Annotated in this window: 63 protein-coding genes (2 of these 63 only partly in view); 27 read left to right on the top strand and 36 right to left on the bottom strand. The window is 58.8% G+C overall.

What is annotated here, in order from left to right; genetic code table 11:
- From dnaA to mutM, 4 genes are all read right to left on the bottom strand, one after another.
- Positions 1-1,134, bottom strand: the 5' portion of a protein-coding gene (gene dnaA, locus ACR0AL_RS14470) for a chromosomal replication initiator protein DnaA (RefSeq protein ID WP_170361913.1). 264 nt of this gene lie to the left of the window's left edge; 1,134 of the gene's 1,398 nt are visible here — the first part of the coding sequence; its start codon is at positions 1,132-1,134; its stop codon lies beyond the left edge, outside the window.
- A gap of 554 nt (positions 1,135-1,688) precedes the next feature.
- Positions 1,689-1,952 (bottom strand): 30S ribosomal protein S20, encoded by a 264-nt coding sequence (rpsT, locus tag ACR0AL_RS14465; RefSeq protein WP_170351928.1) that lies wholly within the window; start codon positions 1,950-1,952, stop codon positions 1,689-1,691.
- Between the two features lie 225 nt (positions 1,953-2,177).
- Entirely contained in the window at positions 2,178-2,954 is a 777-nt protein-coding gene (locus ACR0AL_RS14460) for an enoyl-CoA hydratase (RefSeq protein ID WP_480649197.1), read from the bottom strand.
- Between the two features lie 66 nt (positions 2,955-3,020).
- Positions 3,021-3,872, bottom strand: a complete 852-nt coding sequence (mutM, locus tag ACR0AL_RS14455) for a bifunctional DNA-formamidopyrimidine glycosylase/DNA-(apurinic or apyrimidinic site) lyase (protein WP_170361911.1) — start codon at positions 3,870-3,872, stop codon at positions 3,021-3,023.
- Positions 3,873-3,958: 86 nt separating this feature from the next.
- On the opposite strand from mutM, the gene ubiE reads away from it, so the two are divergent.
- Entirely contained in the window at positions 3,959-4,711 is a 753-nt protein-coding gene (gene ubiE / locus ACR0AL_RS14450; RefSeq protein WP_170351925.1) for a bifunctional demethylmenaquinone methyltransferase/2-methoxy-6-polyprenyl-1,4-benzoquinol methylase UbiE, read from the top strand.
- A 3-nt stretch (positions 4,712-4,714) separates the two neighbouring features.
- Positions 4,715-6,244: a 2-polyprenylphenol 6-hydroxylase gene (gene ubiB, locus ACR0AL_RS14445; RefSeq protein ID WP_170351924.1), complete on the top strand. Its 1,530-nt coding sequence runs from the start codon at positions 4,715-4,717 to the stop codon at positions 6,242-6,244.
- 95 nt (positions 6,245-6,339) lie between these two features.
- Here ubiB and ACR0AL_RS14440 read toward each other — a convergent pair whose 3' ends face one another.
- Positions 6,340-7,515 carry an acetyl-CoA C-acyltransferase family protein gene (locus tag ACR0AL_RS14440; protein WP_170351923.1) on the bottom strand — a complete coding sequence of 392 codons (1,176 nt, stop codon included), beginning with the start codon at positions 7,513-7,515 and terminating at the stop codon, positions 6,340-6,342.
- Between the two features lie 117 nt (positions 7,516-7,632).
- On the opposite strand from ACR0AL_RS14440, the gene ACR0AL_RS14435 reads away from it, so the two are divergent.
- The 7 genes from ACR0AL_RS14435 (at position 7,633) to ACR0AL_RS14405 (ending at position 14,755) form a co-directional block, all read left to right on the top strand.
- Positions 7,633-8,199 carry a helix-turn-helix domain-containing protein gene (locus ACR0AL_RS14435; protein ID WP_170351922.1) on the top strand — a complete coding sequence of 189 codons (567 nt, stop codon included), beginning with the start codon at positions 7,633-7,635 and terminating at the stop codon, positions 8,197-8,199.
- Positions 8,200-8,278: 79 nt separating this feature from the next.
- On the top strand, positions 8,279-8,911 hold the full coding sequence (locus tag ACR0AL_RS14430) for a sulfotransferase family protein (protein ID WP_170399523.1): 633 nt from the start codon (positions 8,279-8,281) through the stop codon (positions 8,909-8,911).
- 140 nt (positions 8,912-9,051) lie between these two features.
- Positions 9,052-10,236, top strand: a complete 1,185-nt coding sequence (locus ACR0AL_RS14425) for a glycine C-acetyltransferase (RefSeq protein ID WP_480663518.1) — start codon at positions 9,052-9,054, stop codon at positions 10,234-10,236.
- A gap of 14 nt (positions 10,237-10,250) precedes the next feature.
- Positions 10,251-11,279 carry an L-threonine 3-dehydrogenase gene (gene tdh / locus ACR0AL_RS14420; protein ID WP_170351947.1) on the top strand — a complete coding sequence of 343 codons (1,029 nt, stop codon included), beginning with the start codon at positions 10,251-10,253 and terminating at the stop codon, positions 11,277-11,279.
- A 63-nt stretch (positions 11,280-11,342) separates the two neighbouring features.
- Complete coding sequence (locus tag ACR0AL_RS14415; protein WP_480663516.1) at positions 11,343-12,224, top strand: tryptophan 2,3-dioxygenase; 882 nt, start codon at positions 11,343-11,345, stop codon at positions 12,222-12,224.
- A 3-nt stretch (positions 12,225-12,227) separates the two neighbouring features.
- Entirely contained in the window at positions 12,228-13,055 is an 828-nt protein-coding gene (locus tag ACR0AL_RS14410; RefSeq protein WP_170351918.1) for an alpha/beta hydrolase, read from the top strand.
- 215 nt (positions 13,056-13,270) lie between these two features.
- Positions 13,271-14,755, top strand: a complete 1,485-nt coding sequence (locus tag ACR0AL_RS14405) for a DUF1214 domain-containing protein (protein WP_170351917.1) — start codon at positions 13,271-13,273, stop codon at positions 14,753-14,755.
- Between the two features lie 238 nt (positions 14,756-14,993).
- On the opposite strand, the gene infB is transcribed toward ACR0AL_RS14405, so the two are convergent.
- From infB to pip, 6 genes are all read right to left on the bottom strand, one after another.
- Positions 14,994-17,468 (bottom strand): translation initiation factor IF-2, encoded by a 2,475-nt coding sequence (gene infB / locus ACR0AL_RS14400; RefSeq protein WP_170379264.1) that lies wholly within the window; start codon positions 17,466-17,468, stop codon positions 14,994-14,996.
- An 8-nt stretch (positions 17,469-17,476) separates the two neighbouring features.
- Positions 17,477-18,100 (bottom strand): RNA-binding protein, encoded by a 624-nt coding sequence (locus ACR0AL_RS14395; RefSeq protein WP_170351915.1) that lies wholly within the window; start codon positions 18,098-18,100, stop codon positions 17,477-17,479.
- Between the two features lie 22 nt (positions 18,101-18,122).
- Positions 18,123-19,736: a transcription termination factor NusA gene (nusA, locus tag ACR0AL_RS14390; protein ID WP_170351914.1), complete on the bottom strand. Its 1,614-nt coding sequence runs from the start codon at positions 19,734-19,736 to the stop codon at positions 18,123-18,125.
- Positions 19,736-20,326 carry a ribosome maturation factor RimP gene (rimP, locus tag ACR0AL_RS14385; protein ID WP_170351913.1) on the bottom strand — a complete coding sequence of 197 codons (591 nt, stop codon included), beginning with the start codon at positions 20,324-20,326 and terminating at the stop codon, positions 19,736-19,738. Before rimP ends, nusA begins: the two co-directional genes overlap by 1 nt.
- Before the next feature lie 159 nt (positions 20,327-20,485).
- A complete protein-coding gene (locus ACR0AL_RS14380) occupies positions 20,486-21,307 on the bottom strand; it encodes an ABC transporter substrate-binding protein (protein ID WP_170351912.1) in 822 nt (273 codons plus the stop codon).
- Entirely contained in the window at positions 21,304-22,281 is a 978-nt protein-coding gene (gene pip / locus ACR0AL_RS14375; RefSeq protein WP_170351911.1) for a prolyl aminopeptidase, read from the bottom strand. The genes ACR0AL_RS14380 and pip overlap by 4 nt, the downstream gene beginning before the upstream one ends.
- A 48-nt stretch (positions 22,282-22,329) precedes the next feature.
- On the opposite strand from pip, the gene ubiG reads away from it, so the two are divergent.
- Positions 22,330-23,076 carry a bifunctional 2-polyprenyl-6-hydroxyphenol methylase/3-demethylubiquinol 3-O-methyltransferase UbiG gene (ubiG, locus tag ACR0AL_RS14370; RefSeq protein WP_480663514.1) on the top strand — a complete coding sequence of 249 codons (747 nt, stop codon included), beginning with the start codon at positions 22,330-22,332 and terminating at the stop codon, positions 23,074-23,076.
- A gap of 9 nt (positions 23,077-23,085) precedes the next feature.
- Positions 23,086-23,391, top strand: coding sequence for a YciI family protein (locus tag ACR0AL_RS14365; protein WP_170351909.1), 306 nt, complete (start codon positions 23,086-23,088; stop codon positions 23,389-23,391).
- Position 23,392: 1 nt separating this feature from the next.
- Here the strand turns inward: ACR0AL_RS14365 and ACR0AL_RS14360 are convergent, their stop codons facing one another.
- The 4 genes from ACR0AL_RS14360 to ACR0AL_RS14345 are packed head-to-tail and all read right to left on the bottom strand — an operon-like array spanning position 23,393 to position 25,737.
- Positions 23,393-23,833 carry a MarR family winged helix-turn-helix transcriptional regulator gene (locus ACR0AL_RS14360; protein ID WP_170351908.1) on the bottom strand — a complete coding sequence of 147 codons (441 nt, stop codon included), beginning with the start codon at positions 23,831-23,833 and terminating at the stop codon, positions 23,393-23,395.
- A 14-nt stretch (positions 23,834-23,847) separates the two neighbouring features.
- Positions 23,848-24,678 (bottom strand): carbon-nitrogen hydrolase family protein, encoded by an 831-nt coding sequence (locus ACR0AL_RS14355; RefSeq protein ID WP_480663512.1) that lies wholly within the window; start codon positions 24,676-24,678, stop codon positions 23,848-23,850.
- Entirely contained in the window at positions 24,678-24,935 is a 258-nt protein-coding gene (gene grxC, locus ACR0AL_RS14350) for a glutaredoxin 3 (protein WP_170351906.1), read from the bottom strand. The genes ACR0AL_RS14355 and grxC overlap by 1 nt, the downstream gene beginning before the upstream one ends.
- Before the next feature lie 37 nt (positions 24,936-24,972).
- On the bottom strand, positions 24,973-25,737 hold the full coding sequence (locus ACR0AL_RS14345; RefSeq protein WP_480663510.1) for a double zinc ribbon domain-containing protein: 765 nt from the start codon (positions 25,735-25,737) through the stop codon (positions 24,973-24,975).
- Here ACR0AL_RS14345 and ACR0AL_RS14340 point away from each other — a divergent pair.
- Complete coding sequence (locus ACR0AL_RS14340; protein ID WP_254440280.1) at positions 25,718-26,548, top strand: methyltransferase domain-containing protein; 831 nt, start codon at positions 25,718-25,720, stop codon at positions 26,546-26,548. The two genes, ACR0AL_RS14345 and ACR0AL_RS14340, sit on opposite strands and share 20 nt — an antisense overlap.
- Before the next feature lie 57 nt (positions 26,549-26,605).
- Entirely contained in the window at positions 26,606-27,655 is a 1,050-nt protein-coding gene (gene hemH, locus ACR0AL_RS14335; RefSeq protein ID WP_480663508.1) for a ferrochelatase, read from the top strand.
- Positions 27,656-27,731: 76 nt separating this feature from the next.
- Here the strand turns inward: hemH and ACR0AL_RS14330 are convergent, their stop codons facing one another.
- Both ACR0AL_RS14330 and ACR0AL_RS14325 read right to left on the bottom strand, forming a co-directional pair.
- Positions 27,732-27,914 (bottom strand): hypothetical protein, encoded by a 183-nt coding sequence (locus ACR0AL_RS14330; protein ID WP_010442520.1) that lies wholly within the window; start codon positions 27,912-27,914, stop codon positions 27,732-27,734.
- A 139-nt stretch (positions 27,915-28,053) separates the two neighbouring features.
- Complete coding sequence (locus ACR0AL_RS14325) at positions 28,054-28,653, bottom strand: L,D-transpeptidase (protein WP_170351903.1); 600 nt, start codon at positions 28,651-28,653, stop codon at positions 28,054-28,056.
- A 169-nt stretch (positions 28,654-28,822) separates the two neighbouring features.
- Here ACR0AL_RS14325 and dalA point away from each other — a divergent pair, with 169 nt between their 5' ends.
- Entirely contained in the window at positions 28,823-29,338 is a 516-nt protein-coding gene (gene dalA, locus ACR0AL_RS14320; protein WP_170351902.1) for a divisome-associated lipoprotein DalA, read from the top strand.
- Positions 29,339-29,405: 67 nt separating this feature from the next.
- Here dalA and ACR0AL_RS14315 read toward each other — a convergent pair whose 3' ends face one another.
- The 7 genes from ACR0AL_RS14315 to ACR0AL_RS14285 form a co-directional block, all read right to left on the bottom strand.
- A complete protein-coding gene (locus tag ACR0AL_RS14315) occupies positions 29,406-29,870 on the bottom strand; it encodes a PTS sugar transporter subunit IIA (RefSeq protein ID WP_170351901.1) in 465 nt (154 codons plus the stop codon).
- 61 nt (positions 29,871-29,931) lie between these two features.
- Positions 29,932-30,495, bottom strand: coding sequence for a ribosome hibernation-promoting factor, HPF/YfiA family (gene hpf, locus ACR0AL_RS14310; RefSeq protein ID WP_170351900.1), 564 nt, complete (start codon positions 30,493-30,495; stop codon positions 29,932-29,934).
- Between the two features lie 252 nt (positions 30,496-30,747).
- On the bottom strand, positions 30,748-31,506 hold the full coding sequence (lptB, locus tag ACR0AL_RS14305; protein WP_170351899.1) for an LPS export ABC transporter ATP-binding protein: 759 nt from the start codon (positions 31,504-31,506) through the stop codon (positions 30,748-30,750).
- Positions 31,506-31,997: an LptA/OstA family protein gene (locus tag ACR0AL_RS14300; protein ID WP_413247494.1), complete on the bottom strand. Its 492-nt coding sequence runs from the start codon at positions 31,995-31,997 to the stop codon at positions 31,506-31,508. The genes lptB and ACR0AL_RS14300 overlap by 1 nt, the downstream gene beginning before the upstream one ends.
- 3 nt (positions 31,998-32,000) lie before the next feature.
- Positions 32,001-32,582, bottom strand: a complete 582-nt coding sequence (gene lptC / locus ACR0AL_RS14295; RefSeq protein ID WP_174818944.1) for an LPS export ABC transporter periplasmic protein LptC — start codon at positions 32,580-32,582, stop codon at positions 32,001-32,003.
- 32 nt (positions 32,583-32,614) lie between these two features.
- Positions 32,615-33,577: a KpsF/GutQ family sugar-phosphate isomerase gene (locus ACR0AL_RS14290; protein ID WP_170413017.1), complete on the bottom strand. Its 963-nt coding sequence runs from the start codon at positions 33,575-33,577 to the stop codon at positions 32,615-32,617.
- Positions 33,574-34,188 (bottom strand): ribonuclease D, encoded by a 615-nt coding sequence (locus ACR0AL_RS14285; RefSeq protein WP_170413020.1) that lies wholly within the window; start codon positions 34,186-34,188, stop codon positions 33,574-33,576. The genes ACR0AL_RS14290 and ACR0AL_RS14285 overlap by 4 nt, the downstream gene beginning before the upstream one ends.
- A 198-nt stretch (positions 34,189-34,386) precedes the next feature.
- On the opposite strand from ACR0AL_RS14285, the gene ACR0AL_RS14280 reads away from it, so the two are divergent.
- The 7 genes from ACR0AL_RS14280 to ACR0AL_RS14250 all read left to right on the top strand — a co-directional run bounded on the left by ACR0AL_RS14280 (position 34,387) and on the right by ACR0AL_RS14250 (position 41,188).
- Positions 34,387-35,619 carry an MFS transporter gene (locus ACR0AL_RS14280; RefSeq protein WP_480663505.1) on the top strand — a complete coding sequence of 411 codons (1,233 nt, stop codon included), beginning with the start codon at positions 34,387-34,389 and terminating at the stop codon, positions 35,617-35,619.
- A gap of 36 nt (positions 35,620-35,655) precedes the next feature.
- A complete protein-coding gene (locus ACR0AL_RS14275; RefSeq protein ID WP_170351894.1) occupies positions 35,656-36,084 on the top strand; it encodes an Lrp/AsnC family transcriptional regulator in 429 nt (142 codons plus the stop codon).
- 73 nt (positions 36,085-36,157) lie between these two features.
- Positions 36,158-36,853 (top strand): lytic transglycosylase domain-containing protein, encoded by a 696-nt coding sequence (locus ACR0AL_RS14270; RefSeq protein ID WP_480649181.1) that lies wholly within the window; start codon positions 36,158-36,160, stop codon positions 36,851-36,853.
- Positions 36,854-36,922: 69 nt separating this feature from the next.
- Positions 36,923-38,950 carry a flagellar biosynthesis protein FlhA gene (gene flhA, locus ACR0AL_RS14265; RefSeq protein WP_174820573.1) on the top strand — a complete coding sequence of 676 codons (2,028 nt, stop codon included), beginning with the start codon at positions 36,923-36,925 and terminating at the stop codon, positions 38,948-38,950.
- Positions 38,947-39,720 (top strand): flagellar biosynthetic protein FliR, encoded by a 774-nt coding sequence (locus ACR0AL_RS14260; protein WP_170351892.1) that lies wholly within the window; start codon positions 38,947-38,949, stop codon positions 39,718-39,720. Before flhA ends, ACR0AL_RS14260 begins: the two co-directional genes overlap by 4 nt.
- Positions 39,717-40,805 (top strand): flagellar type III secretion system protein FlhB, encoded by a 1,089-nt coding sequence (gene flhB, locus ACR0AL_RS14255; protein WP_480663503.1) that lies wholly within the window; start codon positions 39,717-39,719, stop codon positions 40,803-40,805. The genes ACR0AL_RS14260 and flhB overlap by 4 nt, the downstream gene beginning before the upstream one ends.
- Positions 40,802-41,188 carry a hypothetical protein gene (locus ACR0AL_RS14250; protein WP_170351890.1) on the top strand — a complete coding sequence of 129 codons (387 nt, stop codon included), beginning with the start codon at positions 40,802-40,804 and terminating at the stop codon, positions 41,186-41,188. Before flhB ends, ACR0AL_RS14250 begins: the two co-directional genes overlap by 4 nt.
- A 22-nt stretch (positions 41,189-41,210) precedes the next feature.
- On the opposite strand, the gene ACR0AL_RS14245 is transcribed toward ACR0AL_RS14250, so the two are convergent.
- The 9 genes from ACR0AL_RS14245 to ACR0AL_RS14205 are packed head-to-tail and all read right to left on the bottom strand — an operon-like array spanning position 41,211 to position 45,768.
- Entirely contained in the window at positions 41,211-41,726 is a 516-nt protein-coding gene (locus ACR0AL_RS14245) for a flagellar basal body-associated protein FliL (RefSeq protein WP_480663501.1), read from the bottom strand.
- Positions 41,727-41,738: 12 nt separating this feature from the next.
- On the bottom strand, positions 41,739-42,470 hold the full coding sequence (gene flgH, locus ACR0AL_RS14240; protein ID WP_438826490.1) for a flagellar basal body L-ring protein FlgH: 732 nt from the start codon (positions 42,468-42,470) through the stop codon (positions 41,739-41,741).
- Positions 42,470-42,886 carry a flagellar basal body P-ring formation chaperone FlgA gene (flgA, locus tag ACR0AL_RS14235; protein ID WP_170351887.1) on the bottom strand — a complete coding sequence of 139 codons (417 nt, stop codon included), beginning with the start codon at positions 42,884-42,886 and terminating at the stop codon, positions 42,470-42,472. Before flgA ends, flgH begins: the two co-directional genes overlap by 1 nt.
- On the bottom strand, positions 42,886-43,671 hold the full coding sequence (gene flgG / locus ACR0AL_RS14230) for a flagellar basal-body rod protein FlgG (protein WP_480649171.1): 786 nt from the start codon (positions 43,669-43,671) through the stop codon (positions 42,886-42,888). Before flgG ends, flgA begins: the two co-directional genes overlap by 1 nt.
- A gap of 22 nt (positions 43,672-43,693) precedes the next feature.
- Entirely contained in the window at positions 43,694-44,404 is a 711-nt protein-coding gene (locus ACR0AL_RS14225) for a flagellar hook-basal body complex protein (RefSeq protein WP_170361880.1), read from the bottom strand.
- A complete protein-coding gene (locus tag ACR0AL_RS14220; RefSeq protein ID WP_058282142.1) occupies positions 44,404-44,676 on the bottom strand; it encodes a flagellar biosynthetic protein FliQ in 273 nt (90 codons plus the stop codon). The genes ACR0AL_RS14225 and ACR0AL_RS14220 overlap by 1 nt, the downstream gene beginning before the upstream one ends.
- A 4-nt stretch (positions 44,677-44,680) precedes the next feature.
- Entirely contained in the window at positions 44,681-44,971 is a 291-nt protein-coding gene (gene fliE / locus ACR0AL_RS14215) for a flagellar hook-basal body complex protein FliE (protein ID WP_170351884.1), read from the bottom strand.
- Positions 44,972-44,982: 11 nt separating this feature from the next.
- The gene (flgC, locus tag ACR0AL_RS14210) at positions 44,983-45,369 is read right to left on the bottom strand and encodes a flagellar basal body rod protein FlgC (protein ID WP_170379299.1); all 387 of its coding nucleotides are present in this window, start codon (positions 45,367-45,369) and stop codon (positions 44,983-44,985) included.
- Positions 45,370-45,381: 12 nt separating this feature from the next.
- Positions 45,382-45,768, bottom strand: coding sequence for a FlgB family protein (locus tag ACR0AL_RS14205; protein ID WP_425082280.1), 387 nt, complete (start codon positions 45,766-45,768; stop codon positions 45,382-45,384).
- A gap of 105 nt (positions 45,769-45,873) precedes the next feature.
- Between ACR0AL_RS14205 and ACR0AL_RS14200 the strand changes: the two genes are divergently transcribed.
- The 6 genes from ACR0AL_RS14200 (at position 45,874) to ACR0AL_RS14175 (ending at position 53,095) form a co-directional block, all read left to right on the top strand.
- Entirely contained in the window at positions 45,874-47,193 is a 1,320-nt protein-coding gene (locus ACR0AL_RS14200; RefSeq protein ID WP_480663634.1) for a FliI/YscN family ATPase, read from the top strand.
- Positions 47,194-47,279: 86 nt separating this feature from the next.
- Entirely contained in the window at positions 47,280-48,116 is an 837-nt protein-coding gene (locus ACR0AL_RS14195) for a flagellar motor protein MotB (RefSeq protein ID WP_170351881.1), read from the top strand.
- A 97-nt stretch (positions 48,117-48,213) separates the two neighbouring features.
- Entirely contained in the window at positions 48,214-49,509 is a 1,296-nt protein-coding gene (locus ACR0AL_RS14190; RefSeq protein WP_170351880.1) for a flagellar hook protein FlgE, read from the top strand.
- A 33-nt stretch (positions 49,510-49,542) separates the two neighbouring features.
- Positions 49,543-50,994 (top strand): flagellar hook-associated protein FlgK, encoded by a 1,452-nt coding sequence (flgK, locus tag ACR0AL_RS14185; protein ID WP_226689703.1) that lies wholly within the window; start codon positions 49,543-49,545, stop codon positions 50,992-50,994.
- Positions 50,994-52,004: a flagellin gene (locus ACR0AL_RS14180; protein WP_480663499.1), complete on the top strand. Its 1,011-nt coding sequence runs from the start codon at positions 50,994-50,996 to the stop codon at positions 52,002-52,004. The genes flgK and ACR0AL_RS14180 overlap by 1 nt, the downstream gene beginning before the upstream one ends.
- Positions 52,001-53,095 (top strand): flagellar basal body P-ring protein FlgI, encoded by a 1,095-nt coding sequence (locus ACR0AL_RS14175; protein WP_170399425.1) that lies wholly within the window; start codon positions 52,001-52,003, stop codon positions 53,093-53,095. Before ACR0AL_RS14180 ends, ACR0AL_RS14175 begins: the two co-directional genes overlap by 4 nt.
- A 41-nt stretch (positions 53,096-53,136) precedes the next feature.
- On the opposite strand, the gene ACR0AL_RS14170 is transcribed toward ACR0AL_RS14175, so the two are convergent.
- The 3 genes in view from ACR0AL_RS14170 to ACR0AL_RS14160 are tightly spaced (at most 11 nt apart) and all read right to left on the bottom strand, a layout consistent with a single transcriptional unit that may run on beyond the window.
- Positions 53,137-53,784: a DUF1523 family protein gene (locus ACR0AL_RS14170; RefSeq protein ID WP_170351877.1), complete on the bottom strand. Its 648-nt coding sequence runs from the start codon at positions 53,782-53,784 to the stop codon at positions 53,137-53,139.
- An 11-nt stretch (positions 53,785-53,795) separates the two neighbouring features.
- Positions 53,796-54,062, bottom strand: a complete 267-nt coding sequence (locus ACR0AL_RS14165; RefSeq protein WP_170361871.1) for a hypothetical protein — start codon at positions 54,060-54,062, stop codon at positions 53,796-53,798.
- On the bottom strand, positions 54,063-54,232 hold the end of the coding sequence (locus ACR0AL_RS14160; RefSeq protein WP_480663497.1) for a DUF6638 family protein. The gene runs 1,168 nt beyond the window's last position; only the last 170 of its 1,338 coding nucleotides appear in the window; its start codon lies beyond the right edge, outside the window; the stop codon is at positions 54,063-54,065. It abuts the gene before it with no gap.

Raw genomic sequence — 54,232 nt, 5'->3', positions numbered from 1 at the left:
TTGAATCTCTTCGACAGTAATCTTGCGCTCGGACGCGCGCAGCACGTCAGCCAGACAGTCCTGCGTCAGCTCCATGTCGATCTCGCGTCCCACTAGCGAGGCGAAGGCGAACAGACGGGTCAGGGCACCCTCCAGCACGCGCACGTTGGTCGAGATACGGTGGGCCAGAAACTCCAGCACGCCATCGGCAATGGTCAGATCGGGATAGGTGCTGCTGTATTGCTGCACCTTGTTCTGCAAGATGCCCAGGCGCAGTTCGTAATCGGTGGGGTGCAGGTCGACGACCAGACCGCATTGCAGGCGCGACTTCACGCGATCTTCTAGATCCTTAATCTCACCCGGCGCGCGGTCAGCCGAAATGATGATCTGCTTGTTCTGATCAACCAGCGCGTTGAACGTGTGAAAGAACTCTTCTTGAGTTGAATCCTTGCCGGCGATGAACTGCACGTCATCCACCATCAGCACATCGACGGAACGGAACAGATGTTTGAAGTCCATCATCCGACGTTCGCGCAGCGCCTGTACAAAGCGATACATGAACTGTTCCGCCGACAGGTACAGCACGTTCAGTTCGGGGCGTTTGGTTTTCAGCTCCCAAGCGATGGCGTGCATCAGGTGGGTTTTACCCAAACCAACGCCGCCATACAGAACCAACGGGTTGAACGTGACGGGGCCGCCCTCAGAAACACGGCGCGCGGCGGCATGGGCCAGCTCGTTGGGTTTGCCCACCACAAAACTGTCAAAGGTGAAACGGGCGTCCAGCGGTGCAGCCTGAAGGGATTCGAGCGCATCATTCGCGGGTTCGGCCCGCTGTGACAGGGACTGCGGCTGAGTCGTGTCCTGAACAACAGACGGCGCAGGTTCTACATCACCCGACGGACGCACCGGCGAATTGGCTGCAACGCGAAACGCCAGGCGCTGGACCGATTCCCCTGCGGTGTTCATCTCGTACAGAATCAAGTCCGCAAAGTTTTGACTAACATAATTGCCCATGAAGTTGGTCGGAACCGAGAACGTGGCCACGCCATCCTGCAGCTCTTGGAATTCAAGAGGCTCGATCCAGGTGGTATAGTTGTTCTTGCCGATCGCCTTGAGCAGTTTGTTACGCAGTTGTCCCCATTTCTCTTGTGTCATCAAGCGCCTCACGCATCCCATTCTTTATTGGCCTGTCGGCCTTATTGATCTGGCCCGGTTGCCCGGTTCTTTAGCATTCACACGCAATAGGATACCCATCGCCAAACCATATGGGTCTGGCGGGACTGTCCCGAAAGTTTGCACAGCCCGGCAATCAGGCACCCACAATCCGGGCGCCCCGTAACCGGGTTGCGCTTCGCAATCAAATTTTTAGACAGGGCTCAGATCTTCGGTTACCCCAAGACCTTTAGCAGATCAGCAAATCAGCCGTGACCGATTGCCAACATTCGTTTCGTGACCGTCCTGATGCCCGTCAGTCAGATCGCCGAAACAGCCTGTCCCCCCAAGCGAGTGAATCGCTGTAACAGTGGTAGCAAGAGGCCAAGGCGTACGGCAACGAAACTCTGATATTGACTCGGGTCTTTTGCAGAAAGAATCTCTCGGTTTTGTGAAGGCGCGACTTTCCGGCAACAGCAACAAAAAGGCGCCACGCATTGTGACGCCTTTGAGAACAATTCAACCTTGTTTTGTTGACGCAAGGTCAACGTGTGCGATTAGCCCAGTGCTTTCACGCGTGCCGACAGGCGCGACATTTTCCGCGAAGCAGTGTTCTTGTGAAAGACGCCTTTAGTGACGCCACGCATCAGTTCGGGCTGAGCGGCACGCAGAGCTGCGGTTGCGGCGTCCTTGTCGCCGGAAGCAATCGCTTCTTCGACCTTGCGCAGATAAGTACGGATGCGCGAGCGACGCGCTTTGTTGATAGCAAAACGCTTTTCGTTCTGACGAGCGCGCTTTTTAGCCTGAGGCGAGTTTGCCATGTGTTTCTGACCTTCATTCGGTACGGTTATCAATGGTTGCGCGTCACGGACTATCCGCACCGGTTCAGAATCACGAGTGTGAGTCGGGCCAAGCGGGCCGCACGCGCATGTATAGCGGCGCTAGTTACCCAAGTTTGCAGGCTTTGCCAAGCCGATTCTTTCGCACTGCATAGCAGTCATGAAAAAAGGCGGGCCAAGCCCGCCTGTTTCGGTCGCTTACGCAATTTATTTGTCGCGGAACTGAGCCGCGCGTTTTTCCAAGAAGGCCGCCATGCCTTCTTTCTGGTCTTCTGTCGCAAACATCGAGTGGAACACGCGACGTTCAAACAGCATCCCTTCGCTGAGAGGCAACTCATAGCTGCGGTTCACAGCTTCTTTCGCCGCCATTGCACTCAGCTGCGATTTCTCAGCGATCTTCTGGGCGGCGCCCATCGTCTCTTCCATCAGTTTCTTGGCCGGTACGACCCGGCTGACAAGACCCGAACGCTCGGCCTCTTCGGCATCCATGAAGCGACCGGTCAGGTTCATGTCCATCGATTTGGACTTCCCAACGAAACGCGTCAGGCGCTGCGAACCACCCAGTCCTGCAATGACGCCCAGGTTGATTTCGGGTTGACCGAACTTGGCGGTATCCGCAGCAATGACGAAATCGCACAGCATGGCCAATTCGCACCCACCGCCCAGCGCATAGCCAGCAACGGCTGCAATGATCGGCTTGCGGATCGCGCAAACACGGTCATTCAGAGCACCAAACAGATTTGAACTGTAGACATCAACAAAGCTCATCTCGGACATTTCCTTGATGTCCGCGCCGGCCGCGAACGCCTTGTCCGAACCGGTAATGACGATGCAGCGCACCTTGTCGTTGGTATCCGCGTCTTCCAATGCGATACACAGTTCCTGTGCCAGCTGCGAATTCAGCGCATTCAGCGCATCGGGTCTGTCGAGCTTGATAAGGGCGACGTGGTCTTCGATTTCGACGATGATCGTCTCAAAAGCCATGAGGTGTAAGCTTCCGGTTGTTCCGTTCAAGTACGATTCCTTATCACGCGATTTATCTGGATCAAGTTATCTTTGGCATTGCGCACAATAGAAGGATGAGCGACCGGACTGAGTGATTCTCTTTATTTCCCCACTGCATCCCTGGGTTCTGCAGGGTTCGCCTTCGCGTCCGTAAACGTCAAAGCTGTGTTGAAAATATCCAAGTTCTCCATCGGCTTGGCGGAAATCGCGCAGGGATGAACCACCCGCGTCGATCGCGTCCTGCAGTACCCGCCGAATGATCGGAACCAGCGCGCCGACACGGGCGGCAGAAATTTGTCCTGCTTTGCGACGTGGCGACACACCCGCGCGATAAAGGGCCTCGCAAACATAGATATTGCCCAATCCGGCAACGATTCCCTGATCCAACAGTGCAGATTTGACAGGAGTATTCTTGCCCTTGAGCGCTTCGATCAGGTGCTGTTCGTGAAAATCATTGCCCAGCGGCTCTGGCCCCAGAACGGATAAAAGCTTGTGATCCTCGGCTGTAGCCGTGGGCAACAGGTCCATCGCGCCGAAGCGCCGCGGATCGTTGAATGTCACACGCGCGCCATTGGCCATGTGAAACACCACGTGGTCGTGTTTTTCGGGCATGGGATGCTCATGCACGAACTGCCCTAGCGGATCACCCGATACTGTCATCCGCCCAGACATACCCAGATGGATCAACAAAGTTTCACCGCTGCTGAGATCTGCCAGAATATACTTCGACCGCCGCCGCAGCTGATCCACCCGTTGCCCGGTCAGCCGCTCGGCCATGCGGTCCGGGAACGGCCAGCGCAAATCGGGGCGATTCACATCTGCCCGTTCGATCACGACCCCCTCCATTGCGGGGCTCAGGCCGCGTCTTACTGTCTCGACCTCGGGCAATTCGGGCATTAGATGGCTCCTAATTCAAAGGGCCGCATTGTGCCCCGGTTCCAGAGCCCTATAACAGAGACGAAATTCGACAAACGGCAAGGCTTATGTCCGACAACAGCGACAAGACCACTCATTTCGGGTTTGAAACCGTGCGCGAGGCCGACAAGGCCGGTCGTGTGCAGGGCGTGTTCAACTCGGTCGCCTCAAAATACGACGTGATGAACGATGTCATGTCGATGGGTATCCACCGGGTCTGGAAAGACGCGATGATGGACTGGCTGGCCCCGCGCCCTGGTCAACGTCTGCTGGATGTGGCCGGTGGAACGGGCGATATCTCGTTTCGCTTCCTCAAACGCGCGGGTTACGGTCACGCCACCGTTCTGGACCTGACCGAGCCGATGCTGGTCGAAGGTCGTCAGCGCGCCGAGGCCGATCAGATGTCCGACAGCCTGAACTGGGTGGTAGGCGATGCGATGGCCCTGCCGTTTGAGGACAACACGTTTGACGTCTACACCATTTCCTTCGGCATCCGGAACGTGACCCGCCCGCAAGAGGCTTTGAACGAAGCCTTCCGAGTTCTGAAGCCCGGTGGACGCCTGATGGTGCTGGAATTCAGCCAGTTGCCCAATGAAGGGCTGCAAAAGCTCTATGACTTGTACAGCTTCAACGTCATTCCCCGCATGGGCAAGCTGATCGCCAATGATTACGACAGCTATCAATATCTGGTCGAATCGATCCGCAATTTCCCCGATCAGGAAACCTTTCTGGGCATGGTTCGTGCCGCTGGATTCGAAAACGCCAAATACCGCAACCTCAGCATGGGCATCGCCGCGCTGCATTCCGGCTGGAAGATCTGATTCATGCGCGGCCCCCACAACATCATTCGCCTGATCCGTACAGGCGCCACGTTTGAACGCACAGGCGCCATGAACGTGGTGCTGGACGCCTTTGAGGCCCCCCGCGCGTTGCGATTTCTGGCGCATGCGTTGGGCAAACCGTTTCAATGGCTGGGTTACAAGGGCGATCCCAATATGCCGCCCGCCACCCGAGCGCTGACGGCGCTTGGCCCGGCTTATATCAAATTCGGTCAGATTCTCTCGACCCGCCCCGACGTGGTGGGCGAAGAACTGGCCGCCCAATTGCGTGTGTTGCAGGACAAGCTGCCACCCTTTTCCCGCGCCGAAGCCATGGCCGAGGTGGAAAAGGAACTTGGCCAGCCCGTCGATGAGGTTTTTGAGGAATTCAGCGAACCGATCGCCGCAGCGTCGATTGCGCAGGTTCACAAGGCCCGGCTGGTCAGCACTGGCGAATATGTCGCCGTCAAAGTGCTGCGCCCGGGGATCGAGCGTGCCTTTCACAAGGATGTCGATGCGTTCTATTTCGCCGCCCGTATTGTCGACCTGTTCGCCCCCGGCGCGCGCCGCCTGCGACCGATGGACGTGATCGAACATTTCGACGGCGTTGTACGGGGTGAGTTGGACTTGCGACTGGAAAGCGCCGCTGCCTCGGAATATGCCGCCAATACCAAGGACGATGCCGGTTTCTGGCTGCCCCCCGTGGTGTGGTCACTGTCCGCGCGCCGGGTGATGACGCTCAGCTGGGCGGATGGTGTACCGTTGGGCGACAATGCTGCACTGGATGCGGTTGGTCACAACCGCCGCGATCTGGCAGAGCGGGTCCTGCACCTATTCCTGCTGCACGCCCTGCGTGATGGCTATTTCCACGCCGATATGCATCAGGGCAACCTGAAGGTCGCCGCAAATGGCGATATCATTGCCTATGATTACGGCATCATGGGTCACATCGACGAATACACCCGTCGGGTCTATGCCGAGATTCTGTTCGGGTTCATCCGCCGCGACTATAAACGCGTGGCCGAGGTGCATTTCGAGGCCGGTTACGTCCCCGCCAACCAGGATGTCGACGAATTTGCCCGCGCGCTGCGAGCGGTGGGCGAGCCGATCTTTGGCATGGACGCCTCGCATATCTCAATGGGCCGCCTGTTGAACTACCTGTTCGAGGTCACCGAGCGCTTTGGCATGGAAACCCGGACCGAACTGATCCTGTTGCAGCGTACGATGGTTGTGGTCGAAGGCGTCGCACGCTCGCTCGACCCACATATGAACATTTGGGAAACCGCCCGCCCCGTGGTCGAGGATTACATAAAGCAATCCATCGGTCCCCGCGCCGCGCTGCAGGACTTCGGCAAAACCGCCATGGTTCTGGCCCGCTTTGGCCCACGATTGCCGGGTCTGGTTGAAAATGCCCTGATCGCCCAGACGCAAAAAGACGACCCGCAAAAGTCATCCCTATGGTCCGCGGCCCTACCTGCCGCAATCGGTGCCGCAGCCGGTGCTGCGCTTGTCCTGATTGTCAACGCGCTCAGCTGAGCCAGACCGCCTGCTTCTTCTGGCCAACAATACCTTCGAGGGGAATCGCGCCTGCGCGCGATAGGGGGCAGACAGCCCCCCTGCACGGTGCGAAATCAAAGCCGCTCGATAGCCAGTGCAATACCTTGCCCACCACCGATGCACATAGTCACCAGACCTTTGGCCCCACCTACGCGCTCCAGCTCATACAGCGCTTTCATGGTGATGATTGCGCCGGTTGCCCCAACCGGGTGACCCAAGGCAATCGCGCCACCATTCGGGTTAACCTTCGACGCGTCCAATCCCAGTTCCTGATTCACAGCCAGAGCCTGCGCCGCGAAGGCCTCATTGCTTTCGATCACATCGAAGTCATCCACCGAAAGGCCGGTTTTTTCCATCAGGTTCCGCACCGCCGGAACCGGTCCAATGCCCATAACCTCGGGGCGAACACCCGCATGGGCATACCCCAGCACGCGCGCCTTGGGCTTCAATCCGGCTTTCTCGGCCGCGTCCGCTGTTGCCAATACCATCGCCGCCGCCCCGTCATTGATGCCCGAGGCATTGCCCGCCGTCACGCGCCCGTCCTTCTGGAATACCGGTCGCAATCCGGCCAGGGTCTCGGCAGTGGTGGCCTTGGGATGTTCATCGACCTTGAAATCAACCATGTCCCGCTTGACCTTGACCTGCACGGGCGCGATCTGACTGTCGAAATACCCCGCCTCAATCGCCGCTGCCGCGCGGGTCTGACTGGTCACGGCGAATTGGTCCATCTGCTCGCGGGTGATCTGGTGTTCGTCTGCAACGTTTTCGGCCGTCACACCCATATGTCCGGTGCCAAACGGGCAATTCAGCGCCCCCAGCATCATATCCAACGAGGTGACATCGCCCATCTTCGCGCCCCAGCGCGCCTGCGGCACGATATAAGGGCTGCGCGACATACTCTCGGCCCCGCCGGCCACGGCAAACTCGGCATCCCCCAGCATCAGGGACTGCATCGCCGAGACAATCGCCTGCGCGCCCGACCCGCACAGCCGGTTCACGTTCATCGCAGGTGTACCATTTGGGATCCCCGCATGCATCGCGGCAACGCGCGACAGATACATGTCCCGCGGCTCGGTATTGATCACGTGGCCGAACACCACATGCCCGATCTGACCACCTTCAACACCCGAGCGTTCCAGCGCGGCTTCGGTGACAACCGTAGCCAGATCGATCGGAGCGGTCGAAGCCAGCGCGCCGCCAAAGGTTCCAATAGCGGTGCGGGCACCGTCCAAAATTACGATATCAGTCATGGATCACTCCTCGTGCAATTGCGCGCAGTATGCATACACCACGTCGCCCTGTCCTATGGGACGTCCCGTCACGGATGGAATTGACAACCACATATACAAGGCGCATGAAATTCCGTCATGACGGAGAATACAGACGATATCCTGACACGCCTACCCGCCCGCCTGAAAGAGGCACGTCGCGCCAAGGGCCTGTCGCTGGAAGCCGTGGCTAATCTCAGTGGTGTGTCGCGTTCAATGGTTAGTCAGATCGAACGGGGGGAAAGCAGCCCTACCATCTCAACCCTGTGGAACCTGACCCGGGCCTTGCAGGTGGATTTCGCCGGTCTGCTGGAAGAGACCGGCACCGCAAACCAAATCGAAGTGCTGCGAAACTCTGAAGTGCCAAGCATCGACAATATGGGGCAAAACTGCCGGATTCGCATCCTGTCCCCCCCCGAAGAAGCGGGCGGGCATGAAGTCTATGACATTCAGTTCGACAAAGACGGCGCATTGAAAAGCCAGCCCCACACGCGCGGCGCGCAAGAGCAATTGACGGTTTTGGACGGGTCGGTTCGCGTCACATCGGGATCGGCCACAATGGAGTTGAACCAAGGCGATACAGCGCGGTATGCGGCAGACGTCTTGCACTCGATCGCATCGCCCAACGGTCCCGCGCGCGTGTTCCTGATTGTGAAAAACGCCTGACCCCGACCGGGGCGAAGTTTGGGGGATACCTGTGTGTTGTGCTATTTTATGGCATTTACACGAATTGGAGTTACCCAAAATGACTTTGGAAGTGATTGGCGCTGGATTCGGCCGCACTGGGACGAATTCGCTGAAGCTTGCTTTGGAACAACTGAATTTCGGACCCTGTCACCACATGTTCGAAGTGCGGGACAATCCCGAACAACTGCCTGCTTGGAACCGTGCCGCACATGGTGAGCAAGCTGATTGGGATGCCATGTTTCACGGCTATCGCGCGCAAGTCGACTGGCCAGGCGCCGCATACTGGCGCCAGCTTTCTGATCATTATCCAGATGCCAAAATCATTTTGAGCGTGCGCGACCCTGATGCCTGGTTTGACAGCATATGGGCCACGATTGGACCATTCATGACCACAATGCGCGGACGGCACGACTCGGATCATGCAAACGCAATTGCCGAGATGTGCAGCAAGTTTATCGTTCATGGCATCTTCGACGGCCGGATGGATGATCGGGATCACGCCGTCAGCGTGTTTCGGAAGCATATCGAAAAAGTCCGCGACACCGTCCCGAAGGACCGGTTGCTGGTCTATGAAACCGGAAGTGGATGGAAACCACTGTGCACTTTCCTTGGCGTCGACATTCCCGAAGAACCCTATCCGCACACAAATTCAACCAAACAGTTTCAGGACAACGTGGCAAAACCGGAATAGACGCCTCCGAATCGAAAGCAATTTTCAGGGTTCTCCGCATGTTCCGTTATCGTGGATTTTTTTCTGTAATATTGAATTCCCCTATTTGGGAACCATATCCGTTATGTTAGATACGCGACTCATATAAACCGGAGACCGCCATGGCCGATGCATTCCTGTCCCACGTCACGGACACCCTTGCGCAGATTGAATCTGAGGGTCTGTATAAACGCGAACGAATGATCACCTCGCCTCAGGGCGGTGAGATTACTGTGGGCGACAAGCAGGTGATCAACCTGTGCGCCAACAATTATCTGGGTCTGGCCGATCACCCTGCGCTGATCGACGCCGCCAAGGGCGCGATGCGGCCCAAAGGGTTCGGCATGGCCTCGGTCCGGTTTATCTGCGGCACGCAGGACATTCACCGCGAGTTGGAACAGAAGCTAGCGCAATTCCTGAACAAGGACGATGCGATCCTGTTTGCGGCTTGTTTCGATGCCAATGGCGGGCTCTTTGAGCCCTTGTTAGGGCCAGAAGACGCCATCATTTCGGACAGTCTGAACCATGCCTCGATCATTGACGGGGTGCGGCTATGCAAAGCGAAACGCTATCGCTACCTGAACAACGACATGAACGACCTTGAGGCCTGGTTGAAACAGGCGCGCGAGGACGGAGCGCGGCACATCATGATCGCGACCGACGGCGTGTTCTCGATGGACGGTTACCTGGCCAACCTGCCGAAAATTCGCGAGCTGGCCGATAAATATGATGCCATCGTCATGGTCGATGACTGCCACGCGACCGGCTTTATGGGGCCGAACGGCGCAGGCACGCCAGATCATTTTGGTGTCGATGTCGACATTCTAACGGGAACCTTGGGCAAGGCACTTGGGGGGGCAATCGGCGGTTATATCGCCGGGCCGCAACCAGTGATCGATCTGCTGCGGCAGCGGGCGCGGCCCTATTTGTTCTCAAACTCGCTGCCACCCTCGATTGTCGCCGCAGGTCTTGAGGCGATCCGGCTGGTCGAAGAGGGCGAAATGCTGCGCGCTCAGTTATTCGGCAACGCGAAATACTGGCGTGCTGGGCTGGAAAAGCTGGGCTTTGACCTGCTGCCCGGCGAACACCCAATCATTCCGGTAATGCTGGGCGAGGCCACTTTGGCGCAGGACATGGCGTCGCGTCTGTTTGATGAGGGCGTCTATGTCTCGGGCTTCTTCTTCCCCGTTGTCCCGCGCGGACAAGCGCGGATCAGGACGCAGATGAATGCAGCCTTGACGAAAGACGAACTGGACCGTGCATTGGCCGCCTTTGGCAAGGTTGGCAAAGAATTGGGAGTGATCTGATGCGACCCAACACGATGAAAGCTTTGGAGAAATCCAAGCCCGAGGAAGGTCTGTGGATGGTCCAGGCCCCGGTGCCCGAAATCAGCCCCGAAGAGGTGCTGATCCGTGTCAACAAGACCGGCATCTGCGGCACCGACATCCATATCTGGAACTGGGATGACTGGGCCGCCGCCACAGTGCCGATTCCGATGATCACCGGCCACGAGTTTGCGGGCGAGATCGTCGAGATCGGGCGCAATGTGACAGGTCTTGAGATCGGTCAGCGCTGCTCGGGCGAGGGGCACCTGATCACCACCGACAGCCGTCAAAGCCGGGCCGGAAAATTCCACCTTGATCCGGGCACGCGCGGGATTGGCGTGAATGAACAGGGGGCTTTTGCCCAATATCTGAAACTGCCCGCCTTCAACGTGGTGCCCCTGCCCGAGGACGTGCCGGATGAGATCGGCGCCATCCTCGATCCATTGGGCAATGCGGTTCACACCGCGCTCAGCTTTGATCTGCTGGGTGAGGATGTTCTGATCACCGGCGCAGGCCCCATCGGCATCATGGCTGCCGCTGTCGCCCGCCATGCTGGCGCGCGCCATGTGGTGATCACCGATATCAACCCCGATCGCCTGAAGCTCGCGGAACATGTGGTTCCGACCGTGCGCACCGTGGATGTGTCCAAAGAAGACCTGCAAGACGTCATCGCAGAACTAGGCATGAAAGAAGGGTTCGATGTAGGGCTGGAAATGTCGGGCTCACAAATCGCGCTGGATCAAATGGTCGAGGCGCTGGTGATGGGCGGCAAGATCGCTCTGCTGGGTATTCCGCCCGGCAAATCCCCGGTCGACTGGTCCCGCATCGTGTTTAAAGCCATCACCATCAAAGGCGTCTACGGGCGCGAGATGTTCGAGACCTGGTACAAGATGATCGCCATGCTACAGAACGGTCTGGATGTCAGCCGTGTCATCACGCACGAGATGAAAGTTGACGATTTTGCCGAAGGATTTGCCGCGATGAAATCAGGCCGGTCAGGCAAAGTGGTGCTGGACTGGACCTGACGCTCTGGTACTGCGCGGGTTCAGCCCCTAAACAGGGGTGAACCCAGTCGTTTGGAGGAGCATATGGGCGATAAGGATGATCGGTATCTGGAACGCGGAATCGAGGACACTCTGGTCACCGATTTCGCACAGACCCATCGCAAGAGTTACGGCGATTTCCTGCAGCTCAAAACCCTGCTGAACCTGCAAAAAACCTTTCAGGACCCTGCGCAACCAGATGAGATGCTGTTCATCATCATTCATCAGGTCAGCGAGCTGTGGCTGAAACTAATGCATCACCAACTGGTCGAGGTGCGCCGATTTCTGCAACAGGATGAATTCGGCCCTGCGATGAAAAATCTCGACCGGGTCAAGGCCATCCAGCGGCAACTGATATCCGCCTGGGAGACGTTGCTGACCATGACCCCTGCGGACTACATGACCTTTCGCGAGGCATTGGGCAGTTCGTCCGGTTTTCAAAGCTATGGCTATCGCCAGATCGAATTCATTTTGGGCAACAAGGACGCCTCGACCCTAAAAGTCCACGAGCATGACCCGCAGGTCATGGAACTGCTGAACGCTGCGCTGACCAAGCCGTCATTATACGACGAGGTTCTGTTCATGTTGGCCCGGCAGGGATTTGACGTACCGCAGGACCTACTGGATCGCGACTTTGCCCAGCCCTACTCTGGTGATCCTCGCGTCGTGAAGATCTGGGTGCAGGTGTATCGCGACACGGACAAATACTGGGATCTTTATGCGCTAGCCGAGAAACTGATGGACGTGGAGTCCTTGTTTCAACGCTGGCGCTTCGATCACGTCACCGCGGTAGAACGAGTGATAGGCAACCAGCCGGGCACGGGCGGGTCCAGCGGTGTATCCTTCTTGCGGAAAGCCTTGGATTTGCGGTTCTTCCATGATCTCTACGATATGCGCACCGAACTGATGTATACCGACCAGGAGTAAGCGATGCTGTACCGGGGATTTTCGCAGGAAGAGTTGGAGCAGGAATATTCACCCCGGTCCATGATCGGTGGTGACCTGACGCCTTATCTGGACAGCTACGCCGCGCTCAGCGCGCAGCACCGGGCACAGATGGAAGTCATCGGGAATGTCTCTTACGGCGACGGTAGGGCTCAGGTTCTGGATTTCTTTCCCGCGAAGGGGGCAGGCGCGCCACTGCACGTCTTTATTCACGGCGGTTACTGGCAGGCGCTGAGTCAAAACGAGTCGGCAATGATGGCCCCGGCACTGGTTGAGGACGAACAGTCCTTTGCGACCTTGAACTACACATTGGCCCCCGAGGCGCGGATTGGCGACATGATCAACGAATGCCGCGACGCCCTGCTGTGGCTGGCCGCAAATGCGCCTGATCTGGGTTTCGATCCGTCACGGATCACCCTGTCGGGCCACAGCGCCGGGGCGCAATTGGCGGCTATGGTCATGGCAACCTCGGCCGATGCGCTGGCCCGCGCCGGGCTCCGCGTGCGCGAGGTGATCCTGATTAGCGGCGTCTATGATCTGGAGCCGATCAGCCTGACGTCCGTAAACGATCCGCTGCAACTGACCCCGGTCGAGATACATGATCTGTCCCCTATCCTGCACCTACCCGCCCCTGGCCCGCGTTACCATGTGACTGTGGCGGAACGGGATACCCCCGAATTCGTCCGCCAGAGCCGAGATTATGCCGAATTGCTGCGCAAAGCCGGGCATGCGGTCAATTTCGATCTGAAAAAGGGGATGCAGCATTTCGATATAATTATGCATCCGGAAACGTTTTTGGCGACGTCCCGATAGCCAAGAAAATTGGGTATCAGTCAGGTCTGGCCTTTAGCACACAAACCTGCCCATCCCTAACGAACCGAACGTTTTTGACGGAGCAGGGAATGTCCGGTTCAAGCCCGAAGCCGACGCAAGAAATCTTTACGTTTTTTGGGCGACGTTTGCCACTGCACTTCCGAGTAATTCGCACATAGACTGCAGGGGTTTCAATTAAACGCCGAGGTATCAATATGAAAACTGTACTGCCCTGTTTGACGGTAGCTTCCGCAATCCTACTGTCTGGTCAACAAGCCGTTTCGCAGTCTTTCAACGACACAGGCGATATTCTGGCGAGATCGGCCGAGATCGAGGACATTGAATACACGATCATGGTTCAACGCGCGACGCAGGCCGCAATCTGGGGAATGCCTGCGGCTGGTATGGTGGACTTCCTGAAAGGCATTCGGCGTGACCTCGGTGGCGACTACAACGATGTCGTTTACCTGAACAAACCCTTCGACTCTAAGCATGGGTTTTTGACAGCGAACGACGTGACCGCCTATGCATGGTCGTCGATGACATCTGAACCCGGTCCACTTGTGATCGAGGTGCCGGCGGCAACAGACAACGTCAGCTACTTTGGAACGATTGTGAACGCCTGGGACGTGCCAATTGTCGATGTTGGGCCGGACGGCCATGACAAGGGAGAAGGGGGCAAGTACCTGATGCTCCCGCCCGGCTACGAAGGAGAGATGTCGGTCCAGGAACTGACGGATGCGGGCTATATGCCCTTCGAAACTGATACCTACGAGTACGGCTTCTCTTTCCGCCCGAGGCTATACAACGGAGCGACGGATGCCGACGCAGCGGACTATGCGCAGACGATCAAGGTCTATTACTTATCGGAAGCGGATAACCCGCCGCCGAACACCTACCACGAAGCCTCTGAGGTTCCGTATGACTCGCTGCCCTACTACAATCATACCTACTTTCAGGACCTGAACGACTACATTCAAAACAACCCGATCCGTCCGCAAGACAAGATCATGGTCAATTTCCTGAAGGATCTTGGGATCGAAAAAGGCAAACCCTTCGAACCGACGGAACGCCAAATCGATGCTATGAACGAGGGGCTTCTATTGGCCTATGCCGCCATGCAGCGATACTTCGTTGAGCCCGGTTTAGCGACCGTTCCGCTTTGGGTCGACGAAAGCGGTGACTTGAAGTCGCAGTGGCTGATCTGGGACTTTGCCGAGGGGCAAGCCGAGCTTGGCTTCCCATACGAGACCGATACCGAAGTGTTGGTCGATGATCGGGCTGGTGGAAGTTACTTCTGGATTACCTATCTGCCCAAGAATCTGGGCGGTGGCACCTTCTATCTCACTGGTCTGCGCGACAGCGCGGGAGACATGTACGACCATACTCAGACATACAAACTGAACATCCCTGCAGATACGCCCGCCGAGGATTTCTGGTCCGTGATTGTCTACTCGATGGAGACCAAGAGCTTCATCCGCAATGTGAACCCAGTCGGCCTGTCGTCGCGGGATGTAGAAACAATGCAGGTCAACGAAGATGGGTCGTATGACATCTACTTTGCTCCCGAGGCACCCGAAGGACAGGAGAGCAATTGGATACCAACGACGGAACCGTACTTCTTACTGTTTCGACTGTACGGACCTGCTGACGGCTGGATTGAGAGCGGCTGGGTATTGGGTGATCTTGAGAAAATTTGAACACGCCCAAGTCAGAAAGCTGTCCGAGTAGCGGGTCAAAACGCGATTCCGCGTGATGTCTGCTTTGTCCGCACAGCCGACGTTATGTTGGATTCACCGTGTGGCAATGTCTGAGTTGCTTATGCGCGGTCGGGATTAGAGTCAGAAAATTTCGTTCAAGACAGTTAAGGTTCGTGGTATTTCACAAAAAACAGCGGCCCAATTGAGCCGCTGTTTTCATTTCCCATACAAAGCAGGATCAATCCAGCGTACGCGTAACCTCTTCGCGCTCGAAGATTTCGATCACGTCACCTGCGCGGATATCGTCGTAGTTCTCGAACGCCATACCGCATTCCTGACCCGACTGAACCTCGGACACTTCGTCCTTGAAGCGTTTCAGCGTCTTCAGCGTGCCTTCGTGGATCACCACGTTGTCGCGCAGCAGACGGACGCCTGCGGAACGACGCGCCACACCTTCGGTGACCAGACAGCCAGCGACCTTGCCAACACCGGTAACCTTGAAGACTTCGCGGATCTCGGCGTAACCGATGAACTTCTCGCGGATTTCGGCGCTCAGCAGCCCCGAAGCGGCGGCTTTCACGTCGTCGACCAGATCGTAGATCACCGAGTAGTAGCGGATTTCCACGCCTTTCTGGTTCGCGGTGTTCCGTGCCGACGCATTGGCACGCACGTTGAACCCAAAGATCGGCGCACCCGACGCTTCGGCCAGGCCGACATCGGTTTCGGTAATCGCGCCAACGCCCGAGTGCAGAACACGCACACGCACTTCTTCGTTGCCGATCTTTTCCATCGCCTGAACGATGGCCTCGGCCGAACCTTGTACGTCCGCTTTCATCAGAATCGGCAGCTCGGTGACGTTTTCGTCTTCCTTGGCCTTCTGCATCAGCTGCTCAAGGGTGGTCGCGGCACCAGCGGCGGCGCGTTTGTCCTTGGCGGCCTGTTCACGATAGGCGGCAATCTCACGGGCTTGTGCTTCGGTCTCGGTCACGTTCAGAACGTCACCGGCCTCGGGCGTGCCGTTCAGACCCAGAACCTCGACCGGGACCGAGGGGCCAGCTTCTTTGACGCGGTCGCCCTTGTCATTGATCAGCGCACGGACTTTACCGTACTGCTCACCCACAACGAAAATATCGCCCTGACGCAGCGTGCCGTTCTGAACCAGAACGGTGGCCACGGGGCCACGGCCCACATCCAGCTGCGCCTCGATCACAGCACCTTGGGCGGCGCGGTCGGGGTTGGCTTTCAGCTCCAGAATCTCGGCCTGCAGCGCGATGGCTTCCAGCAGTTCGTCCAGACCCTGTCCGGTGATGGCGGACACTTCGACGTCCTGAACCTCACCCGACATTTTCTCGACGATCACTTCGTGCTGAAGCAGGTCGGTGCGCACTTTGTCCGGGTTTGCATCCGGCTTGTCGACCTTGTTGATCGCCACGATCATCGGCACTTCGGCCGCTTTGGCGTGATTGATCGCTTCGATCGTCTGCGGCATCACTGCGTCGTCGGCAGCCACAACCAGCACCACGATATCCGTGACCTGAGCCCCGCGCGAACGCATCGAGGTAAAGGCCGCGTGGCCCGGCGTATCCAGGAAGGTCAGCGTAGTGCCGCCATCGGTTTTCACCTGATAGGCACCGATATGCTGGGTGATGCCACCGGCCTCACCGGCAACAACGCGCGCATCGCGAATCGCATCCAGCAACGAGGTCTTACCGTGGTCGACGTGACCCATGATGGTGATGACCGGCGGACGCGGCTGCAGATCTTCTTCGCTGTCTTCGACCTCTTTGATGACGTCTTCGACATCCGAATCGGAAACACGCGTGACCTTGTGGCCAAACTCTTCGATGATCAGCTCGGCGGTATCGGCGTCGATGGTTTGGTTCTGCGTGACCATCATGCCCATGTTCATCAGCGATTTGACCACATCAGCCACACGCTCGGCCATACGATTGGCCAGTTCGGACACTGTGATCGCCTCGGGCAGTTGCACGTCGCGGATTACCTTTTCCCGCTCGACCGGGCCGCCCATGGCTTTCTGACGCGCACGCTCCTGCTTGCGCTTCATCGACGCCATCGAGCGCTGACGGCTACCTTCGCCACCGGTGGCCTGACCCAGTGTCAGCTTGCCGGAACGACGATTGTCATCACGGCCCTTGCCGCGACCGCGCTGTTCGCGTTCACGGTCCTGCTTGCGCGGGGTGGCGGCCGGGGCTGGTTTGCTGGCCGGTGCGCGCGCCGCTTTGGGTTCCTCGGCAGCTGGGGCAGCAGCGGCACGTTTGGCGGATTCTGCCGCCTCTTTGCGCTTGCGCTCTTCCTCTTCGGCCTTGGCGCGGGCGCGCTCTTCAGCTTCGCGCTGTTCGCGCTCTTTTGCTTCTTGCTCGGCACGACGACGGGCGCGTTCTTCCTCGCGCGCCTTTTCGGCGGCTTCACGCGCTGCGGCCTCTTCGACTTCGCGGGCCTTGGCGGCCTGCAGTGCCTTCATCCGGCGCGCCATTTCCGCGTCAGAGATACCTGCAGGGCGACGCGACGGATCACCCGACGGCGTTGCTCCGCCACCCGGTTTGCCGGCGCCCGGCTTGGGAACCACCACGCGCTTGCGTTTGGTTTCCACCACGACATTCTTGGTGCGTCCGTGGCTGAAACTCTGTTTCACATTTCCGGGGCGTGCCCCACCACGAAGACCCAATGTCTTTTTGCCGTCATTCTCGCTCATAAAGCTTTTTACCCTTCCGCGCGGCCCCTGCCGCCGTCATCCGTTTCGCGCAAGCCACGCAGGCGCTGCGCTTCCTCTACAACACGTTTGGCGAGTCCACCAGAGGCCATGGCCGCATGAATCACGGTTTGGCGCCCAAATGCCTGTCCTAACTCGTCTGCGGTCAGCCAACCGATGTATTTTCCAAAGTGCGGCGTGCTGAGTTTCGACTTGCCGCGCCCCGATCCATCGCTGGCCTGAATCAGCACTTGTGCCTCTTCCCGGTCCAGCCATGTCTTGACCTTTTCGTACCCAGCGACCGCGTCACCGGACTTGCGCGCCAGGCTCAACAGCTCGATCACCCGGCGCGAAACCTGTTTTTCGACCTCATCGGTCAAATCCTGTGGCACGCTGACTTGCGCTTTGAACCCGCGGGCGAACAGCTTCTTGCCAACGGCCTTGTCCAGTGCAGCGCGATCCGCCGCCACATAGACTCCGCGACCCGGCAATTTCGCCGCGACATCCGGATAGACCTGCCCGTCCGGCCCCGTCACAAAGCGTATCAACCCATATTTAGGTTGAATGTCGCCCGTGGCGATGCACTTGCGTTCAGGTCCTTCGGACCGATCCTTATGGACGCCACCGCGACCCATGCGCGCACCCCGAGGCCTGAGATCAGGCCTCGGCCTCCTCGTCTACTGCTTCGCCATCTTCTTCGGCTTGTTCCAGCTCGGCGGGATCGACCCAGCCCAGCATGATACGTGCGGTCATGACCAGATCCTGTGCTTCTTCCAGCGTAACGCCGAAAGGCTCAAGCACACCGTCATCCTTGATTCGCTCACCATCGACCGTGGTCCAGCCGCCGGCCAGTTCCCAATCGGCGCAGGTGGCAAAATCCTCAAGCGTTTTTACGTCGTCCTTTGCCAGCGCTTCCACCATCTGGGGTGTCAGGCCTTCGAATTCAATAAGGCTGTCCTCGGCACCCAAGGCACGGGCTGCGTCCAGCGCTGCCTTGGCCTGGGCTTCCAGGAATTCACGGGCGCGGGTTTGCAGCTCCTGCGCAGTGCCTTCGTCGACGCCGTCAATGACCAGCAGCTCTTCCAGCTCGACATAGGCAACCTCTTCGAGGTTGGTAAAGCCTTCCGAAACCAGAAGTTGCGCGAAGAATTCGTCCAGATCGAGGCTTTCCATGAACAGCTGCGTGCGGGCTTCGAACTCTTTCTGACGGCGCGCCGATTCTTCGGCCTCGGTCATGATGTCGATATCCAGATTTGTCAGCTGGCTGGCCAGACGCACGTTCTGACCGCGGCGACCGATTGCGAGGCTCAGCTGTTCCTCAGGCACAACAACTTCGATCTTGCCGGCTTCTTCGTCCAGAACCACCTTGGAAACCTCGGCGGGCTGCAGCGCGTTCACCAGGAAGGTCGGCTGGTCTTCGTTCCACGGGATGATGTCGATCTTTTCGCCTTGCAGCTCGTTCACAACGGCCTGCACGCGGCTACCGCGCATACCAACGCAGGCACCGACAGGATCGATGGACCCATCGTACGAAATCACGGCAATCTTGGCGCGGGAGCCGGGGTCACGGGCCACGGCCTTGACCTCGATGATGCCGTCATAGATCTCCGGCACTTCCATCTTGAACAGCTCGGCCATGAATTCCGGCGCAGTGCGCGACAGGAAGATCTGGTGGCCACGAACCTCGCGGCGCACTTCCTTGATATAGGCACGCACGCGGTCATTCGGGCGATAGCTTTCGCGGCCGATCTTGTCATTGCGGCGCAGAACGGCTTCGGCACCGCCCAGATCGACGATGACATTGCCAAACTCTTCGCGCTTAACCGCACCGTTGATGATGGTACCCGCACGATCCTTGAATTCTTCGTACTGACGGTCGCGCTCAGCTTCGCGAACCTTTTGCAGGATGACCTGCTTGGCGGACTGAGCAGCAATCCGGCCCATTTCAACCGGGGGAACCTCTTCGACGAAGACGTCGCCGACCTCGGGCGCTTCCATGTACTGCTTGGCCTGCTCGACGGTCATCTCGGCCTGATAATTCTCAAGCTCTTCATCCTCGACCACGGTGCGAACGCGGGTGAATGTCGCTTTGCCGGTCTTGCGATCGATGCTGACACGGATATCCATCTCGGCGCCGTAACGGCTCTTGGCGGCACGGGCGAGCGATTCTTCCATCGCTTCGACAACCAGACCGGGGTCGATCATCTTTTCGCGGGCCACGGCCTCGGCGGTCTGCAGCAGCTCCAGCTGGTTGGCTGAGGTGATTGCCATCAGTTCGTCTCCTCTTCGGACCCTTCGGTCTCAATCTCGTCGAAAGCGTTTTCGTTCAGGGCACCGGCGTCCTTGCGCTGGCGCAACATTTCCTTGATCAGGTCATCGGTCAAAACCAACTTGGCATCGCTTAGCCAGTCGAATTGCAGACCAATGGTGATTGTCTCGGACCCTTCGGGGATGTTGATCAGAACCTCGTCGCCCTCGATCCCAGCCAGCTCACCCTTGAACCGGCGGCGGCCATCGATCAGCTCGGCGGTCTCGATCTTGGCCTCATACCCCTCGAACATCTCAAAATCCTTGAGACGGGTCAGAGGACGATCAATGCCCGGGCTTGAAACCTCAAGCGTATAGGCGTCAAGAATCGGATCTTCGACATCCAGCGTGGCGCTAACCGCGTTCGAGATTTCGGCGCAATCATCCACTTCGATGCCGCCATCAGGCTTGTCGGCCATGATTTGCATCGTGGTGGTCTTGCCACTCATCAGGCGGATGCGGACCAGCTCATACCCCAGATCTTCGATCACGGGGGTGATGATCTCGGCCAGCCGCCGATCAATCGCCGCTTTGGCTATCAGGTCGTTTGTCATCAGGTGCTCTACCCTGTCATACGGGCACAAAAAAACGGGCGCGCGGCCCGTCGAAATTTCCGGTGGAGCCCCGGACCGAAGCCCGACACGCCGCTGTTGCAACTGCATATACGCAGGGTTTCTCGAATCTGCAACCCCCGGTGCACGACGTGATCGGATTTACGCCATCCACCACCGTTCGGCGATGCGGCCATCGTCCAGTGCGCGGCCCGCCCCGATCTGGCGCGGCATGCCCACATGTGGGGCCACGGCCAGTGCCATATCCGATTCGCTTGGGTGAAAACGCAGCCCGCGCTGGCCTTTCAACTCGCCGCCTGAGGGCAGCGCCGCCACGTCGACGAACCCGTCGCGCAACGCCTCGGCCCGGACACGGGCGTCGGGGATGACAATGATTTCGAACGTCTCGGCCCACCCGGCCTTGCCGTCCTTATAGTGCCCGACCACCTTGCGGCCCAGGAAATGACGATCATCCTCGGCGCGTTCCACGCGGTAGCATCCGGTACCATTGGCCGCGTGCAAAGGCGTCACGCCTTGTCCGTCGCGGGTGATGACAAAGCGGCTGTCGGCCAGCAGGAACGGCAGGCCCGGATTTGCCTCAGCCAGTTCAAGCTGCACCTGATTGGGCGATACGGCTTCGACCCGCCCAACATTGCCCAGAACTGCCATCACATCCGCAACGTCCAGCGGCACGCCATCGTGAAAGGTTACACCCTCGCGCAGATCGAACTGCCAGACCCGCGCATCCGCGTCCGTGTGCCAACCCGTCGCAAGCTCACCGCGCAAGGTGCCATCTGGGGCAATTTCGGTCAGAGTATCAAACACCGCCCCACGGGCCACCTGTTCCAAGCTGTCATCGCGTGGCACAGCCAGCCGCAGTGCACCACCGGCCTTAGGCGTATCCGCCAGCGACGCCCCCGTGGCCGCCAGCAAAGCTGCGGCAGCACCCGAGGCAAACAGAGCACGACGGTCAATCCGGGTCATACCACCCCCTCGGCCACGCGATCCATGATCCGGACCAGCTCGGCGCTGATACCGGGTTCAGACAGGGCGTGGCCTGCGTTGCGGACCATCTTCAGTTCGGCATTGGGCCAGCGTTCGGCCAGATTCCACGCGGCCTGTGGTGGGCAGATCATGTCATAGCGACCCTGCACGATATGGCCGGGGATATGAGCGATCTTGTCCATCTGGTCCAGAATCTGACCATCCTTCTCTAGGAAGGCGCTATTGATGAAATAGTGATTCTCAAGCCGCGCAAAGGCCCGCGCATATTCGCCAGGGCTTTCCCCCGTCCCGCCTTGGGCATGAATTGAAGCCAGCGCGTTCTCCCACGCGGACCAGGCCCGCCCATACAGGATTTCCGTGGCCCGATCCCCCGAAAACAGGCGTTTGTTATAAGCAGCGATCGTGTCGGTCAGCTCAGCCTCGGTCAACAGAGCGGTGAATTTCGCCCATTGCTCGGGCCAGAACTTGCCTGCGCCGCCGCCATAGAACCAATCAAGCTCGGCCTGTGTGGCCAGGAACACGCCGCGCAGCACCAGACGGTTCACGCGATCCGGGTGCGCCTGTGCATAGATCAGCGCCAGAGTCGCGCCCCAACTGCCGCCAAACACAGCCCAATCCTCGATATCCAGTAGGGTGCGCAACCGTTCGATATCGGCCACCAGATGCCATGTCGTATTGTCGGTCACCGACGCATGGGGCCGCGACCGGCCACAGCCGCGCTGATCGAATAGAATCACCCTATAGACGCTGGGATCGAAATAACGGCGCATCGCCGGGCTGCAGCCGCCGCCCGGCCCGCCATGCAGCACCACAACCGGTATCCCCTTTGGATTGCCGCATTGTTCCATATAAATGCGATGCCCTTCGCCCATATCCACCATTCGCTGATCGAACGGGTCGATCGGCGGGTACAGATATTGCACTGCGCGCTTTTGGTCCGGGTACTTGTCCATTATGGCCCTATATAGTCCTTAAACGTAAAAGAGCATACGGAGACAGGAATGCAAGCGCATCCGAACACTGTGGATCCATCCGAGATCGCAAAATTCGAAGCGATGGCCGCAGAATGGTGGGATCCTCACGGGAAATTCAAACCGCTGCACATGATGAATCCGTGCCGTCTGGATTATATCACACAGCAGATCGCGGGCGAATTTGACCGGGATTTGACCGCGCCGAACCCGTTTCAAGGCCTGCGTTTGCTGGATATCGGCTGCGGCGGAGGGCTGCTGAGCGAACCGATGGCGCGCCTTGGGGCCGAGGTCGTGGGCGCCGACGCCGCCGAGGGCAACCTGCCCGTTGCGCGCATCCACGCGGAACAGTCCGGGCTGGACATCGACTATCGCCACACCACCGCCGAGGCGTTGGCCGAGGCGGGCGAGCGATTTGATGTGGTGCTGAACATGGAGGTGGTCGAGCACGTGGCAGATCCGCTGTCCTATCTGACCGCAACGCGGCAATTGCTGAAACCCGGCGGGTTGGAGATTTGTTCCACCATCAACCGCAACCCGAAATCGTATGCTATGGCGATCGTCGGGGCCGAGGTCGTCATGCGCTGGCTGCCGCGGGGTACGCATGAGTGGAACAAGTTCATCACCCCCGATGAGCTGTTCGACCTGCTCCGCCAAGCCGGGCTGGAGCCAGTGGACCGCAAGGGGTTCGTATTCAACCCGATTCTTTGGAGTTGGTCGATCTCGGACCGGGATCTGAGCGTCAATTACGTCACAGCCAGCATTCGCCCAGAGTAAGGACTTTTTATGTCAGTAATCCCCGAAGGTAGCAGCCTGTTCGTCGTAGACATCGAATACATTGTACCAATGAATCAGGTGGAACCCGTAATCGACTCGCACATGGATTTTGTACACGCGTCTTATAAAGATGGCCGGTTCCTGATGTCCGGGCCAAAGGTTCCACGCAGTGGCGGCCTGATCGTGATGACCGCCGACAGCCGGGAGGAGGCTGAGAAGTATCTGGAACATGACCCGTTCGCACAGGAAAAGGTTGCCAAATTTCGCGTGACCGAGTTCCGGGCGTCCAACCTGCATCCCGCTTTGAAAGCCTGACTCACTCGTCTTCGAGTCGGATTCTCAAATCCCGCAGCACCGGCAGCGTGCTGCGGACACGCTCCAGCCCCAGCTCTCCAACGACGCGGTTGATCAGCGGCGCAATCGACGAAATTGCCTGATCGCGCGCACGACGACCGGCGGGGCTGATCGCGACCATCTTGCGGCGGGCGTCGTCCCAGTCGGGGCGGATATGGATGTAACCGGCCCACTCCAGCTTGGCCAAGGTGTTGGTCATCGCCCCTCGGGTCACGTGGAACGTATTGGCCAGCTGCGCGGGGCTGCGCTCATCTCCGACAAACACCAGATGGTTCAACACCGAGAAATGCGAGATTTCCATACCCTTGGGCAGCACCCGGCTCAGCCGGTTGCGCAATAGTTGATCGGCGGTCAGGATCTCGCTGAACAGCGTGACCGCTAGGGCATTATGTTCGTCAGTCATGGTCCGGTTCTGGATCAGGGCCCGTCGAAAGGCCGCACGTGAGTCAACGAGGGCACCCGACTGCGCGCCTCTGACACAGAACTATCATCCAAATCGAAAAAGTGAATGCCTGGATCGCCCCCTGCGTCGACAACGACCTCTCCCCACGGGGCCACAACCATGCTGTGACCGTAGGTTTGGCGCGTTCTGCCGCGGGTTTTCGGATGCTCTCCGGTCTGTGCCGGGGCCAGCACCCAACAGCCGGTTTCAATTGCCCGCGCGCGCAGCAGTGATTCCCAATGGGCTGCGCCGGTGACCGGCGAAAACGCTGCTGGAATGGTCAGAATTTGCGCCCCCGCCTGCGCCAAAGCGGCATAGAGATGTGGGAAACGGATGTCATAACAGATGCTCAGACCAACCGTGCCGAAATCGGTTTTGGCCAGCACCGCCTTATCGCCAGGGCGATAGTTTTTGGATTCGCGGAAGGTCTCAGATTCCGAGACCTGCACGTCAAACATGTGAATCTTGTCATACCGCGCCACAATCTGCCCTTGCGGGTTTATCAAAATGGAACGGTTGGCAAAACGCCCATCGGCATCGTGGGTTTTGATGGCCAAAGACCCGATCAGCAGCCAGACGCCCAGCGCGGCGGCCTGATCTCGCAAGCCCGCCAGCGTTTGGTCGTCTTCTTCATGCTGCAGAACGTCGCGCTGCCGGGTTGTGCTGGTGGACACACAGTTCGTCACCTCGGGCGTCAGAATGAACCGCGCGCCCTGACCTGCGGCCTCGGCCACCATGGCGCGCACCATTTCCAGATTTTCGGCCGGGTTATCCGACGAAGTGATTTGCAGCAGCGCGGATTTCATCAGGCCGCCAAAAGACGGTCCAGCTTGCCCTGACGGTCCAGTTCGTACAGATCATCGCAGCCGCCCACATGCTGCGTCCCGACGAAAATCTGCGGCACGGTGCGTTTGCCGCCTGCGCGTTTGATCATCTCTGGCTTGCGCTTGGGGTGCATCAGCACGTCGATCTCTTTGAATTCGACGCCTTTCTGTTTCAGCAGTCGTTTGGCCGCATGGCAAAAACCGCACAGCGGCGAGGTGTAGATTTCAACCGGTTTCATGTTCCGTCCCTTTGGGTTTCGCGTGATCTTCCGCGAATTAGGCATCCTTGGCAACGCGTGCCAGTACCAACACGAAAATATGATTTGCACCCGCTGCATGGCAGGCACGCGCACAGGCTGTCAGAGTCGCACCAGAGGTCATGACATCATCGACCAGCAAGATATCCCGTCCTTTAATGCGCGACCCCTGCCTGGGATACGCCGAGATCGCACCGGCCAGGGTTTCCGCCCGCTGAGCAGCGGTTTTCCCGTCCAGAACTGGCGTTCGTGCCCGTCGGTGCAACAGGTCCGGGCACACCTCAATTCCCGTTTCCCACCCCAGATGCTGGGCTAGCAATGCCGACTGGTTGTACCGCCGCTTGATCAAACGGGACCAGTGCAGGGGTACAGGCGCGATCAGCATGTTGTCGCGAAATAGATCCCGCCCGGCTTGCGCCATCCACCTAGCTGCTGGCTTTGCCAGCTCAGGTCTGTCGCCGTGTTTCAAGGCCAGAATCAAGGCGCGCGCCTTGCCATCGTACATCAGCGCAGCCCGACCATCCTGCCAGGGGCGGGCCGTTTTCATGCAGTCATCGCATTCGATCCGGTGACCATCCACCTCGCCCGGCAAGGGCACCCCGCAGCTTTCGCATACCACTCCGCCAATGAAAGGCGTGTCGCGCCAGCAAGCACCGCACAGGCCGAAATCCGCTTCGGTCAATTCACCACATCCCAGACATCGCGGTGGATAGATCAACTCGACAGCGGTTTGAATCCGCTGCCATATGCGGTAGTTGCGCCCTATGAAACTGCCTGAGTCCAACGCACCCTCTCTGTTCGACCGCCCAGCCCTGATCCGACACCGTGCCCGCGCGCGGGACGAGGCGCTGTTTTTGCATCGCGCCGCGGTGGATGAGGTGCAGGATCGGCTCTCCATGGTTAATAAAACCTTTACGGCCCCGGCGATTGTGACGCCGTTTGCGCATATCTGGCAGGACGTTTTGCCGGAGGCACAGATCGTTTCGGATGACGATGTTCTGGACCTAGCACCCAGAGCGCATGATCTGGTGATTCACGCCATGGCGCTGCATTGGGCCAATGATCCGGTGGGGCAGCTGATCCAATGTCACCGCGCCCTGCAGCCCGACGGCTTGCTGCTGGTGGTGTGTCTCGGCGGTGAAACCCTGCACGAGTTACGCGCCGCCCTTGGGCAGGCCGAGATCGAGGTCACAGGTGGCCTCAGCCCCCGTATCGCCCCGATGGCCGAGCTGCGCGATCTGGGCGGGTTACTACAACGCGCGGGGCTAGCGCTGCCGGTCGCCGATACCGCTCGTCTGACGGCGGAATACCGCGACTTGACCCATCTGATGCATGATCTGCGCGCGATGGGAGAGACCAACAGCCTGTCCGGACGCATGAAACACGCCACACAGCGGCAGGTCTTTGCCCGGGCGCAGCAGATTTACGCCGATCACTTCCCGACACCGCAGGGGCGTTTGTCCTCCACTTATGAATTGATTTGCCTGACCGGCTGGTCACCCGATGACAGCCAGCAAAAACCATTGCGTCCGGGATCAGCGCAGGCGCGCTTGGCCGAGGCGCTGGGAACGAAAGAAGGCAAACTGTCCAATTGACGACCGGAGATTTCCGGTTATCTCAGCCAGATACAGTGAACTCTCAGGAAGCTCGAAATGTTTGACGCCACTCGCCCCGATCATGCCCCTGCGGACCACCCCAAGGTCAAAATGGGCCGCGTCGGCATCCTGCTGGCCAATCTTGGCACACCGGACGACTATAGCTATTGGCCGATGCGCCGGTATCTGAACGAGTTTCTGTCGGATCAGCGCGTTATCGACTATCCCAAATGGAAATGGCAACCGATCCTGCAGGGAATCATCCTGACCAAACGCCCGTTTAGCTCGGGCGAAGCGTACAAATCGATCTGGAACCACGACAAGGGCGAAAGCCCGTTGATGACGATCACCAAGGACCAGACCGCCAAGCTGCGCAAAGCAATGCAGGCGCGTTATGGCGATCAGGTGCTGGTCGATTTCTGCATGCGCTACGGCAACCCGTCGACCAAATCGAAAGTGCGCGAAATGGTGGCGGCGGGCTGCGACCGCATCCTGTTCTTCCCGCTTTATCCGCAATATGCGGGCGCGACGACGGCCACCGCCAATGATCAGTTCTTCCGCGCTCTGATGGATGAAGCCTGGCAACCGGCCGCCCGCACCGTACCTGCCTATTTCGATGAACCCGCCTATATCGACGCTCTGGCCGGGTCGGTGGAACAGGCCTATGCAGCGATGGAGACCAAGCCGGATATATTGGTTTGCTCCTATCACGGGATGCCGGAACGGTATTTGCAGCAGGGCGATCCATACCACTGCCAATGCGCAAAAACCTCGCGCTTGCTCAAGGAACGGCTGGATTGGTCGGACGATCAGCTTGTTTCAACCTTTCAGTCGCGATTCGGGCCTGAGGAATGGTTGAAGCCGTATACGGTCGACCACGTGGCCGAGCTGGCGCGGCAGGGCAAAAAAAACATTGCCGTGATCGCACCGGCGTTTTCCGCCGATTGCATCGAAACGCTGGAAGAGATCAACGAAGAAATCAAGGAAAGCTTCGAAGAGGCGGGCGGTGAAACCTTTACCTATATCTCCTGCCTCAACGATGATGATTCGCACATCGCGGCATTGGGCAAGGTGATCGGAGACAATCTGAAGGGTTGGCTGGACTAAGCAGCACCCATCAATCAGGCATGAAAAAAGGCGGTGGATCGCTCCACCGCCTTTTCTCTAGATGACGCTCGTCAAATTAGCTTGCTGCAACAGCTGCGGCAACTACGACCAGCAGGATCAGCGGCAGGATGATTCCCTGCGACGAACCTTGAGTTTCCTCTACAACAACCGGTGCTTCAACAACCGGCTCTTCCAGGTTACCGGCATAAGCGGTCGAAGCAGCAGCAGTCAGTGCAGCGGCGAGAACGAGTTTCTTCATATTAACCTCCAGAATTTGCACGGTTCCAAATAGTGAAACCGCACACCCAAGACTTACCTCGTGTTTTTTTCTAACCAGCTATCCGACTGGAATGCAATTGCAACTTGCGCCGCAAGCGGGTTCGTGCGCGAAAATGTCGTCAAATTAGCAACACTTGCGTGCCGACCTTCGCCATTGAAAACAATTCCGCGATATCCTCATTGAACAATCCGATGCACCCATTCGACGAACGGCGGCCGATTTTGCGCGTGTCATGTGTTCCGTGGATGCGATAATACTTCCAACTTAGATACAAAGCGTGCGTTCCCAATGGGTTATCAGGACCCGGCGGGATATAATCCGGCCATTCGGGGTTGCGCTTTTTCATCGAGGGCGTGGGTGACCAGCTCGGACCCTCGACTTTGCGGATCACACTTGTACGACCACGGCGCGTCAGCTCCTCGGTCAGAGGTACGGACGAGGGGTAAAGTTTATACACCCGCTGGTCGTCGGACCAGTAATGTAACGCGCGCGAGACGGTATCGACCAGAATGGCCCCGTTATTTGTGTTCGAGAAATAGGGTTGCCAATCCAACGCACGAAAGCCCGAGATATTTCGCCGCACATTGGGTTCCGCCTCGGGTGCGGGGCGCAGCGGGTCGCCGGGAATGTATTGCGCAATCGCAGGTGAGGCCAGCAGGGCTGAAGCCCCGGCCAGGAATCCGCGACGGGAAGCTACATGAATGTGTTTCTTGACCATGAGGGGCGGTCCTTTGCTAAGGCCAGTCTGAAAATCTGTCGTATTCTATTGCCAGAATGCTTCAGTCGCAAATCAAACCGGCAGAATCACGCAGAATGGGTCCATTGTGCGTTTGCTCAAGACGGTCTGTCACGCTATGCCGTAGATTAACACAATCATCAGGTCGATCATGACGCGTATTATTTCATTACTGTTTACCTGCTTTATTGCGCTGGCCGCATGTACACCCAGCAGCACCCCGACATATGGATCGGATGGCCGGCCGCTGCCGACCGTCTACAAAATCCGGGGCAATCCCGAAAAACTGCAGTTCCGCATGCTTGATTCGGTCAACGCATTGCGTCAGGCGCAGGGCTTGCAGTCAGTGCAGCTGAATTCGCAGCTTAATGCCGCGGCCGCCACCCACGCCAAGGACATGGCACGGCAAAACCGCCCATGGCATTTTGGGTCGGACGGATCATCGCCAATCGACCGCGCCCAGCGCGTGGGCTATTTTGGCACGTTCCTGGGTGAAGCAATTTCCGAGACCTATGAAACCGAAACCGAAACGCTGGCCGCCTGGATGCAGGAACCTGGTCCGCGCTCGGTGATTTTGGACCCCAAGGCCACGCAGATGGGTTTTGCATGGCATCAGGAAGGTGGCGGGAAAATCTGGTGGACGTTGGAAATGGGCGCTGGCGGTTAACCGCAACCCCATCCGAAAACGAAAAAGCCCCCGGAAAACCGGGGGCTTTTTTCATATCCTTAAAGGCTTAGGCCGCTTGCATAGACTGCGCTTCGGTCAAAATCGCATACAACTTGACCGGGTCCGGGTTGGCCCGCAACTTGGCGCAGACCGAGGTGTCACGCAGGGTGCGGGACACCAACGCCAGTGCTTTCAGATGATCCACCCCGGCCTCTTCTGGGGCGAACAGGGCAAAGGCGATATCGACCGGCTGGCGGTCAACCGATCCGAAATCGATCGGTTTTTCCAACATGACAAACACGCCTGAAACGTTTTCCAATTCAGCCATACGGGCATGCGGCAAAGCCACGCCATGACCCACACCAGTCGGCCCCAGGCTTTCCCGTTCCAGCAGCCCTTCGACAACAATCTGGGCATCAAGGCCCAACGCTGCCTCAGCCACATCCGCAATTTCCTGAAACAACCGCTTCTTGCTGGAAGCGGCGGACAGTACGCGAACTGCTTCGGGCTTCAATATGCTCGAAAGCTCCATGATTACGCTCCATGGCGATGCCCCCACATTTGCAGGGGCCTGCCTTTGCTATTCTTGCCTGTTACGGATCGATCCAGCCGATATTACCGTCCTCCCGACGATAAACGACGTTCAATCCGTCCTTGTTTTCATTCCGGAACACCAGCACCGGGGCGCCGGCCAGTTCCATCTGCATGACGGCTTCACCAACACTCAGCGATGGGATCTTGGTTTCCATCTCAGCCACGATCATCGGCTGCAGAGATTCGGGTTCGGCTGCCGAGTCAGATTCGTCAGAGGCGAGGATATAGGACGACGCCCCAAAGAGTTCAACAGGCTCAGACCGATCCTTGTGGTGATCCTTCAAACGCCGCTTATACCGGCGCAGCTGTGTTTCCATCTTGTCGCAGCAACCTTCGAACGCTGCATAGATTTCAGTTGCATGAGCTTTGGCCTGCGCCGTCAGCCCCGTAGAAAGATGTACGGTGGTTTCGCATACATATTCATGCGCTGAACGGGAAAAGACGACGTTGGCATCTGTCGGACGCTGGGCATATTTGCCCACAACCTCGCCCAGTTCGGTCTGCACGTGAGTTTGCAGCGCCGCGCCGATGTCGATCTGTTTTCCGCTGATTTGGTAACGCATGTGATCTCCTTCACAATTCACACCCATTCTTACGTCACGTTACGCGACGCACGTGTTTTTATCGGGTGGGGGAATAAGGCATATCCTGCAGTAGCCGCGCCATTTGCCCTTCCAGGAAGGGGCATCGTGATCCAGACGGAAACCGAAGAATTGCCATGACCCAATTGAGGCAAGAGACGGCGGGAGAGTCAATCAAAACAGACGTGTATATACGTGATTTCCGCCATGCAGTCGGCGCATTTCTGCGCAAGCCTATGATATACGGAAATTTTCACCCAGATAAACGCGCCGGACGTTCTCATTTTCGACCACTTCGTCCGGGGTGCCAGACATCAGCACCTGACCGTCATGCAGGATATAGGCGCGATCCACAATCTCCAACGTTTCCCGCACGTTATGGTCGGTGATCAGAACCCCGATACCGCGTTTTTTCAGATCAGCGACCAGGTGGCGGATATCGCCCACGCTGATCGGATCGACACCCGCAAAAGGCTCATCCAACAGCAGGTATTTCGGATCGGCCGCCAGACAGCGCGCAATTTCAACCCGGCGGCGTTCACCGCCCGACAAGGCCAGCGCGGGTGCCCGGCGTAGGTGTTCAATCGAAAAATCCGATAGCAGCTCTTCCAGCCGCTCTTTGCGGCGATGGGCATGGCGGACGGTGATATCCAGAACCGAGGCGATGTTGTCCTCGACGCTCATGCCGCGGAAGATCGACATCTCTTGCGGCAGATATCCGATGCCCAAACGCGCGCGGCGGTACATCGGCAATGTCGTCACGGTCTGCCCGTCGATCGTAACCGTGCCCGCCTCGGGGAAGACCAGCCCGGCAACCGAGTAGAACGTGGTGGTTTTGCCCGACCCGTTCGGACCCAGCAGCGCCACGACCTCGGACCGGTCAAGCGTCATCGACACATCGCGGATCACGGTCTTTTTGCTATAGGATTTCCGTAGCTTTTCTATTCTGAGGCCGGATTGCCCCTCGGCCACGGTCAGTTCAGGCCGCGCCATCAATTATTGCCCTGCTGCAGGATGGTTTTGACATTGCCTGTCATCGTTGCCGTGCCAGTGGTCAGATCAGCATTCATCTGATCGCCGCTGATGGTGCTGGGCCCCTGCGTTAGCAGCACATTGCCCTTCATCACGATCACACCTGAATCAATGGTGTATTCGGCCCAGTCACCCTCGGCCGCGTCGGGCGGGCTGACCAGAACCACATCTTCGGTCGCTTCCATCCGCTCGATACCCGAGCGATCCTCATTATACAGAACCAGCACCCGTTCAGCGGTCAGGCGCATTTCCCCCTGAATGACGATCACATTGCCTACAAATTCGGCCGAGCCGTTTTCTTGATTGACGTTGAGGGTTTCCGAGGTCACCTCGACCGGCAGCGAAGGGTCAGCCTTGACCGCGCCAAACGCAACCTGAGTCTCCTGCGCCGCCGCAGAAAAAGCACCAAGTGTCAGTACAAGGCAAAGTGGAACAAATCGAAAATCGAACACAGGTTATCTTTCTGCTTTTTCAGGCTCGTATATCAGCTTCACGCCGTCTGTAAAAATAATATGGACCGGTCCGTCCTTTTTTTCCGTTCCAAAGGTCATGCCACCTGCTGAAATGTTGCCGAGAATTCCGGTGCCGTGCACCTCACCCGGCGCGTCACCGCGAATTTCATCCAGCGCGGTGTTCAGCAGATCGGTTGTGATCTCGGTGCCATCGGTCGAGGTGATGACCACATCGCCAATAAAGGTTGCGGTGTTTTTGTCGGGGCGGATCATGCCAGAGTTGGAATCCAACGTGATAACGCCGCCGCCCGAAAGGCCCAGGCGGCCCCGGAACTCGGCCGCTGTCGGGGTGGAAACTTCGGTGCCCTGCGTGGCGCGGGTTGCTTGGATCTGGACCTCTTCGCCCTTGCGCGTGGTGCCGCGGTAGTTTGGCTGCGTCACCACCTGATCGGCCAACCGTTCGTCGATATCCTGTTGGGAAAAGGGCACGGACACATTGGTTTCGATGCTGCGCGACAGCAAGAACACAGTGGACAGCATCAAGATGGCCACCAACGGCAGCACCACCTTAAAAAACTGAACCATGCGTGAATGTCCGTCCACCGCTCAGCCCCTACCTAGCCCAGACCGACGCGCAAGCAGTCGTGGATGTGCAGCAGCCCCTCGGCCTGCCCCTGTCCTTCGGGATCAACTACAAACAGCGAGGTGATCTTGCGATCGTTCATGATCGCAACCGCCTCTTCCGCCATAGCGTTTGGTGCGATGGTCATCGGGTTGCGGGTCATCACCTCTTCGGTGGTTCTGTTCAGCAACCCTTCCATGTTCCGCCGCAAGTCACCATCCGTGACGATACCCATCAGGCGGCCCGCCTCGTCGGTCACGCCGACGACACCAAAGCTTTTCTGGCTCATGACCAGCAAGGCTTCGCTCATCGGGGTGCCAACAGGCACCACGGGCAGGTCGGCATGCATCAGATCGCGCACAGTGGACAGCTGCGCCCCCAGTTTGCCGCCGGGGTGGAAGGCGCGGAAATCCTCGGGCTGGAAGTCGCGGTATTTCATCAGCGCAATGGCCAATGCATCGCCCATCGCCAATGTCAGCGTGGTCGAGATCGAGGGCACCATGCCGAACCCGCAAGCCTCACCCAGCGACGGGATCAGCAGATGCACATCGGCCTGCTTCATCAACGTGCTTTCCGGCTTGCTGGACAGGCCGATCAGCGGAATGCCAAAGCGGCGGGTAAAGGCCAGCAGGTTTACCAGTTCCGGTGCCTCGCCCGAATTGGAAATCGCCACAACCACATCACCTTTGGAGACCATGCCCAGATCCCCATGGCTGGCCTCGGCCGGATGCACAAAATAGGCAGGCGTGCCGGTGCTGGCCAGAGTGGCCGCAATCTTGTGACCGATATGGCCGGATTTGCCGATGCCGCTGATGATGATGCGACCCGGAGCCTGCAGGATCATCTGCACGGCTTCGGCAAAGTGCTCGTCCAGACTGTCGGCCAGCACGTCCAGCGCGCGGGCCTCGTCGGCGACGACCTGTTTGGCGGTTCTCAGAAAGGACTCGTTATCAGTCATGAGTGTGCAAAGATATCCGTTTCGGGCCAGCCTGCGAGGTCAAGTTTCGCACGCATCGGCAAGAAGTCAAAACACGCCTGTGCCATCTCGGCACGGCCTTCGCGGGCCAAACGCCCGTCCAGCGCATCGCGTAGCTGATGCAAGTACAGAACGTCCGAGGCCGCATATTCCAGCTGAGCGTCGGTCAGGGTTTCGGCCCCCCAGTCGCTCATCTGCTGCTGCTTCGAAATATCGACACCAATCAGCTCCTGACACAGGTTCTTCAGGCCATGACGGTCGGTATAGGTGCGCACCAGACGGCTGGCGATCTTGGTGCAATAGACCGGCGCGGCCAGTGCGCCAAAGGTGTGGTACATCGCGGCAATGTCAAACCGTCCAAAATGGAATAGCTTTAACACGTCGGGGTTTTCCAACATGGCGCACAGGTTTGGTGCGTGCGTCTGGCCCTTTTCAACCTGCACGATATGGCTGTTGCCGTCGCCGCCCGACATCTGGATCACGCACAGGCGGTCGCGATGCGGGTTCAGCCCCATGGTTTCGCAATCAATGGCCACCACTGGGCCCAGGTCCAACCCGTCCGGCAGGTCGTTTTTATAAAGATGGTTCGCCACGGGGTCTTCCTTTATGCGATATCGCCCCCGAGATAGGAGGTTTGGCCCGTAAACTCAACGCCATCAATAGAATGCGACAAACATGCGCGGATTTCTTGACCCCAACTGCTTTGCCAGGAAAATGGATAAGGCCGCAGTGCGTCTGGCATTAAGCAGGCCCTGACGCGACGCCAAATTGAAAAAAGGTCCGAACCGCCGATGCTGAGTGTCCTGCGAAACCGCACCTATCGCCATCTGTTGGGAGCTCAGGTCGTTGCGTTGACAGGCACCGGTTTGGCGACAATTGCGTTGGGGCTACTGGCTTATGATCTGGCAGGTGGCGCGGCCAGTCTGGTGTTGGGAACCGCGCTGACGATCAAGATGGTGGCTTATGTGGTCGTCGCCCCACTTGCCGCAGCCTTCGCAGAGCGGCTCGACCGCCGCCGGATGCTAGTGACGTTGGATCTGGTGCGTGCGGCAGTTGCGGTCTGTCTGCCTTTCGTGACCGAGATCTGGCAGGTTTACGTGCTGATCTTTGTCCTGCAATCCGCATCCGCCGGGTTCACCCCGGCGTTTCAGGCCACCATCCCCGACGTGCTGACCGATGAGCAGGACTATACCAAGGCGCTCTCCCTGTCGCGGCTTGCCTATGATCTTGAAAGCCTGCTCAGCCCTGCTCTGGCCGCAGCGCTTTTGCTGTTCGTCAGTTTCGACAGCCTGTTCTGGGGTACGGGGCAGGGGTTCATCGCCTCGGCACTGTTGGTGGTGTCGGTTGCCCTGCCCTCACCCAAACCGACAAGACGCCGTGGTATTTATGACCGTACGACACGCGGCATTCGTCTTTACCTGAGCACACCCCGACTGCGCGGATTACTTGCCCTGACTTGGACAGCAGCGACCCTCAGCGCGATGATTATCGTCAATACGGTTGTAATTGTGCGGTCCGATTTGGGCCTGTCGGAAAGCGCTGTGGCCATAGCGTTGGCCGGGTTCGGCGGTGGTTCGATGCTGGCCGCATTTGCCCTGCCCAAACTGTTAGATCGGTTCATGGACCGCACCGTTATGCTAGGCGGGGCCATTTTCGGAACCCTGGCAATTGGTCTCTCTGCCATCCTGTTCGCGGCTATGCCGATCTCTCTGATCGGTCTCGCAATACTCTGGGCCTGCATCGGGTTTGGCTATTCCGCCACGCTGACGCCTTCAGGCCGGTTGCTGACCCGCTCGACCCGATCCGAAGACCGACCAGCCGTGTTTGCCGCCCAGTTCACCCTGTCGCACGCCTGCTGGCTGGTGCTATATCCACTGACCGGCTGGATCATGACCACAACCAGCACGGCGGCAACGTTGGGCTGGATGACCCTGATCGCGGCCCCCGGGGTTATGGTGGCCCTTGTGATCTGGCCGCGTTCGGACCGGAAAGCCGTTTCAAAAGAACATGCTGACATGTCTTGAGCCCCCCTGCCCCGGTACATTACACCTTGGTGCATCATGGATCAGCTAGACCGTCGCATCATCGCCGCCCTGCAGCACAACGCTCGCGAATCGACCACCAAGATTGCCGCGAAGCTGGGCGTGGCCCGAACCACCGTGCATGAACGCATCAGCCGCATGGAAGAGCGTGGCGTGATCGCAGGCTATTCGGTGGTTCTGAACAGCCCCGAAGACGCCCCGAGCGTACAGGTGGTCGTGCTGCTGGAAGTGCAGCAAAAGGAAACCAAGCGTATCATCAATCGGCTTGAGGCTTACCCCGAGGTCAAGCTCTGCCTGTCGATAAATGGCGAGTTCGACCTCCTGCTATCGGCCGAGGCCCCGCGGATCGAGGACCTGGATATTCTGGTTGATGATCTGGCCAAGATCCCCGGCGTGCTGCGCACCAATACCAGCGTTGTCTTCGGCCGCCGGATTGATCGAATCTGAACGGCTGATAACCCTCTGTAAACCCTAGCAGGATTAGCTTGGCCGGGACTGATCAGAATCCCGGACCGGCAGAATGCCCCATCGTTTGATCTTTGGCCTGAGTTTGCTTGCGTTGAGTGCGGCGCAACAGGTCTTTGCCATGCCCGATGCCAGCGGTGCGGGCATTTGCGATGCAGCCGCGCGCCGCGCTGCCCAATCCCAGGGTGTACCGCTGGATGTCTTACGCGCGATTGCGCGGGTGGAAACCGGGCGGTTGCGGGACGGGCAGTTGGAACCCTGGCCCTGGACCATCAATGTCGAAGGGCAAGGATACTGGTTCACGTCCGAGTTTGAGGCGAAATCTTACGTTTTCGACATTTTCAAAGCAGGCAAGCGCAGCTTTGACATCGGCTGTTTCCAGATCAATTACCGTTGGCACGGCAAGGCATTCCGGTCCATCGACGCCATGTTCGACCCGGATGAAAACGCCACCTACGCCGCCCGGTTTCTGAATGAACTGTATGCCGAGCTTGGATCGTGGCCCGCAGCCGTTGGGGCCTATCATTCCCGCACACCATCGCTGGCCAATGCTTACTCGGGCCGGTTTCAGACCGTACTGGCACAACTGGATCAATCCTTGCCCACTGCCCCGGAACGGGCCGCGCGCGACCCGTTTACCACCGCCGCAACCCCTCTGATCCCGGTCAACCTGCCGCAACCGGGTGGCGGCGCGCTGGGGTCGCTGGTTCCGCCTTCGGGCACTGCCACCGCCTTTATCTCGTTCAACTAGGAGGCATGCGTGTCCAAGATCGACGCCCGTTCCCTGTTTTCTCCGACCGTGCTGCTGGCGCTGGCGCTGATGACGGTCATCGTGATGATGATCCTGCCGATGCCCGCCTGGGTGCTGGATGTGGGGTTGGCAGCCTCGTTCGCGCTGGCGATCCTGATCTTTACGCTGACGCTGTTTATCGAACGGCCTCTGGATTTCTCGTCTTTCCCGACAATCCTTTTGGCCTCGCTGATGCTGCGGCTGTCGCTAAACGTATCCTCAACCAAGCTTATCATCGGAGAGGGGCACACGGGACCCAATGCCGCTGGGGACGTGATCGAAGGTTTTGCCGACTTCGTCATGGGCGGCAGTATCTTTCTGGGGTTGGTGGTGTTCGGCGTGCTGCTGATCGTAAATTTCATGGTCATCACCAAGGGCGCTGCCCGCATGGCCGAGGTCGGCGCGCGGTTCGCCCTGGACGGCATGCCGGGAAAACAGCTCGCCATCGACAGCGACATGTCCGCCGGGGCCATCGACCACCAACAGGCTAAAGAACGCCGCGAGCGTGAGCAGCAAGAGACGACGTTTTTCGGCTCTCTCGATGGGGCGTCGAAATTTGTCAAAGGCGATGCGATAGCCGGACTGCTGATCACGTTGCTCAACCTGGTGATGGGATTGATCATGGGTGTGATCGTCCATGGGATGCCAATCTCATCCGCGTTCGAGACCTATGCCATCCTGACCGTCGGTGACGGGCTGGTGTCGCAAATCCCGGCGGTGATCATATCGATCGCGTCAGCCCTGTTGCTGGCCCGCGGCGGTACGCAGGGGGCGACCGACAATGCAATCTTCTCGCAGCTGGGCCGGCATCCAGCGGCCCTGGCAACAGTTTCCATGTTGATGGTGCTGTTTGCGCTGGTGCCCGGCCTGCCCTTTTTGCCATTCATCCTGGGGGCGGGTGTTCTGGGCTATGCGGCCTATTACGTCCATCGCAAGCAAAAGAGCGAAGCGGAAGAGGCGCTGGCCCCAACACCGCAGAAAGACACACCGGTCTCGCAAGCCATTGGCGATATTTTGGACCTGGACGATGTGCATCTGGAGTTTGCCCCCGATCTGGTCAGCATGGTCCTCAACCCCGGCACCGGGCTGGACGCGCGCATCGCTAATATGCGGACCTATGTGGCCTCAAGCTTTGGCCTGATCCTGCCTGACATCCGCCTGACCGACCGCGCCGATCTGCCCATGGGCACCTATGTAGTCAAGGTCCAGGGCGTCGAACAGGCGCGCGGCGTGTTGAACCCCGATCTGGTTCTGGCGCTGGTACAGGATGACCGCGACATGCTGCCCGAGGGTAATGACGTGACCGAGCCCGTCTATGGCGCCCCCGCCCGCTGGATTCTGCCCAAGGATCAAGAGGCCGCCGCGCTTAGTGGGGCCACCATCGTTTCCCCGCCCGAGATTCTGGCCACTCATCTGCTTGAGATCATCAAACAGAACTTCTCACGCCTGCTGACGCTGAAATCCCTGCGCCGCCTTTTGTCCGAGATGACACGGCTCAGCGATCCGGTTCGGGCCGAGGCTAACCGCAAGCTTCTGGACGAGTTGATCCCGGACAAGGTACCGATCGACACGCTACATGCGGTGCTGCGTCTGCTGCTGGACGAACGGGTCTCGATCCGCAACATGGCGCTGATTCTGGAAAGCGTGGCCGAGGCGCGGCTGACCACCACCCAACCCGAAGGCATCTGCGAACTGGTCCGGCAGAGATTGGGTTTCCAACTGGTGGCCGAGATGAAACGCGAAGACGGATCGATCCCGCTGATCCAACTGGCCCCGGAGTGGGAGGATACCTTCACCACCTACCAGATCGACGCGCCTGCAGCGGGTCTCGACGTGGCGCTGCCGCCGAACCTGTTCAACAAGCTGGCCGATGGCGTGGTCGACAGTGTCGCGCAATCCGCCGATCACGGGCTGTTTCCGGCGTTGGTCACCTCGACCCGCCGTCGCCGTTTGCTGCGCACCATCATGCACGCGCGCGGCATAGCCAACCCGGTGCTGTCGTTCGAAGAAATCGGGCTCGAGGCGCGGCCTTCGCTGGTTGGAACGGTGCCCGCGTGATCGCGCTACCGCCCGAGCTTTTGCCCCAGCTGGGTGAGGGTTTGTGGCACCTCTTTGCCGTCTTCCTGCGTGTCTCGGCCATGGTGTCGCTGCTGCCCGCCTTTGGCGAGCGCAGCATTCCGACCCGCGTCAAATTCGGCATCGCGGCTGCCTTTACCCTTATTGTGACACCAGCGATTGCGGCGCCTGTTGCCCCACCCGGCCTGTTGCCAATGGCAGAATTGGTTCTGACCGAAGTGCTGATCGGGATGGCCTTGGGTATGTCGCTGCGACTGTTCGTGCTGGCCCTGCAAACGGCAGGATCGATTGCGGCGCAGGCAACATCGCTGTCGCAGATTCTGGGTCCAGCCGCTGCAGATCCCGTGCCCGCGATGGGATATCTTCTGACACTGGCTGGCCTGACACTGGCGGTTTTGCTCGGCCTGCACATCCGCGTCGCTCAGTTTCTGATCCACAGCTATACGCTGTTTCCAATGGGCACCCCAATACTAGCCCCGGACCTGTCGCAATGGGGGGTGCAGCAAATTGCGCGCAGTTTTGGGTTGGCGTTTGCGCTGACTATGCCCTTCGTGATCGCCTCGCTGATCTATAACCTTGCGCTTGGCGTCATCAACCGCTCGATGCCGCAGCTGATGGTGGCGTTCGTTGGCGCTCCGGCCATTACTTTTGCGGGCCTGTTCCTGTTGTTCGCGGGCACGCCCCTGATCTTGTCTGTCTGGTCTGATGCCTTTTTTGCCTTCATGCTGAACCCGCTTGAGGACCCAAGATGAGCGGGTCCGAAGACGACAGCGACAAGTCCTACGAGCCGACGCCGCAGAAGCTCCAGAAAGCGCGCGAAAAGGGTGAGGTTGCCAAGTCCAACGACCTGTCCGTGGTTGCCGCTTATGCCGGGTTCCTCATTGCCCTGTTCGCGGCCGGGCAATTCGGTGTGCAACATATGGGAAGCCTGTTTGTCGTGATGATTAATCAGGCCGACACAATCGCTCCCTTGCTGACCGACGGGCCCGCCGCAAGCCCGGTCGGTGGGATGGTCAAAACGGCGCTGTTGTCCGTCACGGTTCTGTTTGCTGTGCCCGCCGCCGCTGTTCTGCTCAGCCTGATCGCCCAGCGTGCGCTGATCTTTGCGCCCAGCAAACTGAAACCCAAACTGTCCCGCATCTCGATCATCTCGAATGCGAAAAACAAATTCGGGCGCGGCGGCCTGTTCGAATTCGCCAAGAGCTTTGTGAAACTGGTGATCTACGGCACCTGTCTGGCGCTGTTTCTGCGCTCCAACCTAAACGAGATTCTGTCCGCCAGCGCCGCTCCGGCGCGGTCATCGGTCATGCTGATGATGAATTTTCTGTTTCGCTTCCTGTTCATCGTCATCACCGTGGCGCTTGCCATCGGGGTGATCGACTATCTTTGGCAACATGCCGAGCATATTCGCAAGAACCGGATGTCGCGCAAGGAAATTCAGGACGAAACCAAGGATGCCGAAGGCGACCCGCATGTCAAACAACAACGCCGCCAGCGCGCGCAGGATATCGCCACGAACCAGATGATGTCCGACGTACCCTCGGCGGATGTGGTGATCGTCAACCCGACCCATTACGCGGTGGCCTTGAAATGGGCCCGGACGGCGGGGTCAGCCCCTGTTTGCGTGGCCAAAGGCGTGGAAGAGGTAGCCTCAGCAATCCGGGGTCGGGCTGCTGAGGCTGGTGTTCCCATTCATTCCGACCCGCCCACGGCCCGCGCCCTGCATGCCGCCGTCGAGATCGGACAGGAAATCGCGGAAGAACATTATCGCCCCGTCGCTGCTGCCATCCGATTTGCAGAGGCGATGCGCAAAAAGGCCAAAGGACAGATCAGATGAAACAAGCAGCCCTATCAGACCTGAAAAACGTTACAGAGGCCGTGTTTCAAAAAGAATACAACGCCCTGCGCCCCCTGCTAGAGGCTGAAGCACGCGCGCAACACCAATTGGCGCGGCTGGACGCGCAGGTCAGGCAATCACGCCAAGACAGCACCGCGGCCGAGGGGTACCGAGTCACTGGCACCGATGTGTTGTGGAACGGTTGGGAGTCGGCCACGCGCCGCCAGTTGAATATGGAACTGGCGCGGATTCGGGCGCAAAAACTGTCGGCGATGGACGCGCTGCGCTCGGCCTTTGGCCGCAAACAAGCCGTCACCAACCTGTCAGACGCCCAGAAAAAGGCACACAAACGCGCCCAGCACCGGAAATCGTCACCCTACTAAACAGCGTATAACCCCGTCAGAATCAAACGTCCTGACGGTTGACGCTCATGATCAAAACCTGAAACACATCATCGCCCAAATCCTTGCGCGCTGTCTCCAGCAACGCTTTGCGCAGAACGCTCATATTGTCCGATTCAGTGAATGCACCATCAAAACCACCGGTATTGGCGTGATCAAACATGACCTGCAAAAAACCGTCGCGCAATTTGGGTTCAAGCGCGTAGAAAGCTTCGGTCATGCCAGGAGTGATTTCAAGGCTCAGCGACATGGTGACCAACGCCGCGATCCGGTCCGCATCGACGACGGGCACCACAAACTGCTTGGTCAGTTTGAGGTATTCATAGTCGCTTTGCGTGTCCTTTTTCCCAGCATTGTCCTTTTTCTTGGCGGATTTCTCTTTGGGTTTTTCCGCCTTGGCCTTGGGTTTTTCCTGTTTTGCGGCCTCTTTCGGTTCACCGGAGGGCGCAAACACAACTCCGGCACCGATACCGGCCCCCAGACCGATCAGCAAGAATACGACGGGTAGAAGTTTCTTCATCACATCCGCTCCTTAATACGGCAGCACAGCATCCAGGATCTGCTGGCCATAACGCGGCTGCTGCACGTCAGTGATCTGTCCGCGCCCGCCATAAGACACGCGGGCCGAGGCGATCTTGTCATAGGTGATCTCGTTTTTGCGCGAGATATCCTGTGGTCGCACGTAGCCCGTCACCAAAAGCTCGCGCAGTTCGAAATTGACGCGCAGTTCTTGCGAGCCCGAAATCGACAGTACCCCGTTTGGCAGCACGTCGATTACGGTCGCGGCCACACGCAGCGTCAGCTTTTCCTTGCGCTTAACCGATCCTTCGCCCGTGCTTTCTGAGGCGGAATCGATCTCGACCGCGTCCGCCAGCGACGCCCCTTCCGGCAGATGATCCGCCGCGCGCTGTGGCAGGCCAAACAGGCCGACGATGCCAAGGCTTTCCGAAGCAGATCGCGAGCGTTCCGTGTCGTTCGAAAACTCAGCCTTTTCGTCCAGCTCAATCACGACCGTCAGGATATCTCCCTTTTTGATCGCCCGCTGATCGCCCAACAGCGATTGTTGCCCACCGCTCCAAAGTGAGGATCTGTCGACATTGCGCTGCGGCTGGGTGTGCAAAGGCAGGCCCGGCCACAACATCGCGACATGTTCGGGGGAGTCTTCGTTCGGAGTGAAGCTTGGCGGTTTGCCCAGATGATCCAAGCGCCCGCAGGCTGACACCGCCAGAATGGCAAACAACAGAGACTTCGAAAGTTGCGACATCATTTTACCTCGATTTGGCCGTCGGGCCGGATAAGGCCCGTCACAGTGGTACGGGAGGACAGGTTCATAACCCGGATACGATCCCCGGCGGCCCCACGACCCAGCGCGCGGCCTTCTGCGGTGATCGACAGCGGTGTGCGGTCAAAGATCAGGACAACCAGATCGTTGCGATCCACCAGGGCCGGTGGACCCACATCGCCTTCACGGATCGGGCGTCCGGGATACAGCGCGACGCGGGCCTCTTGCCCGATCAGAAACTCAGGCGTGGTTATCGCGCCGGGCACCTGCTGGGCCTTAAGCTCCAGATCGGTCGCCGAGATGATTTCCTTGGCGCGAATAGTGCGAGTCGGCACGACGATATCGGCCTGTACCGAGGCCGGCACCAAAAGGGCCAACATCAAAACCAGAAACCGCATCACCGCACCTGTGTGGTTGCGCCCATCATCTGGTCGACGGCGGAAATGACCTTGGCATTCATCTCATATCCCCGCTGCGCCTCGATCAGTTCGGTCACTTCGCGCACCGCATCGACCGAGCTGTCTTCAAGATACCCTTGCCGCAGCGTGCCCAGACCATCCTCACCCGGTGTGCCGACCACGGGTGCGCCTGAGGCTTCGGTTTCCTTGAAAAGATTGCTGCCAATCGCCTCAAGCCCCTTGGCGTTCGAGAAACTGGCCAGCGTCAGCTCACCCAACAACTGCCCGTCTGCCGTGTCGTCGAAATAGGCATAAACTTCGCCCGCAGCGTTGATCGAGATCGACCGGGCATCGTCAGGAATGGTGATCTCGGGCGCGACGGCAAACCCGTCTGATGTGACGATCAACCCCTCGGCGGATCGTTTCAGGCTGCCATCGCGGGTATAACCCGACTGACCATTGGCCAGCGTTACTTCAAGATAACCACGCCCTTCGATGGCCACGTCCAGATCGCTCCCGGTGGCCGACAAGCCACCCTGCGCCAACTGCACTGTGACGGCCGCTGGACGCACACCCAGACCCAGTTGAATTCCGGTGGGCAGAACGGTGCCGTCATTGGCGTTCACCGACCCGGCCCGCGCCATTTGTTGATAGTGCAAATCCGCGAACTCAGCCCGGCGGGCGTTGTAGCCGGTGGTGTTCGTGTTCGCCAGGTTGTTCGAGATCGTCTCGACCCGCATCTGCTGCGCGGTCATGCCCGTAGCCGCGATTTTCAATGCTCGCATGTCAAAATCTCCTTTTCACAAATCAACGCATCAGCGCCTTGAGCGCGCCGCGCAGACGTTCGTCTTCGGTTTCCAGAAAGCTTTGGCCCAGCTCATAGGCGCGCTGGATTTCCACCAGCCGGGTCACCTGCTCGACCGCATTGACGTTGGACCCTTCGAGAAAACGCTGCAGCACCACTGGGTTTTCGACCGGGTCAATTTCGCCCTCGGCGCGGAACTGCGTGCTGCCTTCACGCACTAGCGTTTTGGGATCGGCCACACGATAGACGCCGATCTGCCCCAGCAATTGCCCCTCGATGCTCAGTGTGCCATCGCTGCCAACGTCAATCGACGCAGCATCCGGCGGGATGAAAACAGGTGCGCCGTTGCTGTCCAGCACCCGGTGGCCGTCCATCGTGACCAAATCACCCTCGGCACTGGGTGAGAACGCTCCGGCCCGGGTCAGCCTGTTGCCGGATGGCGTTTCGACCATGAAAAACCCATCACCTTCGATGGCAAAATCAAACTGGCCGCCGGTTTCCGTCAGCAGGCCCTGCTGCAATGAAGTGTTGCGCGCCTCGGCCCGTGCCATGGACAGGGACGGGTTGCCCGGCAAGTCGCGGACAAACTCGGAAAACACCAGACCCTGCGCGCGATATCCGGTGGTGTTGGCATTGGCGATATTATTCGCCACCAGCCGCATTTCATTCATCAGGCCCGATTGACGGGACAAAGTGGTATAGGCGGTATCCATCAGCGACCTCCGGCGATCAATGGGATGAGGGTTGTGGTGAAAAACGTCACCAGCGTCTGGGTCATGAACCCCATCGAGATCCAGAACACGATGACGATGGCGATCAGCTTGGGCACGAAGGTCAGTGTCATTTCCTGTACCGAGGTCAGCGCCTGAAACAGACCCACGATCAGGCCCGACACCAGCGCCACCGCCAGGATAGGAACCGAGGTAATGACCGCGACCCACAGCGCCTGGCGCACAATGTCATAGAAGAGACCTTCGCTGAGCATCCGATCAGACCGGCATCCGCAGGATTTCCTGATACGCCTCGACCACTTTGTTGCGGACAATGACCGCCGTTTCCACGGCCAGCTCGGTCTGTGCCAGTGCCTGTACCAGAGCGTGGGGATCGGCCTGGCCGGTCATGGCGGCCTGCGACATTTGCTCGGAATGCTTCAGCGTCGCTGTAAAGTCCTGAAACGTTCTGCGCAGCCCTTGCGCCAATCCGGCGTGATCAGGATCGGCCTGCGTGGCCGGGCGAGCGACAGCGTAGTTTTGTGCCGCGGTCAGGGATCGGATATCCATTCTGGTGTCCTTTATTTTCTGAGAAGTTCCATCAAGCTCGACGACATCTGGCGTGACTGGTCGAACATCTTGAGATTGGCCTCATAGCTGCGCTGCGCCTCACGTGCGTCTGCGATTTCGATCATCAGATCGACATTCGAGCCACGGTAATGGCCGGTTTCATCCGCCATCGGGTGACCGGGGTCATAAATGCGCGAACCCTCGCGGCGATCCAGTTTGACGCGCCCGGCCTGCACCACCTCTTGTCCGTTTTTTTGCACCGTCTCAAACGGCACAGTTTTGCGGCGATAACCTGGCGTATCGGCGTTCGAGATATTCTCGGACACATGCCGCAGGCGGGCTGATTGCGCACGCAGAGCATTGGTTGAGGCGGCTAGGGAATGGGAAAAATCGCTCATGTCTTACACTCCTTATGACCGGCCAAGGCTGCTGCGCAGGATGTTCATCGAGGATTTGTAGATGGTCAGCGCGCGGTCATGCTGGCGCTTGACCTCGACCGCTTTGAACATCTCTTCCTCGACAGACACTCCATTGCCGTTTGGATCGCCCGAGGGCGCAACCTCAAACTCGGCCCAGGGCTGTGGGGCGGTGGCGCCGTTCAGATGACCCGCGCGGGTGGCGGACATCGAAACCTGACGGTCTGATTTTTCGAATGCTTTCTGAAAACCTTCGATATCGCGGGGCTGATAGCCGGGCGTATCTGCATTGGCCATGTTGCGCGCAATCACTGCCTGCCGTTGCCCGGCATGGGTTGCCATTGCGTACGCTGCCTTAAAGACGTTCAGGTCATAGAACATCGGGGCTTCTCCCTCGATCAATTTCAATCAAGGCTTAACCCCGATTCCTTTAGAAAGCGTTTGCAGAAACCCGTTGGAGAACCCACGATGTCCGATCTCGACCCGATGCTTCTGAAGTGTGAATTCGACCGTCTGTCTGCTGTGCGCCATATGGGACGCGTTACCGGCGTGGCACGCGGAGTCATTGAAATACAAGGGCTTGAAGGGCAGGCGCGAATCGGTGACCACCTGACATTGCGGCGTCGTAATGGCCCGGATCTGCCGGGCGAAGTGCTGCATGTCGAGGCCGACGGTATTCACATGATGCCAACCGCCGCGCCGGATGGGGTGTGCCTGGGTGACCGGGTGATTCTGGACCAGACACCCGCTTTCGCACCCGGCATGCACTGGCTGGGGCGCCTGGTCGATCCCTTTGGCAAACCGCTGGACGGGAAGCCCCTGCTTGCGGGTGTACAGGAACAGGGCATCATGCGTGCCCCGCCCCCCGCTGTGGCACGTAAACCGCTGGGCGCACGGATGGAGACCGGTTTAGCGATGCTCAACACGATGCTGCCCGTGGTCCAGGGTCAGCGCATCGGTCTGTTCGCCGGATCGGGCGTCGGAAAATCCACCTTGCTGGCAACGCTCGCGAAATCGATGCAGGCGGATGCCGTTGTCGTGGCACTGGTGGGCGAACGCGGGCGCGAGGTGAACGAGTTTGTCGAACATGCGTTGGGGGCAGAGGGGATGAAACGCTCGGTCGTTGTCGCGGCCACGTCCGACCAATCGGCGCTTGCCCGCAGGCGTTGCGCCTGGTCGGCAATGTCGGTGGCCGAGTATCTGCGCGATCAGGGGCTGAACGTATTGTTTCTGGCCGATTCGGTGACGCGATTTGCCGAGGCGCACCGCGAAATCGCCGTTGCCATGGGCGAAGCGCCTTCGTTGCGGGGCTTCCCACCTTCGGTCACGCCGCTGATTGCCGGGTTGTGTGAACGCGCGGGTCCCGGAGCGGCGGACCAAGGTGATATCACCGCCGTGTTCAGTGTTCTGGTCGCGGGATCGGATATGGATGAACCAGTGGCCGACATCCTGCGCGGGGTTCTGGACGGGCATATCGTGCTGAGCCGCGACATTGCCGAGCGCGGGCGGTTTCCGGCCATTGACCTTAGCAGTTCGGTATCGCGCAGCCTGCCGGGGGCGGCGACCGCAGAGGAAAACCAATTGATCTCGGAAACCCGCAAACTGGTCGGCAGCTATGAACAATCCGAAGTCATGATCAAGGCCGGGCTTTATGCCGAAGGCGCAGACCCGCTGCTGGATCAGGCCGTGCGCGTGCATGAGGAACTAGACGCGTTCTTTGGCAAATCTGAACCGGATGGAATCAAAAACAGCTTCAACCGCCTACAACTGATCCTGCGGCGGGCCAACGCCAACTTGCCGCGCTAGCGAAATCAGGACAGTTTTAAGTGTTAAGCCCACCTTAAGACCTGCCCCGCTACGCCTGTAGTCGGGTGATAGAAAAGGTGGTGGAGATGGGTGCGCAATCCAATGCGGCGCCAATCATCATCAAGAAGAAACGTGTGTCAGGTGGCGATGGTCACCACGGCGGCGCGTGGAAAGTCGCATATGCCGACTTTGTCACGGCCATGATGGCGTTCTTCATGTTGATGTGGCTGCTGAATGCAACGACTGAGAAACAACGCAAAGGGCTGGCAGATTACTTCTCGCCAACAATACCGGTGAACCCGGTCTCGGGCGGGGGCGATGGGGCTTTTGGCGGCAACAACATGTTTTCCGAAGTGACCATGGTGATGGATGGCTCGGGCGCGACCAAGCGGCACCCGACGATTGCGCGGCAAGCGCGGGGGTCGATCGGCGTGAATCCCGATGGCGGCAAGGAAATGTCCGAGGACTTCTCGACGCTTGAGGCGCAGCTTCTGGGGCATACCGGGGAAAGCATGGTGTCTGACAAGGTGCTGAAACATATCGTAACGCGCGTCACTGACGAAGGTCTGGTGGTTGAGCTGTTTGATACCGAAGATCAGCCGCTGTTCGAATCGGGAACGGATGAACCGACCCCGATGATGCGAGCGCTGGCCCTGCTGGTGACGCGATCTTCGGATCTGGTGACAAATGCTGTCTCGGTCGAGGGTCACGTCAGCGCCTCGCCCGTGGTTCTGGCGCAGGACCCGTCCTGGGATGTATCGACCTCGCGCGCGCAAGTGGTACGCCAACTGCTTGAAGATAAGGGTTTTGCGGGTTCTCGGCTGGATCGCGTGACCGGTCATGCCGACCGGGAATTGAGCGATGAAAACCCGATGGCCGTGCGCAATAACCGGATCGAAATCATCTTTCTGCGCGACACCTGAACGCACAGGATAGGCCGCATTTTAACTGTTAGCGCGCTGTTAAGGGGCAGTGCGTTAGCTGTTGCCTCAACGATTGACGCAACAGAAGGGCGTGCCAATGACGATTTCCTCCTCGCTGAATGCCGGTGTGGCATCTTTGAAGGCCAACGCCAACCGGCTGGCTACTATTTCAGACAACATCGCCAACTCGTCGACCTTCGGCTACAAGCGGGTCGAGACGGATTTTCATTCGATGGTCACCTCGGGTCAGGGCGGCAGCTACTCGGCGGGCGGGGTCAGAACCACCAGCCAGCGTCTGATCGATCAGCGCGGGTCACTGGTGACGACCAACAATTCAACCGATCTGGCAGTACGCGGCCGAGGCATGCTGCCGGTTCGCCCAAGCTCGCAAATCGCGGGTGGCTCGAATGAGATGCAACTGACCACGACCGGTTCTTTCCGCACCAATGAGGAAGGGTATCTGGTCACCGAATCCGGCTTGGTCCTGCTGGGCTGGCGCGCCAACCCGGACGGTTCAATTCCCGCGGTGCCGCGGGACACCCCGGCAGCGCTCGAGCCCGTGCAGCTCAGCGTCAATCAACTGTCCGGCGCGCCGACCACACAGATGAATCTGCGTATGAACTTGCCCGCAACGGCCACCGAAGCCGGGTCGCCGGGCGACACACAACCCCTGTCGGTTGAATATTTCGACAACCTGGGCAAATCCGAAAGCGTGGATATCGAACTTGTGCCAACCGTCCCCGGGGCCGGCAGCAGCAATGAATGGACCATGGTGCTGCGCGACTCAGCCTCGGGCGGGGCGGTGATCGGGGAATACACGCTGACGTTCACCGACAGCCGCACCGCGGGCGGTACACTGGCCAGCGTCGCCACCGTGTCGGGCGGGGCCTATGACCCGGCAACCGGCAGCCTTGTGGTCAACGTCGCGGGTGGCCCGATGGAGATCAATATCGGCCAGATCGGCGATGCGGACGGCATCACGCAACTGTCCGATACCTTTGCGCCCGTTTCGATCACACGCGACGGGTCGGCCGTGGGCACGATGACCAGCGTTCAAGTTGACGAAAATGGCTATGTCTATGCGTTCTATGACACTGGTGTCAGCCGCCGCATGTTCCAGATCCCGCTGGCGGATGTGCCCAACCCCAATGGCCTGACCGCGCTGGACAGCCAGACTTATGCGCCATCACGGGAAAGCGGCACATATTTTCTCTGGAACGCGGGGGAAGGTCCAACAGGTGAACTTGTGTCTTTCGCGCGCGAGGAATCGACCACAGATATCGCGACCGAGCTGACTTCGCTGATTCAGACCCAACGCGCCTATTCCTCGGCTGCTACGGTGATTCAGACCGTTGATGAGATGCTGCAAGAAACCACCAACATCAAACGCTGATTTGGGTTTTGACCCGGAAAGGGGGCCTGTCTGATGAATTTGTCGACAGCATTCAACAACGCCGTCAGCGGCCTGACGGCCTCGAGCCGCGGCACCTCGGTCGTGTCGGACAATATCGCCAACGCGCGGACGCCCGGCTATGCCCGCAGGTCGCTGGAACTGACGACAAACGTGATTTCGGGCACCGGGGTGCGCACCGTAGGCGTTATTCGCAATCAGGACCCGGTTCTAACCGCCAACCGTCGCACCACCGATGCGGAACTGGCCTACCAATTTGCAGTTTCCAGCTTTCAAACCAGTGTTGAGGGCGCCGTTGGCACGGTTGACGATCCCACATCGCTTGCCAATCGGTTGGCCGAGTTCGACAGCAGCCTGATCACCGCTGCCAGCCTGCCAGATTCTTCTGAGCGACTGGATCAGGTGGCCCGCGCGGGCCATGATCTGGCCAGCGCGCTCAATTCGGCGTCCGAAGGCGTTCGGCAGCTGCGCTCGGACGCAGATCGCTCCATTGGAAAGCAGGTAGAGAGCCTGAACCAGACCCTCAAGGATATCGTGAAGCTGAACGCCAAAATTCCGTCGGTCAAACATGCGGGTGGCGATATTGGTGCCCTGCTGGACCAGCGGCAGGTGTTGATAGATCAGGTGAATGAGCTGGTGCCGGTGAACGCGGTTCCGCGTGCGAACGACCAGGTGTCGCTGTACTCAGACGGTGGCCTGATCCTGCTGGAAGGCGCGGCTGCCGAATTTTCCTTTACCACCACGGGCGACACCAAACCCCACATGACGGTGGGCAATGGGCTGCTGTCGGGGTTGGAGATGAACGGAAACCCGGTGCGCACCGGCGGAGACAACGCCCAGATACGCGGCGGCGCGCTGATGGCGCAGTTTGAAATCCGCGATGAGCTGGCGGTTGAGGCACAGGCTCATCTCGACTCGGTCGCGCGGGATATGATCGAACGGTTCGAAACACCCGGTCTGGACCCCACCGCATTGCCTACCGATCCCGGTCTGTTCACGGATGCCGGCAACCGCTTCGATGCCACTGCGCCTGAGGGGCTGGCCTCGCGCATCAGCCTGAACACGATTGTTGATCCCGACACTGGAGGTGACAGCTGGCGCTTGCGCGACGGGCTTGGTGCGGTGGCCCCCGGCGATCCGGGCGATGCCACGCAATTGCAAGCCTTTGGCGCCATTCTCAGCGATGCCCGGCCCGTCGCGGGGTCGCCCTTTGGCACCGGGGACATGCGCGCCTCGGACCTGACCGAGTCGCTGATGTCCAGAACCGGATCGGACGCTCATACCGCCAGCCAGCGCCTGACCTTTGCCAACAGCGCGCAGCTGGAAATGGCCAGAATCGAGGCGGAGCAGGGCGTGGATACCGACCAGGAATTGCAGAACCTGATGGAGATCGAGCAGGCCTATGCCGCGAACGCGCGGGTCATCTCGGTAGTGGATGAATTGATGCAAACCTTGTTGAGGCTCTGATGATGAATTTGACGTCTATTGGCGATCTGGCGCGGGGCATGACATTGCGGACCCGCTCGACCGAACTCAGAAACGAAATCGAAACCCTGTCTTATGAGATGTCGACCGGCAAGGTTCAGGATGTGTCGGGACGTCTGGATGGTGACTATTCCCATCTGCTGGATCTGGACCGCAGCCTATCGCGTCTAGACGCCTATCAGATATCGACGGCTGAGGCTGGGCTGTTCACGGATGCCATGCAGCTGAGCTTGACCACGATTAACGAGTCCGTGACCGAGTTGACCTCCTCCCTTTTGTCCTTCGGCACGTCAAACCAGGCGGTCAGCCATGAAAATGCATCGGTTCAGGCCCGGAACGAGTTGGATACGATCATATCAGCGCTGAACACCCGCGCTGGTGGACGCAGCCTGTATTCCGGCGCGGCCACTGATGTCTCCCCCCTGCCGTCAACCGACACGTTGTTGAACGCACTTGAAACGGAGCTGAGCGGATACGTCACAACAGCGGATATCAGACAGGCGGCAGAAGACTGGTTCAACGACCCCGCCGGGTTTGACGCGGTGATCTACCAGGGCTCGGGCAATACGTTGGCACCGATGCAGATATCCGAGAATGAAAGCATCACGATCCCGATCACAGCCACCGACCCCGCGATCAAGGATGCGATACGAGATATTGCCGTTGCGGCGTTGGTCTCTGACAATGCTCTGAACTTGCCGCGTGATCAGCGCACTGCCCTGTTTACACAGTTGGGCGTCGATCTGGCCAACACCCAGAACGATGTGGTGAACTTGCGCGCTCAGGTCGGTTCAGCAGAGGCTCGGATCGAACAGGCGGCCACGCGCAACAGCGCCGCGCAGACCAGCCTTGAATTCAGCAGGAACAAGTTGATCGCTGCGGACCCCTATGAAACCGCTGCACAGTTGCAGACTGTCCAGTTCCAGTTGGAGAGCCTGTATTCCGTCACCGTTCGCAATGCGAACCTGTCGCTGGTGAATTTCCTAAGATGAAGCTTTTTGTTTTCCTACTGATGTTGCTGCCCGGGATCGCGTTCGCTGGCACGATACGCCTGAAGGATCTTGTGGATTTTGACGGGGTACGGGGCAATGATCTGGTCGGCTATGGCCTGGTTGTCGGGCTGAACGGAACTGGCGACGGGCTGCGCAATTCACCCTTCACCGAAGAGATTATGTCGAACATCCTGGAACGGCTGGGCGTCAACGTGAATGGCGAAGATTTTCGCCCTAAAAACGTAGCGGCTGTGTTGGTGACCACCAGCCTGCCGCCTTTTGCGCGGGTCGGCGGGCAGATCGACGTGACGGTGTCGGCCATTGGTGATTCCAAAAGCCTGTTGGGTGGCACCCTGATCATGACACCGCTCAACGCGGCCGATGGGCAAATCTATGCTGTGGCGCAAGGCACGGTTCTGGCCGGTGGCGCCGTGGCTGAGGGTGAGGCTGCTTCGGTTGTTCAGGGAGTGCCGACCTCCGGCGTGATCCCCTCGGGCGCACGGGTTGAGCGTGAGATCGATTTTGACCTGTCAACCTTAACGCAAATGCGCCTTGCCCTGCGCGAGCCGGACTTCACCACCGCCAGCCGGATTGAGAATGCGATCAACACAGAATTCAACCGCGCAGTGGCGATTATGCGGGATTCCGGTACGGTGGAACTCAACATTGCGGCAACCCAGTCGGTTTCAACCGCGCATGCGCTGGGTCGGATCGAAAACATTCTGGTCGAACCGGAAACCAAAGCGCGCGTCGTGGTCGATCAGCGCTCAGGGACCATCGTCATGGGGCAAGAGGTTCGGATTTCACGGGTCGCGGTATCACAAGGCAATCTAACCCTGACAGTCGAGGAATCCCCCATCGCAGTTCAGCCTAACCCTTTTGCCCGCGGCGAAACGGTTGTGGTCCCCCGCACTTTCGCCGGTATCGAAGAAGAAGAGGGCACTGGGTTGGCCGAAATCCCCGAGGCAACTACCCTGTCCGAGGTTGTGGCCGGGCTGAATGCGCTGGGCGTGTCGCCCCGCGACATGATCGACATACTGAAAACGATCAAGGCCGCCGGGGCATTGCACGCTGAGTTTGTAGTTCGATAAGCAAACAGAACCGAGCAGGTGGCGGGATCAGATGCCCGCCATCACTTGGATTTCCAGCTATCAAGCCAGCGGCGGAACCCGTTGCGCTTTTCTTCGATCGCATCACCGGCGGCATAAATCCCATCTTCCATATTCTCAAGCATCGGGTCGATACGGCGTTGCCGGAACCGACGCCAGCGCACCCAAATAGCCCAGACGATGGCAAAGAAAACCGTCAGAAAGATGATGTTGAACCATGGGATCAGCCGCACATCAGGGCTGTCCACCGGGCGCACCGAGACCACATTGGGAAAGATCGACATAAGCTGATTGCGCCAACCATAATGGCGCAAAACCACCCATTGCGGGTTATCCGCAGTCGACACGAGATTGGTCAGTTCCGCCTGTAGGTTCGAACTGTCGAGTTTGAAATAGGGCGGCCAGCCCCAGCCGGTATCCTCATTGCGATAAACGCGCGGTTTCCCGTTCGGGCGGAAGGTCTCCACAAATCGCACATCTCGGTTGACAGTCTGCGCGCCCTCTTGGCCTGTATCTTGCTGTGCCCAGAAGATCGAGTTCTCACCAAAATCGACGCGCCGCACCTCGGTTTTTACGATCCGCACCACATCTTGCTGTGGCAAGGTGTATTCCAGCACCGAGGCAACAAGCCCCCAAAACACGATGATGAATACCCATTTGACATAGACCATCTATCCGGCCCTCATTTGAAATTAGTAATATAGATCAGCAGGGCAATGGCCCCAAGCGGGATGACATAGACACCCAGCAGCAGTTTCTTGCGGAACGATTTGTCATATTGCCGCATTCCCCGCTCGAGAAAAGCCTCTCGATCACCGTGCAGCCCTTTTTTTTCCCAATGCGCGATCAACTTACGCCGACGGACGAGGCGGGAATAGATCGACAGCCCGACATAGATCACGGTCAGAACGATCAGCAGTGGAATTAGAAAACGGATTGCGACAAGCATTCAATTCCTCCCAACTGCGCCCCAGGGACCAACGCGTGCGATGATGTCATCGCTGATCCGGTCATCGCCGCTCATGTCCGGCTCATGCCCGAACAACGCAGCGCGGGCGCCCGCCTTGTCCACCTGATACTCGCGCGCAAGAAAGTCGGCAACATAGGCTTTCTTGGTCT

This window comes from Ruegeria sp. BB1 (assembly GCF_056539465.1).
The sequence above is the reverse complement of the archived record's forward strand: the minus strand, read 5'-3'. Positions and strand labels throughout refer to the sequence as shown.

Coding starts and splice junctions, on each gene's coding strand:
- ACR0AL_RS14365 (WP_170351909.1), top strand. CDS start 23,086: ATGTCAGTAATCCCCGAAGGTAGCAGCCTGTTCGTCGTAGACATCGAA.
- ACR0AL_RS14275 (WP_170351894.1), top strand. CDS start 35,656: ATGGATCAGCTAGACCGTCGCATCATCGCCGCCCTGCAGCACAACGCT.
- ACR0AL_RS14190 (WP_170351880.1), top strand. CDS start 48,214: ATGACGATTTCCTCCTCGCTGAATGCCGGTGTGGCATCTTTGAAGGCC.
- ACR0AL_RS14315 (WP_170351901.1), bottom strand. CDS start 29,870: ATGGAGCTTTCGAGCATATTGAAGCCCGAAGCAGTTCGCGTACTGTCC.
- ACR0AL_RS14440 (WP_170351923.1), bottom strand. CDS start 7,515: ATGACTGATATCGTAATTTTGGACGGTGCCCGCACCGCTATTGGAACC.
- lptC (WP_174818944.1), bottom strand. CDS start 32,582: ATGGTTCAGTTTTTTAAGGTGGTGCTGCCGTTGGTGGCCATCTTGATG.
- ubiB (WP_170351924.1), top strand. CDS start 4,715: ATGCGCGGCCCCCACAACATCATTCGCCTGATCCGTACAGGCGCCACG.
- dalA (WP_170351902.1), top strand. CDS start 28,823: ATGACGCGTATTATTTCATTACTGTTTACCTGCTTTATTGCGCTGGCC.
- flgA (WP_170351887.1), bottom strand. CDS start 42,886: ATGCGGTTTCTGGTTTTGATGTTGGCCCTTTTGGTGCCGGCCTCGGTA.
- ACR0AL_RS14435 (WP_170351922.1), top strand. CDS start 7,633: ATGACGGAGAATACAGACGATATCCTGACACGCCTACCCGCCCGCCTG.
- ACR0AL_RS14355 (WP_480663512.1), bottom strand. CDS start 24,678: ATGAAATCCGCGCTGCTGCAAATCACTTCGTCGGATAACCCGGCCGAA.
- ACR0AL_RS14425 (WP_480663518.1), top strand. CDS start 9,052: ATGGCCGATGCATTCCTGTCCCACGTCACGGACACCCTTGCGCAGATT.
- ACR0AL_RS14180 (WP_480663499.1), top strand. CDS start 50,994: ATGATGAATTTGACGTCTATTGGCGATCTGGCGCGGGGCATGACATTG.
- ACR0AL_RS14175 (WP_170399425.1), top strand. CDS start 52,001: ATGAAGCTTTTTGTTTTCCTACTGATGTTGCTGCCCGGGATCGCGTTC.
- ACR0AL_RS14270 (WP_480649181.1), top strand. CDS start 36,158: ATGCCCCATCGTTTGATCTTTGGCCTGAGTTTGCTTGCGTTGAGTGCG.
- pip (WP_170351911.1), bottom strand. CDS start 22,281: ATGGACAAGTACCCGGACCAAAAGCGCGCAGTGCAATATCTGTACCCG.
- ACR0AL_RS14405 (WP_170351917.1), top strand. CDS start 13,271: ATGAAAACTGTACTGCCCTGTTTGACGGTAGCTTCCGCAATCCTACTG.
- ACR0AL_RS14325 (WP_170351903.1), bottom strand. CDS start 28,653: ATGGTCAAGAAACACATTCATGTAGCTTCCCGTCGCGGATTCCTGGCC.
- ACR0AL_RS14360 (WP_170351908.1), bottom strand. CDS start 23,833: ATGACTGACGAACATAATGCCCTAGCGGTCACGCTGTTCAGCGAGATC.
- ACR0AL_RS14245 (WP_480663501.1), bottom strand. CDS start 41,726: ATGAAGAAACTTCTACCCGTCGTATTCTTGCTGATCGGTCTGGGGGCC.
- ACR0AL_RS14410 (WP_170351918.1), top strand. CDS start 12,228: ATGCTGTACCGGGGATTTTCGCAGGAAGAGTTGGAGCAGGAATATTCA.
- ACR0AL_RS14290 (WP_170413017.1), bottom strand. CDS start 33,577: ATGACTGATAACGAGTCCTTTCTGAGAACCGCCAAACAGGTCGTCGCC.
- ACR0AL_RS14460 (WP_480649197.1), bottom strand. CDS start 2,954: ATGGCTTTTGAGACGATCATCGTCGAAATCGAAGACCACGTCGCCCTT.
- rpsT (WP_170351928.1), bottom strand. CDS start 1,952: ATGGCAAACTCGCCTCAGGCTAAAAAGCGCGCTCGTCAGAACGAAAAG.
- flgH (WP_438826490.1), bottom strand. CDS start 42,470: ATGTCGCAACTTTCGAAGTCTCTGTTGTTTGCCATTCTGGCGGTGTCA.
- hemH (WP_480663508.1), top strand. CDS start 26,606: ATGTTTGACGCCACTCGCCCCGATCATGCCCCTGCGGACCACCCCAAG.
- ACR0AL_RS14200 (WP_480663634.1), top strand. CDS start 45,874: ATGCTTCTGAAGTGTGAATTCGACCGTCTGTCTGCTGTGCGCCATATG.
- ACR0AL_RS14220 (WP_058282142.1), bottom strand. CDS start 44,676: ATGCTCAGCGAAGGTCTCTTCTATGACATTGTGCGCCAGGCGCTGTGG.
- flhA (WP_174820573.1), top strand. CDS start 36,923: ATGACGGTCATCGTGATGATGATCCTGCCGATGCCCGCCTGGGTGCTG.
- flhB (WP_480663503.1), top strand. CDS start 39,717: ATGAGCGGGTCCGAAGACGACAGCGACAAGTCCTACGAGCCGACGCCG.
- ACR0AL_RS14340 (WP_254440280.1), top strand. CDS start 25,718: ATGAAACTGCCTGAGTCCAACGCACCCTCTCTGTTCGACCGCCCAGCC.
- ubiG (WP_480663514.1), top strand. CDS start 22,330: ATGCAAGCGCATCCGAACACTGTGGATCCATCCGAGATCGCAAAATTC.
- ACR0AL_RS14205 (WP_425082280.1), bottom strand. CDS start 45,768: ATGTTCTATGACCTGAACGTCTTTAAGGCAGCGTACGCAATGGCAACC.
- fliE (WP_170351884.1), bottom strand. CDS start 44,971: ATGGATATCCGATCCCTGACCGCGGCACAAAACTACGCTGTCGCTCGC.
- mutM (WP_170361911.1), bottom strand. CDS start 3,872: ATGCCCGAATTGCCCGAGGTCGAGACAGTAAGACGCGGCCTGAGCCCC.
- tdh (WP_170351947.1), top strand. CDS start 10,251: ATGAAAGCTTTGGAGAAATCCAAGCCCGAGGAAGGTCTGTGGATGGTC.
- ACR0AL_RS14195 (WP_170351881.1), top strand. CDS start 47,280: ATGGGTGCGCAATCCAATGCGGCGCCAATCATCATCAAGAAGAAACGT.
- ACR0AL_RS14250 (WP_170351890.1), top strand. CDS start 40,802: ATGAAACAAGCAGCCCTATCAGACCTGAAAAACGTTACAGAGGCCGTG.
- lptB (WP_170351899.1), bottom strand. CDS start 31,506: ATGGCGCGGCCTGAACTGACCGTGGCCGAGGGGCAATCCGGCCTCAGA.
- flgC (WP_170379299.1), bottom strand. CDS start 45,369: ATGAGCGATTTTTCCCATTCCCTAGCCGCCTCAACCAATGCTCTGCGT.
- ACR0AL_RS14165 (WP_170361871.1), bottom strand. CDS start 54,062: ATGCTTGTCGCAATCCGTTTTCTAATTCCACTGCTGATCGTTCTGACC.
- ACR0AL_RS14415 (WP_480663516.1), top strand. CDS start 11,343: ATGGGCGATAAGGATGATCGGTATCTGGAACGCGGAATCGAGGACACT.
- ACR0AL_RS14430 (WP_170399523.1), top strand. CDS start 8,279: ATGACTTTGGAAGTGATTGGCGCTGGATTCGGCCGCACTGGGACGAAT.
- ACR0AL_RS14280 (WP_480663505.1), top strand. CDS start 34,387: ATGCTGAGTGTCCTGCGAAACCGCACCTATCGCCATCTGTTGGGAGCT.
- grxC (WP_170351906.1), bottom strand. CDS start 24,935: ATGAAACCGGTTGAAATCTACACCTCGCCGCTGTGCGGTTTTTGCCAT.
- flgG (WP_480649171.1), bottom strand. CDS start 43,671: ATGCGAGCATTGAAAATCGCGGCTACGGGCATGACCGCGCAGCAGATG.
- ubiE (WP_170351925.1), top strand. CDS start 3,959: ATGTCCGACAACAGCGACAAGACCACTCATTTCGGGTTTGAAACCGTG.
- nusA (WP_170351914.1), bottom strand. CDS start 19,736: ATGGCAATCACCTCAGCCAACCAGCTGGAGCTGCTGCAGACCGCCGAG.
- ACR0AL_RS14330 (WP_010442520.1), bottom strand. CDS start 27,914: ATGAAGAAACTCGTTCTCGCCGCTGCACTGACTGCTGCTGCTTCGACC.
- ACR0AL_RS14225 (WP_170361880.1), bottom strand. CDS start 44,404: ATGGATACCGCCTATACCACTTTGTCCCGTCAATCGGGCCTGATGAAT.
- hpf (WP_170351900.1), bottom strand. CDS start 30,495: ATGCGTTACCAAATCAGCGGAAAACAGATCGACATCGGCGCGGCGCTG.
- ACR0AL_RS14170 (WP_170351877.1), bottom strand. CDS start 53,784: ATGGTCTATGTCAAATGGGTATTCATCATCGTGTTTTGGGGGCTTGTT.
- ACR0AL_RS14395 (WP_170351915.1), bottom strand. CDS start 18,100: ATGGGTCGCGGTGGCGTCCATAAGGATCGGTCCGAAGGACCTGAACGC.
- rimP (WP_170351913.1), bottom strand. CDS start 20,326: ATGACAAACGACCTGATAGCCAAAGCGGCGATTGATCGGCGGCTGGCC.
- flgK (WP_226689703.1), top strand. CDS start 49,543: ATGAATTTGTCGACAGCATTCAACAACGCCGTCAGCGGCCTGACGGCC.
- infB (WP_170379264.1), bottom strand. CDS start 17,468: ATGAGCGAGAATGACGGCAAAAAGACATTGGGTCTTCGTGGTGGGGCA.
- ACR0AL_RS14380 (WP_170351912.1), bottom strand. CDS start 21,307: ATGACCCGGATTGACCGTCGTGCTCTGTTTGCCTCGGGTGCTGCCGCA.